We start from the raw sequence: 56,470 nt of genomic DNA, 5'->3' as shown, positions 1-56,470 counted from the left end.
CGCACCACTGCCGTGGTGTTCGCGCCCGCGGCCGAGCTGCGCAGCGTGTTCGACAACCTGATCGACAACGCGCTGCGCTATGCGCCCGAAGGCGGCGTGGTCGATGTGAAGCTGCACACGTTCGAGGGGCACGCGGTGGTCGACGTGCTCGACAACGGCCCGGGCATTCCGCAGGCCGCCATCGGCCGCGTGTTCGACCGCTTCTTCCGCGTGCCGGGCTCGGCGGCGGGCGGCAGCGGGCTGGGCCTGGCCATTGCGAGAACCGCCGCGCAGCGCCACGGCATGCGCATCGAGCTGTGCAACCGCGGCGACGGGCCGGGCCTCATGGCGCGCGTGCACCTGCCATCCGTGCCAACGTAGAGTGGGAAGAAACGGCCGCGGCACTCACCCGTGGCTAACTCTTCGCTCACCGCCATGTCAGTCTGCGTGCCTAGAGTGCGTTCAGGTCCTGCCGCGCGCAGTTCGCGCGACGGCACGTGACCGGAGACAACCTGAACCCAGGAGAACACACATCATGCGCACTTCCTTCAAGCTTCTTGCCGTCGCTTCCTTCGCTGCGCTGGCAGCCTTGGGCACGGTCAATGCATCGGCCGAAACCATGGATGGTTCGGACTTTCATCCGCTGCAGATGAACTCGCCCGAAAAGCCCGAAGTCCAGGCCGGCGCCATGGCCGCGGCCCGCCCGACGGGCACGGAGCCCATGGGCCAGTCGACCAGCGCACCGGCGATGAACTCGACGCTGCCGGTGGCCGACATCCAGGCCGGCGCCTATGCGGCGTCGCACCCGAGCGGCACCGAGCCGATCGGGCAATCGACTTCGCTGCCGATGGTGAAGTCGGGCTCCGGCAGCTGAGCGAAGCGCCGCGTCAGTCGTCGTTGCTGTTGCTGAGCAGGGCGCGGTAGATGGCCGCGCCGATCAGCGCGCCCGCGATGGGCGCCACCCAGAAGAGCCACAGTTCCGACATGGCATGCGACGGCCCGAACAGGGCCGGGCCGGTGCTGCGTGCCGGGTTGACCGAGGTGTTGGTCACCGGGATCGAGATCAGGTGGATCAGCGTGAGGCACAGGCCGATCGCCAGGCCGGCAAAGCCGCCGGCCGCGCGCTTGGCGGTGGACCCCAGGATGACGATCAGGAACACGGCCGTCATCACCACTTCGCACAGCAGGGCGGCCGTGAGGCCGTACTTGCCGGGCGAGTGCTCGCCGTAGCCGTTGGTGGCGAAGCCGCCGATGTCCGCGCCCGGCTTGCCGGTGGCGATGAGGTAGAGCACGCCCGCCGCCGCGATGGCGCCGAGCACCTGCGCCACGATGTAGCCCGCGAGCTGCGAGGCCTTGAAGCGGCCCGCGGCCGCGAGGCCGATCGACACGGCCGGGTTGAAGTGCCCGCCCGAGATCGGGCCCAGTGCATAGGCCCCCGTCACCACCGTGAGGCCGAAGGCCAGCGCGACGCCGAGAAAGCCGATGCCGGTACCCGGGAAGGCCGCCGCCAGCACCGCGCTGCCGCAGCCTCCGAGCGTGAGCCAGAAAGTACCAATGAATTCGGCAGACCACTTCTTGTAGGTACTGTGTTCCATGACGCTCCATCCTGAAGTTGAGAGGGTGCGCGGAGGGCCCCGGGGCCTTGCGCGGGGCGGATTCTAGGAACGGTGGAAGGGGGTGCGCTACATGTCTTTCGCTCTATCGGAACCTGTTCACGGTTGTTGCGACTTTGTGTTTTTACGCAAACGGGTTGCGTTTATCGATTGAGTATTCCGTCACGGTTTCAGAGTGGCGACGCGGAGGTCGGCACGCTGAAGCACCGGCATGGCACCCGCCCGTGCCTTCGGTATCCTGCGTCTTCGAACAACGAGGAGAACCGCGCCATGCACCGCCTTGCCATCCGACCCCTTCGACCTTTTGCCATCGCCGCATGCACGGCAGCGGCGACCCTCCTGGGCGCATCCAACGCCGCCGCGCAAGGCACGGTGAACGCGCTGTGCAGCACCGACGCGGGCTGGTGCGAAGCGGCGGCAACGGCCTTCACGCGCGAGACCGGCATCAAGGTGCTGCAGGCCCACAAGGGCACCGGCGAGATCGGCGCGCAGCTGCGCGCGGAAGCCGCCAACCCCAAGACCGACATCTGGTGGGGCGGCACCGGCGATCCGTTCCTGCAGGCGGCCGAACAGGGCCTGCTGGAGCCCTACCGGCCGGCCTACATCAACGACCTGCACGACTGGGCGGTGCGGCAGTACGCGCTGTCGCAGAACATGGTGGGCGGCTTCTACACGAGCGCGATGGGCTTCGGCTTCAACACCGACGTGCTGAAGAAAAAGAAACTGGCCGAGCCCAGGTGCTGGGCCGACCTGGTCAAGCCCGAGTACAAGGGCGAGATCGAGATCTCGCACCCCGCCACCAGCGGCACGGCCTACACCATCATCGCGGGCCTGGTGCAGCAGATGGGCGAGGAGCAGGCCTTCGACTACCTGAAGAAGCTGCACAGGAACGTCACCAGCTACACCCGCAGCGGCCAGGCGCAGGCGCCCGACGTGGCCAAGGGCGAGGTGGCGATCGGCGTGAGCTTCATCTTCGGCTTCGAGAAGTGGCGCTTCGACAAATTCCCGGTGAAGACCGCCGCGCCCTGCGAAGGCACGGGCTACGAGATCGGCGGCATCGCGCTCGTGAAGGGCGCGCGCAACAAGGACAACGCCCGGCGCTACTACGACTGGCTCATGAGCCCCGCGGGCCAGTCGATCGGCGCGAAGGCCGGCAGCCTGCAGTCGCCGGCCAACAAGACCTTCAAGCCCGACCCGCGCATTCCGTCGATGGCCGAGGTCAAGCTCATCAGGTACGACTTCGAGAAGTACGGCAAGGCGGCCGAGCGCAAGCGCCTGATCGACCGCTGGACGCGCGAAGTCGAGTCGCAGCCGCGCTGATCAGGAGCAAACCTTGTTGTGCGAGGCGTGCATGCCCTTGGCCTTGGCATCGGCCTCGCTCAGGTACTCGCCCTTCTTGGTCTTGCCGTAGTAGCGGTCGCCCATGCAGTGGTAGACCTTGGTCTCGTCGTTGGCCCACACCTTGCCCGCGCCGCCGCCCGGTGCGGCGGCCATCTTCGTGAGGTCGGGCGAGCCGGGCGTCCGGGTGGCCGTGCCGGTGCTGGGGGCCACGCCGGTCTTGTTGACGCTGGCCGACTGGGTTTCCACGGCCGGAGCGGCAGCCGCAGCAGCCGGCGCGGCAGCGGAGTCCTTGCCGTACCAGGTCTTGATGCCCTTGTGGCCGCGGCAGGCGCCGGCCTTGGCGTCGGGCGCGGCATAGCTGCCGTCCTTGCACTGCACGGTGGTGCCGGCGGGTGCGTCGGCGGGCACCTGTGCCTGTGCCTGCACCTGTACGGCGAGGGCGGCGAAGCCGAGGCAGGCGGCGGCGATCCAGCGCGCGCGAGGGGTCTTGTTCATGCAAAGCTCCTGAAAGGTGAAGGAAAAGTTCCGACCCGGAGCTTTGGGGCGCGATCCCAGCGCCAGCTGACTTGGCGCGCCGCCAGGCCGTTCCTTGCGACTTCCGGCCGCTCTAAAGGCGAACTGTCAGGGCGAACTGGCCGTGAAAGTGACCTGCCCGGTGTAGACCCCGGCCGGCCGGCTCGTGAGGTTGGCGTACGAAAACGTCCAGTTCGCGGCCCGTTGCGTCACGAGCGTGCCGAAGCTGGTGGGCGTGACGTTCACCGCCCCGCCCGTGCCGGTGTCGGGAATCGCCGGCGCGGGCAGCGCGGCGTCATCGGTGGCGATCGTGATCTCCGACATCGGGATGGTGTTGGCGCCGCTCATCAGCGGCGTGCTGGCCGTGGCGCGCAGCGTGACCTGCCCGCCGTTGCTGCGCACCTCCACCGCCAGCTTGACGCCCGCCGCGGGCGAGACCGCGAACACCGGCGCGCCGCCGTTCCAGTTGGCGGCCGTGTTGTTGGCCGCCACCGGCGTGGTCGGCCCGCCGGGAATGGTGGGCGTGAGCGTGAAGGCGGCGGTGTTGACGGTGCCGTTCACCGTGGGCCAGGCGCCGTCGCCGAGCCGGAAGAACACGAACTTGTCGATGTTCACGGTGAACTTCAGGTCGGTCGACGCCGGCGCGCCCAGGCCCGTGGTGGTGGCGGTGCCGGCGCGCGCGGCGTCGCTGGCGCAGGAGGCCGCAACGAGCGCGGCGGCACACCCGGCGGCGGCCGCAAGGGTGCCGCGCCGGCACCGCATCAGCGGAACTCCGCGTTCACCTTGAAGCCGCCCTTCTCCCAGTCGAGCGTGCCGCTGGCCTTCAGCGGATACACCGGCGCGGGCGCCTTGCCGTCGTTGTTGGCCGAGGCCTTGGGCTGCAGCGCGATCTGGCGCGTCTGGCCCGGCATCACGGGCGTGCCCTCGGGCACCATCTCGAAGCGCTTGCCGGCGGCGTCGGTCGCGTCCAGGCTGCCGTCGAGCCGGCCGTGCGCGTCGCCGGTGTTGCTCACGGTCACGTAGGGCGTGCGGCGGCCCTGCAGTTCGCGCATGCCGACCTGGCTCAGCGCGAGCTTGGGCTCGGCGCCGTTCACCAGCACGTACACCGCCACCGCGATGCGCCCCGTGACCGGCAGGCTCAGGCTGGAGCCGCCCTGGCCGATGGCGGCGCGGTAGGCCGGCTCCACGCCCTCGATGGCCAGCATGAAGCGGCACTCGCCGCGCGGCGCATCGGCCGGTGGCTCGATCTGGAAGCGGAAGCCCGCCTTGCCGCGCGCCGGCACCTTCAGCGTCTTGCGCTCCAGCAGCACCCAGGGGCGGCAACTGCCGGGCTGCAGCGCGTCGAGGTACGCGATCTCGCCCTCGGGCGAATAGCTCCAGTCGAGCGTGCGCACCGACACCTCGGTCGGGGTGGTGCCCACGTTGTGGATGTCCAGCGTCTGGCCCAGCCGCGCGCCGCTCTTGGCGGCGAGCTCGAAGCGCGACGGCATGATCGCGATCTCGAAGGGCGCGGCCCAGGCGGGCGGTGCAGCGGTGAGCGCGGCCAGTGCAGCCAATGCGGCTGCCAGGGCAACTGCCGGTGCAGCGAAGCGGGTGTGGAGTCTCATGGCAGTGTCTCGATCTCGAAGTAAGCCTCGAAGCCCAGCGGCATGCCGCGCGTGAGCCGCACCTCGCGCACGTCGACCTGCCACGTGAGGTCGAGCGCTTCGGTCATCCAGGCGTCGCGCACCTGGCCGCTCCACACCGGCACGCGCTCGCCGGGGCGGCCGCTGCCGCTGGCGAACAGGCCGTTGGTGCGCCAGCTCACCTGCAGGCCGGCCGGCGAGCGCAGGCCCGGAATGCCCATCGGCAGCACGTAGTAGATGCGTGCCTGCCGCCCCACGTAGCGCGCCGTGGCGAGCCGGTAGTGCACGCGGCCGAAGGCGATCTGCACGATGGGCGAGGGAGCACTGTTCGGTGCGGTGACGGGCGAGTTGTCTTCCTGCGCGCGCACCTGAGCGCTCGGCGAGGCCGAGTCGTCGAGCCGCTCGACCAGCGCCAGGGCAGGGCGGGGCGCGGCAATGAGCGCGGCCATGAGCGCCGCCAGCAGCGCCGCGCTCGCAGTGGTCCGGGTGGCGTGCGTGGTCACAGCATCGTCGCCGTGAAGCGCACCGTGCCGCTGTAGCTGCCGGCCGGGTACACCGTGGTGTTGGCATAGCGGAAGGTCAGCGTGTTGGACATGAAGCGCGTGTCGCCGTTGACCAGCAGGATGGTCGCCGTGGCGCCGTCGAAGCTGGCCAGCGTCTGCGTGCTGCCGGCCACGAAGGCGCCGCTCTGGATGTCGCCTTCGGCGGGGCTGGTCGCGTTGGTCGACACCCAGCTGATCGTGCTGAACGGGATCACGGTGGCGCTGCAGCTGGCGGCGGTGGTGCAGCTCAGCCCGGCCGGCACCGTGGCGGTGAGCGTGACGGGCCGGTTCTCCACCAGCAGCCGCGCCGGCCGCGCGGGGCTGACGCGGATGATGATCGACTGCGAACCGGGAATGGACGTGCCCGTCGCGAGGCCCGCGTTGGCGCCGGTGGCGTTGAACACCACCTCGTCGATGCCTGTCGCCGCGCCCACCTGCAGCGTGATGCCGTAGGCGGCCGAACTGGTCGGCGCATAGGTGAAGACCGCATCGGCGCGCGGCGCCACGCCGGCGAGGAGCGCGAGTGCCACCGCCGCGCGCAGCGCGAGCGGCACCGACCCCGCGCGCAGCGCGGGCGCTACCGACCCCGCGCGCAGCGCGAGCGGCACCGGCCCCGCGCGCAGCGTGGGCGATACCGATCCCGCGCGCAGCGCATCAGACACTGGTCGCGGTGTAGGTGATGGTGGTCGTGTAGGTGCCGGGCGCCCAGGTCAGCGTCGAGCCCGTCAGCGAGAAGGTCCAGGTGCCCGTGGCCACCGCCGACGGCACGAAGGTGCTCGGCGCCGTGCTCGTGGCCGCCAGCGTCGCGCCGCCCGGGTGCGCCAGGCCCGCGCCCGACGCCACGCCGATGTTGGTCAGCGCCGGCCCGCCGGTGGGTGCGAAGGTGGTGGCCGTGTAGCTCAGCGAGCCGCCGCCCGCGCTGTTGGTCCATGCCGACACCGGCACCGCCGCCGGGTTGGTCACCGTGCCGAGCGTGGGCGCCGTGCCGTCCCAGTTGGCCGCCTGGTTGTTGCCGGCCGTGATCGCGGGCGCGGTGGCCCAGGTGATCGGCGCGGTCCAGTTCAGCGTGTCGCCCGAGCCGGTCTGGGTGCCCACGCGCAGCAGGATCAGCTTGGGCACCGTCACGCTCAGGTTGAGGTGGGACTGGGCCGTCACGGCGGGCGCGCCGGTGCCGTAGCCGTACTGGCTCTCGGCCAGGGCCACGCCGGCCGCCAGTGCCAGGGCCGTGCCGGCCGCCACGGTGAGCAGTTTCAGGTGAGGTCTCATCTCGGTTTCCTTTGCGTTGCGGTGAAAGAAAGCGGAACAGAAAACACGGCGGTGGCGTGGCGCGGCATGGTCATTGCCCCACCTTGGTCACCGGGATCGCGGCGCTGGCCTGGCCGCGCAGCGGAACATCGACGCTCGTGCCCGCGTCGCGCGCCGGGCCCCAGGGCAGCGGCACGGTCTCGGACGTCAGGGTGAGCTGGTGGCGACCCGTGGTCACCAGCGGAAATTCGAAGCGGCCGTCGCGGTCGGTCACGGCGCGGTAGCGGCCGTCGAGCAGCACCTCGACATTGGCGACGCCGCCTTCGCCGATCTGCGCCTCGCCGTCGTTGTTGGCGTCGTAGAACACGCGCCCCGCCACGCTGCCGCCGCCCGCGGTGCCGGTGCGCGCGCCGGCGGCCTGGTAGGCCGAGCCGCCGGAGCCCTCCCAGCGCAGGTACACGTACACCGTCTTGTCGCTGGTGCGAAAGAGCGAGGGCGTGTTCAGCGCCACCGGCACGGTGGTGGCGCGCGCCTGGTTCAGGTTGGCGGCGATGCCGGCGCGCCAGCCGGGCGCGAGGTCTTTCTCGGCGCTCAGCGAGCCCGACAGGCCGCGGCTCGTGTACAGGCCGCCGTGCTGCGAGGTGTAGCGCAGGTTGCCCGTCACGCTGAAGCCCTGCGCCATCCAGAAGCGGAACTGCACGCCGGCGGTAGGGTAGTTGCGCGTGCTGCCGTTGCTCTGGTCGCGCGCGTAGCCCACCGTGGTGGTGAGCTCGGGGCGCAGGGTCTCGAAGCGCCCGCCGATCCAGTCCTGCTCCCATTGCAGTTCCTGGCCGGTGGCCGTGCCGTCGCCGAGCACGATGGCCTCGTTGCGCCGCACCGAGAGATTGAAGCGGCTGCGCGGCCAGTCGAAGAAACGCGTCTGGTAGAAGGCGTCGGCGTAGAGACTGCGAAAGCGGCTGCCCTGTGCCGAGCTTTGTGCCGAGTTCTGTGCCGAGGCCGGCGTCGTCGCGGTGTCCGAGCTGCCCGCGTAGCGCGTCTGCGTGAGGTTCAGGCTGCCGCCGAACGAGCTGTTGCGGTCCAGCAGGTACTGGAAGTTGCCGCTCGCGCCGGTGCGCCGGTAGCCGAACAGGTTGAAGTTGTCGTTCGGCGCCGCGCGTTCGAAGTCGAGCGCGGCGCCCCAGTTCAGGCGGCTGTCGCTGCGGTCGATGCGCCAGTAGGCGCCGCGCGTGCCGGTGGCCAGCGGGTAGTCGCCGAAGTACAGGTTGGGCCGCGTCGCGTACACGCCGGCCTCGTGCCGCCAGGCGCCGGTGCGCGCGCTGGCCTCCACGAAGAGCCCCTGCGAACCGCCGGTGGCCACGCCCGGGGTCGGCGAATTCGTGCGGCTGCCCACCAGCGTGGCGCGCGCCTTCACGTCGCCGTCGCGCAGCGGCTCGCGGCCGTAGCCGATCGAGGTGGCCCAGCTCGTGACGTCCTTGCGCCCGAAGCCCTGCCCGCTCACCGGGTCGAAGTAGTAGGCCGGGACGTCGCGCGCCTGGTCGAGCTGGAACGACGCGAACCACGGCTCGCCCAGGCGCCGCGTCGCGCCGAGCCAGCCCAGCGTGCCCTGGCTCTTCTCGAAGCCCGGGTACGGCCCGCCCGCGAGGTTGCCGCGCTCGCCGAAGCCCGCGCGCACGTCGAGGTCGGAGCTGAACACGCGCGCCGACGCGCCGCGCACCGTGGTCGAGCCCAGCGAGAGCCGGTAGTTGCGCGAGAGGCCGTCGGTGAGCTCGCTGTAGATGTCGCCCACCGCGGTGTCGGCAAAGGTCTGCGTGGTCAGCGGAAAGCCCAGGTTGCGCAGCGTGAAGCGCCCGCTGGTGGCCTGGCGCGCATAGCCCAGCGAGCCGATGCCGCCGCCGCTCAGGAAGCTGTCGCCGCTCAGGTGGCGCGCGTCGGCCTGCAGCACGAACTCGCCGTAGTTCAGCGTCTCGCGGCGGTACTCGAAGCGCTGGCCGGCCTCGCTCGCGCGCTGGCGGCCGAAGCCGGTGCTGGTGGCGTCGCCGAAGCCGATGCGGCTTTCCACCAGCCACGCGCGAAAGCCCTGCGGCTGCTCGGCCTCGGCGTCGGAGGGGTTGCCACCCGCGAGCGTGTCGCTGTCGGGGTTCATGAAGCGGTCTTCGTAGGCCTTGGGCGCGGAGTCGATGAGCGCCCTCAGGCGCGCCTGCTCCGCCTGTGCGCGGTCGATGGGTTCGATGCGCGCGTCAGCCACGACGGGGGCGGCCGGTGCCGCAGCGTTGTTCTTCGGCGGCGCGGCGGTCTGTGCCTGCGCGCAGGGAAACCCTGCCAGGGCCGTCGCGCACCCGAGCCACATGTGCGCGAGCGCCGGGCGCCAGCGTGTGCCGGCGGGACCGGCCGCTGTCCACAGCGTCACTCGAATCATCCAAAGACATCCCTGTTGTCCCGGGCGTTGACCGCCCTGTTTCGAATCAAGGATCAGGATATTTCAGAACTGTCATCTATGGTAACTTTTGATGTCTCGAAGGGTTTCCTCAGAGGAGAACGTTGGTTTTTTTCCGTGGCTTCTCTTCAGAATGGAGCCTTTCGATTTCACCGGCTTCTTGATGAAGTCGAAGGACCTCCTATCTGAAGAAGTTGGTGCGGCGTCATTGCACGGACGCCTTGCCGACTTAGAATTTTTTGGCTCCGATATTTCTCATTCCATGGCTGATTCCTCCAATACCAAACTCCCGTTCCAGGCCGAAGTCGCGCAACTGCTGCATCTGGTCACGCATGCGCTGTACTCGAACAAGGAAATCTTCCTGCGCGAGCTGATCTCGAACGCATCGGACGCGTGCGACAAGCTGCGCTTCGAGGCGCTCGACCATCCCGAGCTGTACGAAGACCAGCCCGAACTCGACGTGCGCCTGAGCTTCGACAAGGCCGCGCGCACCCTCACCATCACCGACAAGGGCATCGGCCTGTCGCGCCAGGAAGCCATCGACAACCTCGGCACCATCGCGAAAAGTGGTACCAAGGACTTCATGAGCAAGCTCAGCGGGGACCAGAAGGCCGACGCCCAGCTCATCGGCCAGTTCGGCGTGGGCTTCTATTCGGGCTTCATCGTGGCCGACCGCATCACGGTCGAATCGCGCCGCGCGGGCCTGCCCGCGGAGCAGGGCGTGCGCTGGGCCAGCGGCGGCGCCGGCGACTTCGATGTGGCCGACATCACCCGTGCCGAGCGCGGCACCAGCATCACGCTGCACCTGCGCGACGATGCCGAGGACTACCTCAACGCCTGGAAGATCAAGCAGATCGTGGGCAAGTACTCCGACCACATCTCGCTCCCCATCCTCATGGAAAAGGAAGAGTGGAAGGAAGGCGAGAACGACCAGCCCGGCGACATGGTGAAGACCGGCGAGTGGGAAACCGTCAACAAGGCCAACGCCCTGTGGAGCCGTCCCAAGAAGGACATCGGCACCGAGCAGTACGAAGAGTTCTACAAGAGCATCAGCCACGACTACGAGGCGCCGCTGGCCTGGAGCCACAACCGCGTGGAAGGCAGCACCGAGTACACGCAGCTGCTGTACATCCCGGCCAAGGCCCCGTTCGATCTGTGGAACCGCGAGAAGAGCGCGGGCGTGAAGCTGTACGTGAAGCGCGTCTTCATCATGGACGACGCCGAGGCGCTGATGCCCAGCTACCTGCGCTTCGTGAAGGGCGTGATCGACTCGGCCGACCTGCCGCTGAACGTGAGCCGCGAGCTGCTGCAGGAAAGCCGCGACGTGAAGGCCATCCGCGAAGGCAGCACCAAGCGCGTGCTGGGCATGCTGGAAGACCTGGCGAAGAAGCAGAAGACCGGCCCCGAGAGCCAAGAAGGCAAGATCGACGTGGGCTCCGGCGAATCGGTGCCCACGCCCGAGCCGACCGCGGGTGTGACCGACGTGGTCGACAAGAACACGCCGACCGCCGCGGAAGCGGCCGTTGCGGCGGCCGACGACTCGGGCAAGTACGCCAAGTTCTACGCCGAGTTCGGCGCCGTGCTCAAGGAAGGCCTGGGCGAGGACATGGGCAACCGCGAGCGCATCGCCAAGCTGCTGCGCTACGCCTCCACCACCACCGACACGGTGAGCGTGAGCTTCGCGGACTACAAGGCGCGCATGAAGGAAGACCAGGACGCGATCTACTTCATCACGGCCGACACGCTCGCCGCCGCCAGGAACAGCCCGCAGCTCGAGGTCTTCAAGAAGAAGGGCATCGAGGTGCTGCTCATGACCGACCGTGTCGACGAGTGGGCGCTGAACTACCTCAACGAGTTCGACGGCACACCGCTGCAAAGCGTGGCCAAGGGCGCGGTCGACCTGGGCAAGCTGCAGGACGACGACGAGAAGAAGGCCGCCGAGCAAGCCGCCGAGTCGTTCAAGCCGATGCTCGAGAAGCTCAAGGAAGCGCTGAAGGACAAGGCCGAGGACGTGCGCGTCACCACGCGCCTGGTCGACTCGCCCGCCTGCCTGGTGGTGCAGGACGGCGGCATGAGCACGCAGCTCGCGCGCATGCTCAAGCAGGCCGGCCAGCCCGCGCCCGAACTCAAGCCCGTGCTCGAGGTGAACGCCGAGCATCCGCTGGTGAAGAAGCTCGAAGGCTCCGCGCATTTCGACGACCTGGCCAACATCCTGTTCGACCAGGCGCTGCTGGCCGAAGGCGGCCTGCCGGCCGACCCGGCCGCTTACGTGAGGCGCGTGAACGCGCTGCTGGTGTGAACCCGCGGCCGCGCGTCATCCGTGGTGCGGCCCTTGCTTCGGCGGGGCTGCTGTTGCTGATGACGGGCGGCTGCTCGCATTACCACGTCGGTATTCCGCTGGTGCCCGGGCTCTCGCTGGGGCTGGGCGCCACGAAGGACGGCAATTTTTCCGTCGGCCTGAACACCGGCTTCGGCCCGCTCGGCGCCGGCGTGGCCGTGAACAACGGCGGGCAGGTGTCCGGCTCGGCCGGCGTGGGTGTCGGCGTGGGGCCGGTGGCCACCGGCATCAGCAAGGGCGCGGTGCTCTACGACCCGAAGGCCGCGCCGGCGGGCATCGTGGCTGCAGCGCCCGTGGCGCCGGGCACCGTCGTTGCGCCGACGGCCACTGCCGCTCCGGCGGCCCCGTCGCAAGGGCCCGCCCCCGTGCGCTATTCGACGCCCGCGGCGCCGTTCACACCGATCGAGCCCGCGGCTTCTGCGCAGGCACCCGCGGCCCCCGCAGTAGCCAATACGGCGAATTCGCCGAATGCGGCGCGCGGCACCCGTGCGGCAACCGCGGCAAGAGCACCGCTCGTCAAGATCACGCGCCCGCCGCCCGAGCCCGCGGCACCCGCGGCGGCCGCGGCCCCCGCCGTGAACGTCACCTACCGTGCGCCGGCCGTGGCTGCTGCCGCGGCTTCGGCCCGCGAAGCCGGCACGCCTGGCAACCCCGTCGCGCCCTGATGGACGCGCCCCTTCCATCATCCGCGCCGCGGACCGGCGCGAGGCTGTCCCGATGAGTCTCAGCACAGAAGCCGTCCTGGCGCTCGCCCCCGACGATTCGTCGGCCAAGGCCGCCAAGGGCCTGGTCGCGCCCGCCAAGTGGCCCACGCTCGCGTTCTCCGACGAGGCCGTGTGGGGCGAATGCCAGGGCAGCGGCAGCAAGCCGTACCAGACGCAGGTCGACCTCTCGGGGCCGGTGTTCCGCTGCTCCTGCCCGAGCCGCAAGTTCCCTTGCAAGCACGGCCTCGCGCTGATGCTGATCCGCGCGCAGAGCGAGGCCAGCTTCACCAGGGGCGAGCCGCCGCCGTGGGTGGCCGAGTGGCTCGCCTCGCGCCGCGAGAAGGCCGAGAAGAAAGAAGCGCGCGCCGCCGAACCGCCGGCCGCGCCCGATCCCGCCGCGGCCGCCAAGCGCGACGCGCAGCGCTGGACGCGCATCGAGGCCGGCGTGCAGGAGCTCGCGCGCTGGCTCGACGACCAGACGCAGCGCGGCCTGGCGTCGCTGGGCAGCGAGCAGCAGCAGGCCTGGGGCGCGATGGCCGCGCGCATGGTCGACGCGCAGGCGCCGGGGCTCGGCCAGCGCATCACGCAGGCGGCCGAACTCATCGGCGTGGGCGAAGGCTGGCCCGCGCGGCTGCTCGACCGGCTCGGCCGGCTCCAGCTGATGGCCGACGCGGTGCCGCGCCGCGCGTCGCTCTCGCCCGCCACGCTGGCCGACCTGCGCACCGCGCTCGGCTGGCCGCAGGACCGCGAGGCCCTGCTCGCCGAAGGCGAACGCGTCGGCGACCACTGGCTGGTGCTGGGCCAGTGCACCGACGAACGCGACGGCAAGCTGGTCGAGCGCCACGTGTGGCTGCAGGGCCGCGCCAGCGGGCGCCGCGCGCTGCTGCTCGACTACGCGCACGGCGGCCGAGGTTTCGAGACCGGCTGGGTCAGCGGCAGCGAACGCGCGGCGGTGCTGTGCTTCTACCCGGGCCATGCCTCGCAACGCGCGCTGGTGGCCGAGCTGCCGGCCGATGCGCCCGAATCTGCCGCACCTGCCGCACCTGCCGCACCTGCCGCGCCTTCCGCGCCTTCCGCGCCTTCCGCGCCATCCGCGCCATCGGCGCAGGCCACCGGCGAATGGCAGCGCATGGCGCAGCAGATCGCCGCCAACCCCTGGCAGCCGCTGCTGCCGATGGTCTGGGCCGACGCCGTGCCCAGCCGCGACGGCGAGCGCTGGTGGCTGCGCCTGGGCGCCGCGCCGCAGGCGCTGCCGATGCAGCTCGCCGCGCGGGAAGCCTGGCAACTGATGGCCCATTCGGGCGGTGCGCCCTTGCGCGTGTTCGGCGAGTGGGACGGCGAGCAGTTCGCGCCGCTCACCGCATGGGCGGCGGACTCGGCAGCGGGCAGCGCGCCGGTCTGGACATTGACGGGAGTGCGCGCATGAGCCACTGGAACCAACTGCTGCAGGCCGCGCTGGTCGGCACCTCGCGCCAGCCCGTGCCCGCGGCCGAAGGCATGTCGGGCGAATTCGCCGGCCTGCTGCAGGCGTTGCAAGGCGGCTTGCCGGAACACGCGCAAGGCCACTTGCTGCGCGCGGCGGGCGCCGTCGCCGTCGGCCGCCGCGCCGGCTTCATCGCGCCGAGCCTCTCGCCCTCCGACGCCGCGGCCGCCACCGCCGACGACCGCGCCGAACTCGAGGAGCCCGCGCTGCAGGCGGCCATTGCCGATGCACTCGACAACGGCCCGCTGCGTCTGCAGCACGAAGCCCTGGCGGCCGTGGCCGCCGCGGGCCTGCGCCTGCCGCACAGCCTGCTGCCCACCGCGCTCGACGCCGGGCGCCGCAGCACCGAGCTGCGCTGCGCCGTGGTTCCCGCGCTCGGCGAACGCGGCCTGTGGCTGGCCGCGCGCAACGACGACTGGCGCTACGCCGCCGGCGCCAGCGAGCAGGCCGATGCGCAGACGCGCTGGGACGAAGGCAGCCTCGAACAGCGCCGCGCGGTGCTGGCCGAGCAGCGCCGCGACGATCCCGCGGGCGCCCGCGCCCGCCTCGCGGCCGAGCTGCAGCAGCTCCCCGCGAAAGACCGCGCCACCTTGCTCGCCGTGCTCGCCGAGCACCTCGGCCCCGACGACGAGGCGCTGATCGACGCACAGCTCAAAGACCGCGCGCGCGACGTGCGCCAGGCCGCCGTCGAGCTGCTGCAGCGCCTGCCCGCCAGCGCGCACGTGCAGCGCGTCACCGCCTTCCTGTCGCCGCTGCTGAAGCAGGCCTCGGGCGCGTGGCGCATCGACGCGCCCGAGGCTGCCGACGCACGCTGGAAGGACGACGCCATCGACCCCGCGCGCCCCACGCACGACAGCCTGGGCGAACGCGCGTGGTGGCTCTACCAGCTCGTGCGCCAGGTGCCGCTCGCATGGTGGACCGCACGCACCGGCATGGCGCCCGCCGCGCTGCTCGACTGGGCCGCCAAGGGCGACTGGAACGACGCGCTGGTGCGCGGCTGGAACGACGCCGTCATCGCCGCGCCCGACTTCGACTGGTGCGACGCCATGCTCGAGCGCCCGCGCGCGCAGCGCGGCTGGGTCGGCCAGCTGCTCGCGCTGCTGCCGCGCAGCCGGCGCGAGCGCCACTGGATCGCCGAACTCGGCGCCTCGGACAACGGCCTGCACGACGTGGTGGGCTTCGCCGACCAGGCCTGCGCGCCCGGCGACACGCCGTCGGCCGAACTCTGCGCCAGGCTCGCCGCCGCATTGCGCACGCGCGTCGAGGCTGGCGCGCTGGTCAACGACTACATGCTGCGCCAGGTGCTCACCAGCGCGGCCGCGCTGCTGCACCCTTCGGCGCTGCACACGCTGGCCGACCTGCCGCGCGCCGCCGACGAAACACCGGGCACCAGCAACGCGCTGGCCGACACCGCGCGCATCGTGCGCGCGCGCCAGCTGTTCCACACGCTTTCATCTTCTCTCTCATCCCAAGGCCGTCCATGAGCAATGTCCTGCGCCAGCATGCCGAACAGCAATTCGCCGAAGAACTCGATGCGCTCCAGAAGGTCGACGACCGCCAGCGCCCGGCCAACTGGAAGCTCTCGCCCTGGGCCGTGCTCACCTACCTGATGGGCGGCAAGCTGGCCAGCGGCTTCGAGGTCAGCCCCAAGTACATCGGCAACCCGCGCCTGATGGAAATCGCCGTGTCCACCCTCGCCACCGACCGCGCGCTGCTGCTGTACGGCGTGCCGGGCACGGCCAAGTCGTGGGTGTCGGAGCACCTGTCGGCCGCCGTCAGCGGCGACTCGACCATGCTGATCCAGGGCACCGCCGGCACCAGCGAAGAGCAGCTGCGCTACGGCTGGAACTACGCCGAGCTGCTGGCCCACGGTCCGTCCGACAAGGCGCTGGTGCCCAGCCCGCTGGTGCACGCCATGCGCCTGGGCAAGATCGCGCGCGTGGAAGAGCTCACGCGCATCCCGGCCGACGTGCAGGACACGCTGATCACCGTGCTGTCCGAAAAGACGCTGCCCATTCCCGAGCTCGGCAGCGAGGTGCAGGCCGTGCGCGGCTTCTCGGTGATCGCCACCGCCAACAACCGCGACAAGGGCGTGAACGAACTGTCGAGCGCGCTCAAGCGCCGCTTCAATACCGTGGTGCTGCCGGTGCCGGCCAGCGAGGCCGAGGAGGTGCAGATCGTGGTCAAGCGCGTGGGCGAACTCGGCCGCGCGCTCGCGCTGCCGGCCGAGCCGCCCGCACTGCAGGAGGTGCGCCGGGTGGTGCAGATCTTCCGCGAGCTGCGCAACGGCCAGACCGAGGACGGCAAGACGCGCATCAAGTCGCCGAGCTCGACGCTGTCGACCGCCGAGGCCATCTCGGTCATCAACAGCGGCATGGCGCTGGCCGGCCATTTCGGCGACGGCGTGCTGCGCTCGGCCGACGTGGCCTCGGGCCTGATCGGCGCAATCATCAAGGACCCGGTGCAGGACCAGGTGGTGTGGAAGGAATACCTCGAAACGGTGGTGAAGGAACGCACCGACTGGAAGGACCTGTACCGCGCCTGCAGGGAACAACTGTGAAGCCGCCGCACCGCATGTCCGATATTTCTCCCATCCCCACGCCTTCCACACCTTCCGCGCCCTCCGCCCCCGCGCTGCAGACCACCCAGGTCCACCTCGACGGCCTGTTCGACGTTCTCGCCAAGCACCTGTACTCCACGCCCGTGGTGGCCGTGCGCGAGCTGATCCAGAACGCGCACGACTCCATCTCGCGCCGCCGCCTCGAAGACCCCACCTTCACCGAGGCCGGCCGCATCGACGTGCTGGCCGACGAGGCCGCGCAGACGCTCGTCATTCGCGACAACGGCTCGGGCCTCACCGAGCCCGAACTGCACCGCTACCTGGCCACGCTGGGCAACGGCTACACGCGCCAACTGCGCGCGTCGCAGAAGGAAGGCAGCGACGAGCTCATCGGCCTCTTCGGGCTGGGCTTTCTGTCGGCCTTCGTGGTGGCCGAGCAGGTGCTGGTGAACAGCACCTCGTACCAGTCGCCCGGTGAAGGCTGGCGCTACCGCTCGTCGGACGGCCGGCGCTACGTGGTGCAGGCCATCGACGCGCGGCCCGTGGGTACCGAAATTCACTTGGCGATGCGCAGCGACTTCAACCACCTGTGCTCGGCCGGCGTGCTGAAGAAGGTGCTGGGCCGCTACTGCGCGTTGCTGCGCGAGCCGCTGTGGTTCGACGACGAATGCGTCAACGCCGAGCCGCCGCCCTGGCGCGCCACCGCCGACGGCGTGGTGGTGCACCCCACGGTGCTGCAGCGCCAGCGCATGGCCTTCGCCGCGCGCATGGAGCGTCACTTCGAGCCCATCTGCGTGATTCCGGTGGAGCCCGAGGGCGACAGCGACGCGCGCGGCCTGCTGTGGGTGCAGGACGGCGCCACCTACGGCACCAGCGACAACCGCCACCTGAGCGTGTACGTGCGCGGCATGCTGCTGGACGACGAGGCGCGCGACCTGCTGCCGGTGTGGGCCGGCTTCATCGGCGGGGTGATCGAGTCGAACGCGCTCACGCCCACCGCGAGCCGCGAAGACCTGCAGCGCGACGGTGCCTACCAGGCCACGCGCGCGCACATCCAGGACGCGCTCATCCGCGGGCTGGCCGAGCTCTCGCGCTCGCAGGCGCCCGCATGGAGCCGCCTGCTCACGCGCCACAACGAGGCCCTGCTGGGCGCCGCGCTGTGCGAGGAAGAGCTCTTCACCATGCTGGCCGACGCCGTGCGCCTGCCCACCAGCCAGGGCGACCTGCCGGTGCGCAGCCTGGTGCGCGAAGGCCGCATCCACCTGAGCCTGGGCCAGAGCGGCGGCTTCGAGGACGTGCTGTTCCGCGCGCTGCAGGTGCCCGTGGCGCGCGGCGACCGCTATGCCGTGGCCGGCTTCCTGCGCCAGTTCGTGCGCGAGCGCGGCGTGCAGCTCATCGAGATCGGCACCGCCGCCGGCAACGCCCGCATGTTCCGCCCCGACGACCTGCCCGAGAGCGAGCTCGCCTGGCTGCGCGAGCACCTCGCGTGGGGCGAGCTGGTGGTGCCCGCGCGCTTCCTGTCGCCCGAGCTGCCGCTGATCGCCGTGCCCGACCGCGAGGCGCAGCTGAAGGCGCGGCTCGATGCCGACGACGCGAAGAAGCGCATGGCCGGCGCCGCGCTGAGCCTGGCGCGCGCGTTCACGCAGCGCATCGACGCGAGCGTGTCGGCGCGGCTGTACGTGAACCTGGACAACCCCGCCATCCAGGCGCTGCTGCAAAGCCACCGCGAAGGCCGTGCCGTGCCCGCGCACGCGGTCGCGCTGCTGCGCAGCTTCAAGGCCATCATGGCGCCGGGCGGCGAGGAACTGAAGGGCCAGCCGCCGCTGGTCGACCTGTTGAGCGATTTCAGCCAGGCCGTGGCCGTGCTCTGCGCGCCGCCCGCGGCTTCCTAAAAAACCAAAGAGAGAGGATCACCCCACATGGACAGCTTTGCCTGGGTCAACGACCTGTCGGACCGCCTGGAAGAAGAAGGCCAGCAGCGCCTGGCCTACCTGATTCACGACGTGCCGCACCAGCAGTTCCAGGGCAACCATGCGCTGGTCGAGGCGCTGGTGCCCGAGGCGCTCGCCACCGCGCGCGGCCTCGACATTCCGTGGCTCGACGTGTACTTCAAGCACTGGCTGTGCGCCTCGCGCGTGGCGCGTCACCACGGCGAAGTGCAGCTCGGCGAAGTGGTCAGCGCCTACGAGGGCGCGCACCAGGAGAAGACCCAGGGCTGCCCGCAGAGCGTGTGCGTCACGCAGGACCTGGTGGCCACCTATGCCAACGTCGACGGCCCCGGCTGGGCCAACGAACGCCTGGCCGCCTGCGACGAGACGCTGGCGCGCATCGACCCGAGCTGGGGCTGCTTCGGCTGCCTGAGCATCGAGCGCGCCAACGCCATGGGCGACCAGGGCCAGCCGCGCGAGGCCGTGCTGTACCTGAAGGACCAGCGTGAGCAGCAGCGCCGCGCCGGCGAGGAAGTGACCACGCTGTTCGTCACCACCGAGGTCGAGCAATGGCTGGCCGCGGGCGACGCGCAAACGGCGCTGAAGCTGCTCGACGACTCGGAAGACGACGCCGACGAGGACGACCGCCGCGAGCAGTCGGCCCGCCTGCTGCAGCGCTGCCGCGCGCTGGCCATGGCCGGCGAGCCGCAGGCCGCTTGGAATCTGCTGCCGGCCTTCGAGGACATCGAGGTGGCCGACTACGTGTCGTGGTGCCGCGCCGCCGTCATGGCCGCGCGCGCGCTGCCCGAACTCAACACGCCGGCGCTGGGCCACGCGATCTGGACCACCGTCGAGCACCTGCACACCGTCGGCAGCCACCGCCTGCTGATCGACCTTGCCAACGCGCAGGCCGAGCTGGCGCTGGCGCGCCAAGTGCCGTGGCTGGCGGCCCAGGCCGTGGCCCGCGCGCGCCACCACGTGCCGCTGCTGCGCGAAGACTTCGGCGCCGGCGACAGCGTGCAGAAGGCCGCGCAGGCGCTCGCGGGCGCCGCGGTGCCGAGCGCGCCGCGCGGCCCCGAGGAACTGCCGGGCTGGCTGCGCACGCCCGAGGCCGAAGGGCTGTCGAACGAAACCGTGATCCAGTGGCTCGAGCAGGCGCACCAGGCGCTGCCCGAGGACGAAGGCCTGGCGATGATGCTGGCCTCGGCCCTGTCGAACTACGGCTGCCACGAACTGGCGCGCACCCGGCTGCAGGCCATGGTGCTGGCCGCGCCGCAATCGGTGGCGCTGCAGAACCATTGGTTCGGCCTGTGCTTCAACGCCGACGACTTGGGCGCCATCGACGAGCAGGCCAGGCGCATCGAGGCCGCGCAGCCGGCCATGGCCGCCTGGTACCGCGCGCGCGTCGCCTTCAAGGAGGCGCGCTATGCGCAGGTCGGCCCGCTGGTCGAGCAGGTGCTGCAGCACGACCCCGAGGCCGTGCCCACGCGCCGCCTGTGGGCCGATGCCGCCATGCAGCTGAAGGACTTCGACACCGCCATGGCGCAGCGCCGCAAGGTGCTCGAGGCCGAGGAGGCGCCCGCGCCCAACCAGCGCTGGGACCTGCTGATTGCCGCCACCGCGGCGCAGCAGTGGGCCGAGGTGCGCGCCCAGTCCCGCGCGCTCGAGATGGAGCTCGAGGCCGGCCCGCCGGAGGACGAGGCCGTCGAGGAAGACTGGGGCCTGGTCTACCTGCGCCATGACGAGAGCGGCCGCGAGCGCGACGTGCTCGCGCGGCGCACCGGCCCGGCCACCGCGCGCATCGTGCAGCCTTCGCCGCGCGGGCTGCCGCAGCGCCTGGGCGACTGGGTGGTGTTCGAGCCCAAGCTGGCCGAGCAGCCGCCCGAGGACGAGGAAGAACTGCGCAGCTACACGCGCGTGTTCACCGAGCCCGTGCACGTGCTGCAAAAGGGCGGCCACGGCCCGAGCTACATGATCGACGGCGTGCACCCCGGCGAGGAGCGCGTGAGCGCGCTGCGCGACGCGCTCGGCGAAGAGGGCTGGAGCACCTGGCAGTACAGCAACGACAACTACCGCGTGACCGACCCCGACGCGAGCGACGAGGACGGCGACGAGGACGGCGGCGATGAAGACGGCGATGAAGACGGGGACGGGGACGGCGAGGAAGGCGGCCTGCCCGGCCTCTACCTCGCCGTGACCGCGCCGGCCGACGTGCCGCCGCGCGTCATCGCCGCGCGCGTGGCCGTGCTGTGCAAGGGCCTGCAGCTGTGCTGGAGCGAGCTGGCCCGCGCCGCCGGCGAACCGACCGAGTGGCACGAGGCGATGGAAGCGCGCTACGACCTGTGAGGCGAAGCCTTCTTCCCATCTTCTGACGCACTGGCAAACACATGGGCTCTCCGCTGCACTACTTCGGCATTCGCCACCACGGCCCCGGCTGCGCGCGCAGCCTGCTGCGCGCCTTCGAGTCGCTGCAGCCCGACTGCATCCTGGTCGAGGGGCCGCCCGAGGGCGAGGGCCTGCTGTCGTTCATGGCGCATGCCGACCTGCAGCCGCCGGTCGCGATGCTGATCCATGCGAGCGAGGACACGGGGCTCGCGGCCTTCTACCCGTTCGCCGAGTTCTCGCCCGAGTGGCAGGCGCTGCAGTGGGGCGTGACGCACGGGCTGCCCACGCGCTTCATCGACTTGCCGCAGGCGCACCGCATGGCGATCGAGCAGGCGGCGCGCGCGGCTGAGGAGGCCGAGGCAGCGAAAGCAGCCGAAGCAACGGAACCAGCCGGCGTCGCGGAGACCGAGTCGGACAACGGCGCACCGCTCGGCGACGACGCGGCCAGCGAAGTGCCCGTGGCGAAGGCGACCGACGAGACCGAAGCAGCCGAAGCGGCCGAAGTGGCCGGTTCCTTCCCCGACGACCCCTTCGACTGGCTCGCCCACGCCGCCGGCCATGCCGACGGCGAGAGCTGGTGGAACCACATGGTCGAGGAGCGCGGCGACGGCGAGGACCTGTTCGGCGCCATCGCCGAAGCCATGGCGGCCGTGCGCGCCGAAACCCCCGAAGACCGGCGCGGTGCGCGCGCCGCGCAGCGCGAGCAGCTGCGCGAGGCCTTCATGCGCCAGGCCATCCGCGAGGCCGTCAAGGCCGGCCATCAGCGCATCGCCGTGGTCTGCGGCGCATGGCATGTGCCCGCGCTGCAAGGCGCCACCACCGCGAAGGCCGACGCCGCCTTGCTCAAGGGCCTGCCCAAGCTCAAGGTGCTCGCGACCTGGGTGCCGTGGACCTACCGCCACCTCACCAGCGCCAGCGGCTACGGCGCGGGCATCGATTCGCCCGGCTGGTACGAACACCTGTGGCAGCAAGGCCAACAGGGCCAACACGCTGGCGGCCGCAGCGCCGGCTGGCTCGCGCGCGTCGCGCGGCTGCTGCGCGCGCACGACCTCGACTGCTCCTCCGCCCACCTCATCGAGGCCACGCGCCTGGCCGACACGCTCGCGGCCCTGCGCGAGCGCCCGGCGCCCGGCCTGCCGGAGCTCGACGAGGCGGTGCGCAGCGTGATCTGCATGGGCGAGCAGGCGCCGCTCACCTTGATCCGCGAGCGCCTCACCGTCGGCGACCGCATGGGCCAGGTGCCGGCCGAGGTGCCGACCGTGCCGCTGCAGCGCGACATCGAGCAGATGCAGAAGAGCCTGCGCCTGAAGCCCGAGGCCACCGCGCGCACGCTCGATCTCGACCTGCGCCAGCCCAACGACCTGGCGCGCAGCCACCTGCTGCACCGACTGCGCCTGCTCGACCTGCCGTGGGGCGCGCCCACCGCGGCCCAGCGGTCGAGCCGCGGCACCTTCCACGAGCTGTGGCAGCTGCAGTGGCAGCCCGAGTTCGCGCTGCGCATCATCGAGGCCAGCCGCTTCGGCGCGACCGTGGCGCATGCCGCCACATCTCGCGTGATGGAGAAGCTGGCCGGGGAGACCTCGCTCACCGTTCTGGCCGAGCAGGTCGACACCGTGCTGCTGGCCGACCTGCCCGTGGCCGTGCAGGCCGTGACCCGCGCGCTCGAGGACCGCGCCGCGCTCACCGGCGACGCGGTGCAGCTCATCGGCGCGGTGCCGCCGCTGGCCAACGTGTTCCGCTACGGCAGCGTGCGCCAGACCGACAGCGCGCTGCTCTCGCACGTGCTCGACAGCCTCATCGTGCGCGGCGCCATCGGCCTGCCCATTGCCTGCGGCGCGCTCGACGCCGAGGCCGCCGAGTCGCTGCGCACCCGGCTCATTGCCGCGCACGACGCGGTGCGCCTGCGCGACGGCGACGAAACCACCGCCGCATGGCGCAGCGCGCTGCGCGGCATCGCCTTCGGTGAAAGCGCCGCGCCGCTGCTGCGCGGCGTGGCCTGCCGGCTGCTGCTGGACGATGCGCAGATCGACAGCGAAGGCGCGTCGCAGCAGCTCGCGCGCAACCTCTCGAGCGGCGCGCCGCCGACCGAGGCCGCCGCGTGGCTCGAGGGCTTTCTCAACCGCAACGCGATGGTGCTGCTGCACGACGAGGCCGTGTGGCCGCTGGTCGACAGCTGGCTGTCGGCGCTGGGCGAAGAACACTTCCTGCAGGTGCTGCCGCTGGTGCGCCGCAGCTTCGCGGACTTCTCGGGCGCCGACCGGCGCGCGCTGGGCGAGCGCGCCAGGCGCGGGGCGGTCGGCGGCACGGCGGCGGTGGCCACGGCCGCGGCCGACTGGGACGAATCACGCGCGGTGCTCGCGCTGCCGCTGTTGCGGGAACTGCTGGGGGTGAAGGCATGAACACCAAGGTCGTCGCGTCCGAAGAAGATGCACCGGAGACACCGCCGCCCACCGAGCGCCTGCAGCGCTGGCGCCTGGTGCTCGGCAGCGAGGCCACGCCCAGCTGCGGCGCCATCGAGGGCCGCGTGCGCGAGATCGACATGGCGCTGGCCGCGCTCTACGAGGCCGACAGCCAGCGGGGCCTGGGCAAGGGCGGCCAGCGCGGCGGCCGCGGCGATTCGGCGCCCAGCGTGGCGCGCTGGCTCGGCGACATCCGCAAGTACTTTCCGAGCCAGGTCGTGCAGGTCATGCAGCGCGACGCGATGGAGCGGCTCAACCTGCGCCAGATGCTGCTGCAGCCCGAGATGCTCGAAAGCGCGCAGCCCGACGTGCACCTGGTGGCCAACCTGGTGGCGCTGTCGAGCGTGATCCCGGCCGGCACCAGGGACACCGCGCGCGCCGTGGTGCGCAAGGTGGTCGACGAGCTCATGAAGAAGCTCGAGGAGCCGATGCGCAGCGCCGTGAGCGGCGCGCTCAACCGCAGCCAGCGCAACCGCCGCCCGCGCCATTCGGAGATCGACTGGAACCGCACCATCCGCGCCAACCTGCGCCACTGGCAGCCCGAGTACCGCACCGTGGTGCCGCAGACGCTGGTCGGCTACGGCCGCAAGGCGCGCCAGCCGCAGCGCGAGGTGATCCTGTGCATCGACCAGAGCGGCTCGATGGCGGCCTCGGTCGTGTACTCGAGCATCTTCGGCGCGGTCATGGCCAGCCTGCCGGCCGTGGCCACCAAGCTGGTGGTGTTCGACACCGCCGTGGTCGACATGACCGAACAGCTGCAGGACCCGGTCGACCTGCTGTTCGGCGTGCAGTTGGGCGGCGGCACCGACATCAACGGCGCCGTGGGCTACTGCCAGGGCCTGGTGCGCGAGCCGCGCAACACCATCCTGATCCTGATTTCCGACCTCTACGAAGGCGGCGTGGAAGCCGGCCTGCTGCGCCGCGCCCACGAACTGGTGGAGGCCGGCGTGCAGTTCATCGCGCTGCTGGCGCTCAGCGACGAGGGCGCGCCCGCTTACGACCGCGACCTGGCCGCCAAGCTGGCCGCGCTCGGCGTGCCGTCGTTCGCCTGCACGCCCGACGCCTTTCCGGGCCTCATGGCCGCGGCCATCAAGCGCGAGGACGTGGCCGGCTGGGCGGCGGCCCAAGGCCTCAAGACCAGCAGGGCGGCCTGAGGCGAGCGGGCCAACGGCCCGAACCCGGCCTAACATGTCGGCTGGAAGCTCCCTCGGAGACCGTCGCCCATGACCCGCCGACCGCTGCTGCTGCAACTCCTGGCCATGGCCGCCCTGGCGGCCCTGGGGCTGCCCCGCGCGGCAAGGCCTCAACCGGCGCAGTCGGCGCAGTCTGGCTATCCAGCCAGGCCCATCCGCTGGATCGTGCCGTACCCCGCGGGCGCCGGCGCCGACATCGTCGCGCGCACCATCGGCGCGCAGCTCGCGCTCGACGCGGGCCAGCCGGTGGCCATCGAGAACCGCGCGGGCGGCAACACCGCGCTGGGAGCCATCGAGGCCGCGCGTGCCCCGGCCGACGGCTACACGCTGCTGTCGGCCGACAACGGCACGCTGGTGTTCAACCCCGCGCTGTACCGCAACCTCAGCTACAACCCCTCGCGCGACTTCGCGCCCGTCACCCTGCTGGGCCGGCTGCCGATGGTGCTGCTGGTGGGCCCGTCCAGCGGCGTGAAGGACGCGCGCGCCTTCATCGAGGACGCACGCGCCTTTCCGGGCAAGGTCAGCTTCGCCTCGGCCGGCACCGGCAGCCCGCAGCACCTGGCCATGGCGCTGCTCGAACGCGAGGCCGGGCTGGAGATGGTGCACGTGCCCTACCGCGGCGCCGCGCCCGCGCTGGCCGACGTGGCCGGCGGCCAGTTGCCCGTGCTGATGTGCGACCTGGCCGCGTCGCGCCGCTTCATCCAGGGCGGCAAGCTGCGCCCGCTGGCGGTGGCGCACCCCACGCGGCTGGCGGAACTGCCGGGCGTGCCGGCCTTCGCCGAGCTCGGCATGCCGCGCGTGGAGGCCGCCGCGCTCATGGGGCTGGTGGTGCCCGCGAGCACGCCCGGCGAGGTGGTGATGCGGCTGCAGCAGTCGGTGGCCAGCGCCATCCACGCGCCGGCCGTGCAGCGCAAGCTGGCCGAGTTCGGCGTCGAGCCCGTGGGCGATGCGCCCGCGCAGTTCGCGGCGCTGCTGCAGGGCGAGTCGGCGCGCTGGCATCCGCTGATCCGCGACCTGAACCTGATCCTGGATTGACCGGGCCGGCCTTTACGGCAACTTTGCGCGCACGCCGCGCCGCTCTCATTCGGCGCTAAGAGTGGCTGCCTAGATTGGCGCATCGCTCAGGAAAGGTCGGCGGGACGGTCTGCAACGGGCAGCCCGATCCTCCCGAAACCGATGACCACTCGCCGGTTCCACCACGTCATTTTTGCGGACGACTTCTTCCGCTCCCCCGCCAACGGGCTCCAGTACCACGTCGCCAACCGCCGGTTCCTGCGCGCCTTCTTCGACGCCGCGCTGGGCCGGCTCGAGCTGCCGATGCGCGAGATCGCGCCGCTGTCCGAAGGCGGGCGCATCGACGTGGCGCGCCTCATGGCCCGGCTGGAGCTGCCCTGCACGCCGGCGGGCTGGGCGCGCGCCTGCATCGCCGACCTGGCGCCGCTGGCCGGGCTGTCCGGGCGGGACGGGCTGCCGCTGTTCGAGCCGGGCTGCCTGGTCATCGGCTGGGGGCTCACGCCGGCGCTGCAGCGCTGCATCGACCGCGCGGGCGCGAGCTACCTCGACATCGAGATCGATCCGCGCCGCTTCACCGAGCACCTGCACTTCTGCGCGCGCACCAACGACCCCGTGATCGAGGCCGCGCTGCTGGCGCGCCGGGTGGACGAAGAGCTGTTCTGGAACCACGCGAGCGCGCTCAAGGGCCGCTTCGCGCGGCACGGCGCGGCGGCGCTGTTCGACCCGCGCCTGCGCGTGGGCCTGTTCTTCGGCCAGAGCCTGGTCGACCTGTCGCTGGTGAGCGGCGGGCGCACCATGCACCCGGCGAGCGTGATCGCGCCGCTGCGCGAGCTGGCCCGCGGCGTCGACCTGCTGGTGGTCAAGCCGCACCCCTACGAACCCGCGCTGCACGACCTCGCCCCGATCGCGCGCGCCATTCCCAACGTGGCGTGGACGCACGAGAACAGCTACGCGCTGCTGTCGGCCGCCAACGTGCACTTCGCGGCCAGCCTGTCGTCGAGCGTGCTGACCGAGGCGCGCTACTTCCGCAAGCCGGCGCACGCGCTGATCCATGCCGACCGCAATGCGCCGGCGCAGCTGCCGCCGTCCTGCTCGGGCTGGATCCCGGTCGGTGCGTCGCTGGGGTCGGTGGACTGCATGGCGGCGGTGTGCGGCAACGGCATCGCTCGAACGGTGCAGGCCATGCATGCCGCGCCGGGCCTGTCGGCCTGGCCCGCGGCGGCCATCGACAAGGCCTTTCTCACGCGCTGGGGCCTCGACGACCAGGCCCGGGGCCTGCCCGAGGTGGCCGAGCTGCAGACGGGCCGGCCCTACCTGTTCCATCCTGGCAGCCCCGCGATGGGCTGGCTCAGCCACGGCTGGACGGGCTTCGACGGCGAGGGCGCGCGCAGCGAGGGCGAGCTGGCCTGCCTCGTCATTCCGTTGCCTTCGCTGCCTTCGTTGCCTTCGCAGACTTCACTGTCGCAGCCGGCCGCGCGCGGGCACCAGCAGCCCTACCGGCTGGAGGTGCGCATCGACTGCCGCAGCAACGCCAAGACCACCAGCGTGCTCGCGCTGTTCGACGGCATGGTGCTGCCGGGCCAGCGCGGCACGGGCGCGCGAAGGCGCAGCGTGGTGTTCGAGATCGAGCCGTCGGCGGGGCGCAAATGCCTGGTGCTGCAGTTCGCCGTGGCGGACACCGCGCGCGGCGGCCTGCGGCGCATGGCCGTGCGGCCGGGCTTCACGCTGAGGAAACTGCAGGTGTCCGTGCGCATGGGGCGCGGCGTGATCTCGGCGCCGCCGAAGGCGACGTCCAGGCCCTGGGCCGAGATGCATCCGGTGCGCGCCATGACGCGGGCCTTCCGGGCCTTGATCGATTCGGCGCGGGCGATTTCCGGCTAGCTGGCGCGGCGGCGTGAAGCGCCCCGAATTCACCCCTTCATGCGTCGCGTGCGGCAAGGCTGGACAACAGCTGGACCCAAGGCTGCAGCCGGTCGATCGCACCCTGGCGCCCGTCGGCGGAGTTCGCCGCGCTCTCCGGCAAGGCCAGCAACTCACCGGCCGCCGTGGCCACGGCCCGCGCGAACTTCGGCGCATCGCCGCGCCACACCACCACGCGGTGCGCCAGGCCGAGCTGCGCCGCGCGCCCCGCGTTGATCGCCTGCTCGGGCTGGTCGGTCAGCAGCAGCAGGATCGGACGGCGGTAGACCGCCGCGATCGACAGCGCCGCCATGCCCGGCGCCGAGACGATGAACGCGCTGTGCGCCGCGGCCTCGATCCAGTGCTCGTCGCGCGCGTGCCAGTGCGTGCGGTGGGCATAGCCTTCGCCGACGAGGTGCGCCGGCACGCCCGCATCGGCCAGGCCTTGCTCCAGCCCGTCGGCCAGCGCCGGGTCTTCGAAGTGCGGGTTCAGGTACACGGCGGCCACGGGCCGCGCCGCGTTGCCGCGGTCGACGGCGTCCACCACCGCCACCGGCGTGGCCAGCCGGTGCCGGCCACGGCCGTCGTGCTGCGGCTCGCCGAACGCGAAGTCGTGCTCGATGCGCGCGCGGCTGCGGTCGATCTGCCACGCGACGATGCCGCCGAACAGCCTGGCGACGGCGCCCGGCATGCGCCCCTTGAAGTTGGTCTCCAGCGCGCGGCGCAGGCTCGCGCCGTACACGTGCACCACCTTGCGCCGCCAGAACGGCAGCCAGCCCATGAGCAGCAGCGCGGGGTGGAACGAGTCGTTCACTACCAGGTCGGCGCCGCGGAACTGCGCGCGCAGCCGCCACACGTCGCGCAGCATGCGTTCGGGGCGGAACATGTAGTGCGCCACGTTGCGGTCGGTCTCGCGGCGCAGCATGTTCTGTTGCGCGTCGAACTGCACCGCGTAGTGGCGCGACAGCACCGGCGCGTCGATGCCGAAGCCGGCCAGGAAGCGCGCGCCTTCGTCGGAGGTGGTGAGCACCTGCACCTGCGCGCCGGCCGCGCGCAGCGCGTGCGTGAGCAGCTGGGCGCGCATCAGGTGGCCGCGCGCGTCCGCGGTCGCGAGGTAGAGGATGCGCGGCGGCATCGCTCAGGCGTGTGCGCGCCGCGCCGCGCCGGGGCGCAACCGCAGGGCCACGCCGGCCAGCCACATGCCCAGCGCGCCGGTCACGCCGAAGCCGCGCTCGGTGTCGCGCACCTCGCGCATCAGCTGCGCCAGCCGCGCCTGCTCGGGCGGCGCCACGCAGCGCTGCAGCGTGTGCGTGCACAGGCGGATGTGGCGGTCTTCGTCGGCCAGCACGCGCGTCAGCAGCGGGTGCAATGCATGTTGCGCGCCGATCAGCGCGCAGTGGCGCTGCAGGATGCGCGAGGCCATCTGCTCGGCCGACAGACCGATGGCATAGGCCGGCACCAGCCCGCCGTGCGCGAAGTGCGGCGCGTGGCGGCGGATGATCGCCTGCCAGCGCGCGAGCTTGCGGCGGCTCAGCCAGTCGGGCCGCGGCGCCTCCTCGGGCGATGCGGCGGCCTGCGCGCTGCCGCCGCGCTCGACGATGGCCTGCGCGAACAGCCGCGCATGCAGCTGCTCGTCGGCCAGGTGCTGGTCGAGCTGGCGCGCCAGCCAGTCGGGCGGGTCGATGCGCAGCTCGCGCTGCAGCGCCTGCTCGGAAGATTCCTCGCCCACCAGGTAGAAGCGCAGCAGCAGCATCTCGCCCGCGTTGCTCGCATGCAGCTGGTGCAGCGCGGCACGCTTGACGTGGTGCACCAGGCGCGACTGCAGCGCGGGCCAGCCGCGCAGGGCGGGCGGCGCGAGGCAGTCGAAACCGCCTGCGGTGGCGGCCTCAGCGGCCATCGGCCTTGGCCTTCACGGGCTGCTGTTGCTGCCAGCCCAGCACCAGCCCGATGAAGCTGTCCTGCAAGAACGCGCGCGCGGCGGCGTCGGCGCCCGCGAACTCGCGCTGCTGGCCGTCGTAGCGCACATAGCCCTTGCCGTTGGCGGCGCCCAGCACCAGCTTCTCGTTCTTGTGGAAGCCGCGCTGCAGCAGCGGTTGCAGCAGCGACTGCGATTCGAGCCCGTACAGGAACAGGTCGCGCTGCACCACCTGGCGCGGGATCTGGCCGCTCAGGGCCTGCAGCTCCAGCGTCCAGTTGCCCTGCTGCATGGCCGCGGCCAGCTCGTGGCCCTTGGCGCCCGGCGCACGGAAGCGCGCGCGCGCCACCGACTTCGAGGCCTTGCTCAGGCCCAGGCCGATGGTGATGTCGGCGTCCTTGGCGCCGTCGGTGCGGTTGTCGTCCACCTGCACCAGCACGTTGGCCAGCCGCGCGGTCAGCGAGGGCTTGGCGAGCGCCTCCACCACCTGGTCGGCCGAGAGCACCAGGCGATCGGCATTGTTCGCCTCGTTCACCACCACCTGGTACGGGTCGATGCGGATGTCGCTGAACTCGCCGCCCACGGGCGAGTGCGCATGGCTGCTCACCGACCAGTCGCTGCCCGAACGGCTCAGCAGCGCATGGAAGGTCAGCGGCACGCGCTGGCCGCCGCGCGACTGGCCCGAGCCCTGCAGCAGCACGTCGCCGACGATGGTTTTCTCCGCGTAGCTGCGCGTGTTGGTGAAGCGGATGGTGTGCGCGGCGCCGTCGAGCGCAGCGCGGGTCTCGGGGTCGTCCAGCGCGAGGCGGTTGCAGTCGTTGGCGGTGCCCGCCAGCGCGGCGAAGGGGCAGCCGGCCTCGGACTTGAAGTTGAAGACGCCGCGGCCGGTGAAGTCGGCGGCGTTGGCTGGGTTCGCCGAGTGGGCCAGCGTGGCGGCGCCCGCGAGCGCGAGACCCATCGCAAGATGGCGGGCGATGAAGGACGAGCGGATGTGCATGGTCTTGTCTTGTTGTTCTTCTGACGGAAGGAAAGGAGCGGGAGCAGGCGCAGTGCGGCGCTCAGGGCTTGTGGTACGAGAGCGCCTGGGCGTCCGCATTGGTGCGGCCCGTGGTGTGCCAGCCGATGCCGCGCGCGAACGCGCCCAGCATGTCGACGGCCGAGAAGCCGAGGATCAGCGCCACGCCGGCCAGCCAGCGCAGGCCGCGCAGCGGCGGCAGGTCCTGGTGGTTGAGCGCCTTCACGCTGAAGCCCAGGCGGGTGAACAGCACGGCCAGCGGACCGATCGGCCCGCTTCTGGCGAGCCATTGCCAGCGCGGCGACACGTAGCTGCGCAGCAGGTGCGGCGTGAGCGAATAGGTGTCCTGCCCGCGCATCCAGCGCAGCTTGAGCGCCTCGGCGCGCGTGTCGGGCAGGCGGTGCTCGGTGTGGGCCTGCGCGGCGTAGTGGATCGGCACGCCGGCCGCCTTCAGCCGCATGCCCAGCACCTGGCAGTGCGCGCGGTACACGCCGTCCAGCGCCTGGTAGCTGTGCTGCGCGAACACCTCGCGGCGGAAGGCCACGTTGTTCGCGTAGAAGTTGCTCGTGGCGCCGGCGTGGTCCGCGTTGGGGAAGTACATGAAGTCGATGGTGGTCAGCGCGGTGCCCACCACGTTGGCCGCGTAGCTGGTGCGCCCGGCGACCACGGCGGGGGCATCGGCCCGGGTGAAGGGCAGCAGCATCTGCAGCAGCCAGTCGTCGTCGGGCAGGCAGTCGGCGTCGGCGAACACCACGTGCGTGCAGCGCTGCGCGTCGGTGGCCTCGAAGCCGACGTTCTTGGCGTCGTAGTAGCCGGTGCTGTGGTCGATGCGCACGAAGTCCACCGGGCGGCCCGCGAGCCGGCTCACGGCCTCGCAGGTGGCGGGGCTCAGGCCGTCGTGCGTGACGACCACTTGCGCCAGCGCGGTGAGCGGCAGCTTCTGCCGCGCCAGCAGGGCGACCAGGCGCTGCAGGCTGGTGCTCGTCTTCGCCTCGGCGTCCGCTCCGCCGCGCAGGTTGTTGGTCTCCAGGACCAGCGCGCAACGCGCGGCAACTTGATCGGGCATCATCGAATTTTCCTGTCCGGACACGGTTTTGAAAGAATCCATCCTGCTTTTATCGCACAACCGCGCTGTCCACCAGTGCCCCCACCGTGACCAGGCACGAGGCCGCCGATGAAGGTCAGCCTCTTCGGCGCCGGCTATGTCGGCCTGAGTTTCGCCGCCAGCCTGGCCGAGGCCGGCCACGAGGTGCTGTGCGCCGACGCCGACCTCGCACGCATCGAGGGCCTGCAGCGCGGCCTGATGCCCTTGCATGAACCGGACCTGGAAGCGCTGGTGGCCGCCGGCCTTGCCGCGGGAACGCTGCGCTTCACCGCCGACGAGCGCGCGGCCTGCCTGCACGGCGAGGTGATTTTCATCGTGGTCAACACGCCGGCCGATGCCGAAGGCCGGGTCGACCTGCGCCACGTGATGGCCGTGGCCGCCGGCATCGGGCGGCACCGCGACCGCGACGCGGTGGTGGTGTGCAAGTCGACCGCGCCAGTGGGCACGGCCGACCAGGTCGAGATGGTGCTGAACGGCGAGCTGTCGCAGCGCGGCGCGCGGCTGCGCGTCGCGGTGGCGGCCAACCCCGAATTCCTGCGCGAAGGCTCGGCGGTGCGCGACTGCCGGCGGCCCGACCGCGTGGTGATCGGCTCGGAAAACCCGTGGGCCGTCGAGGTGTTGACCCGCCTCTACGCGCCCTTCGTCGAGAACCCGGCGCAGCTGCTGGTGATGGACCGCCGCTCGGCCGAGCTCGCCAAGTACGCCGCCAACGCCATGCTGGCCACCCGCATCAGCTTCATGAACGAGATGGCGCGCGTGGCCGAGCATGCGGGCGCCGACATCGAGATGGTGCGGCGCGCCATCGGCGCGGACCGGCGCATCGGGCCCGACTTCCTGCAGGCGGGCGCGGGCTACGGCGGCTCGTGCCTCGCGAAGGACGTGCGGGCGCTGAAGCGCATGGCCGAGCGCGACGGGTATCCGCTGCGCATCCTGACGGCGGTCGAAGCCACCAACCACGAGCAGAAGGGCCGGCTGTTCGAGCTGATGACGCACCACTTCGAAGGCCGCATCGCAGGCAAGACCATCGCCGTGTGGGGCCTGGCCTTCAAGCCCGACACCGACGACATGCGCGATGCACCGAGCCTCGTGCTGCTGGAGCGCCTGCGCGCCGCCGGCGCGCGCGTGCAGGTGTACGACCCGGTGGCGATGTCGACGGCGCGCGACCTCGTCGGCGAGCACGAGGGCGTGCGCTGGTGCGGCGCGGCCGACGAGGCGCTGCAGGGCGCCGACGCGCTGGCGCTGGTGACCGAATGGCCGGAATTCAGCCGGCCCGATTTCGCCCGCATCGCGCAGGTGCTGCGCAGCCCCGCGATCTTCGACGGCCGCAACCTCTACGAGGCTGCCACGGTCGAAGCCGCGGGCATCGCGTACTACGGCATCGGCCGCGGGCGCTCACTGTTGCGCTGAATCTTGCGCTGAGGTTTACGCTGATTCTTGCGCCGAGTCGTCCCCGGGCAGGAAGGCGTTGCCCGGCGTGAGCGGCGCATGCCGGTAGCTGGCCGGCGTGCGGCTGAGCTTCACCGGTGCGCCGATGCCGCGGTAGCCGCCCGGCATCTCGACCACCATCTCGCGGTGCAGCGTGTGCGGGTGCTGCAGCGCGGCATCGACCGGCAGCACCGGCGCGGCGGGCACGCCGGCGGCCATGAGCTGCTCGACCAGTTCGCGGCCGTCGAACGCGGCCATGGCGGCTTCCAGCTGCTGCTTGAGCCCGTCGCGGTGCACCGAGCGCGCACCGGCGGTGCGGTACAGCGGATCGTCCGACAGCGCGGGCAGGCCGATGCAGCGGCACAGGCTGGCGAACTGGCGGTCGTTGCCCACCGCCACGAACACCGGGTCGGTGCCGGTGGCCAGCGCGTCGTAGGGGTAGATGTTGGGGTGCGCGTTGCCGGTGCGGCGCGGCGCGGTGCCGTCCATGAACCAGTTGGCCGCGTGCGGGTGCAGCAGCGACAGGCCGCTGTCGTACAGCGCGGCTTCCACGAACTGGCCGCGTCCGCTGCGCTGGCGTTCCTGCAGCGCGAGCAGCACGCCGATCACCGCGTTCAGCCCCGTCACCATGTCGACCACCGGCAGGCCCACGCGCAGCGGGCCGCCGTCGGCCTCGCCGTTGATGCTCATGATGCCGGTCATGGCCTGCACCGCGGCGTCGTAGCCGGGCAGGGCGCCCAAGGGGCCGTCGGCGCCGAAGCCCGACACGCGGCACCACACGAGGCGGGGGAAGCGTTGCGACAGCGTCTCGTAACCGATGCCCCAGCGTTCCATGGTGCCGGTCTTGAAGTTCTCGATCAGCACGTCGGCCTCTGCGACCAGCGCGAGCAAGGCCTCGCGGCCCTCGTCGGTGGAGAAGTCGAGGTGCTGCACGCGCTTGTTGCGGTTCAGGCCGTGGTAGTACGAGGCCACGCCTTCCTTGAACGGCGGGCCCCAGGCGCGCGTGTCGTCGCCCTGCGGGGGCTCGACCTTGAGCACGTCGGCGCCGTGGTCACCGAGGATCTGGCCGCAGTAGGGGCCGCCGAGGATTCTTGAGATGTCGAGGACGCGGATGCCTGCGAGGGCGCCTTGGGGTTGTGTCATTGCTGTTCCTTTTGTTTGTGCGCTCGGTTTTTTCGGGGCGCGTGCTCAGGCCACCGGGTACTCCCCTCCGCGAATGTCCTCCGGCCTGCGGCCTCCCCCTTTATTTCGCTGCGGGGAGCACCCGATGCCCTGTGCACGTGGACACGTTGCTGGTGATCCTGCGATCAACCCCGGCTCTGAAAACGACCAGGCCGATGGGGTGCCTTGCGCAGCGAAATAAAGGAGGAGGCGCGCAGCCCCGGGGGACATTCGCGGAGCAAGGTACCCCGTCCGCCTGATCGCCGCCCTGAACAACAGCCTCAATCGAGCTGCGCCCCAGACTTCTGCACGACGTCCTTCCACTTGACCGACTCGGTCGCAATGAACTGCCCGAGCTTCTGCGGCGATGTATCGGTCGGTGCCTCCAGACCTTGCGAGGCGAACATCTGCTTCACCTTCGGTGAATTGAGAACTTCCGCAAAGGCACGGTTCAGCTTGGCCACGCGGTCGGGCGGCGTGCCGGCCGGCGCGACGATGCCGAAGAACACGCTCACGTCGTAGCCCTTGTAGCCCTGCTCCGAGATGGTCGGCACGTTGGGCAGCGCCTGCGAGCGGGCGAGCGTGGCCACGCCCAGCGCGCGCAGCTTGCCGGCCTTGACGTAGGGCAGCGCGGTGAGGATGTCGGTGAAGGTCATGCTGACCTGGTTGCCCAGCAGGTCGTTGAGCGCCGGGCCCGTGCCCTTGTAGGGAATGTGCTGCAGGTCGGTGCCGGCCACCGAGTTGAAGAGCACGCCCGCGAGGTGCGACGACGCGCCGTTGCCCGACGAGGCGTAGCTCAGCTTGCCGGGGTTGGCCTTGGCGTAGGCCACGAGTTCGGGCACGTTCTTCACCGGCAGCGCGGGGTTCACCACCAGGATGTTGGGCAGGTAGCCGACCTGGATGACGGGCGCGAAGCTCTTCACCGGGTCGTAGTTGATCTTGCGGTACAGGCTGGCGTTGATGGCCAGCGGGCCCGAGGTGCCGAACATCAGCGTGTGGCCGTCGGCCTCGGCGCGCGCCACGTACTCGGCGCCGATGTTGCCGCCCGCGCCCGCGCGGTTCTCCACGATCATGGGCTGGCCGAGGCGGTCCTTCATCTCGGCGGCGAGCGTGCGCGCCATCGCGTCGGTGGGGCCGCCGGGCGGGAAGGGCACCACCAGCATCAGCGGCTTGGTGGGGAAGGCGTCGGCCGCGTGAACGATGGTGACGGCGGGCACCGTGGTGAAGAGCGTGGCGCAGGCGGCCAGCAGGAAGGTCGAGCGTTTCAAGGGTTGTCTCCGGTTCTTGTGTTCAGGGGAAGGCTCAGGCAAGTGCCGCGGCGCTGCGTTCGGCGGTCGTGTTCCAGTCGGCGGGCATGGCGTCGGGCGAGAGCGGGTCGCGCGGCAGCACGCGGTGCAGCAGCACCAGCTGCGCCCAGCGCAGGCGCGGCGCGGAGCCGCTGTGCGAGGCCTCCCAGGCCATCGCGATGGCGCTGGTGCAGTGGTAGAGCGCCGAGGCGGCCTGCCGTGCGAGCACGTCGCCGCCTTCGTGCGCGGCGGTCTCGGCCAGGGCGGCGGCGCGCGCGAGCGCGTCGCGCAGGGCCTTGGCAAAAGCCGGTGCGAGCGCAGCGTCGGCCAGCAGCTTCTCGCAGTGCGCGCGCAGCACGGGCAGCGAGCCTTCGCGCTTCACCGCACGAATCACGTCCAGCGCCACGATGTTGCTGGTGCCTTCCCAGATCGAGCCCAGGTGCGCGTCGCGCACCAGCCGCGCGTCGCTCCACTCCTCGATGTAGCCGCAGCCGCCGCGCACTTCCATGGCGTCGCCCGTCACCTTGCGCGCGTCGCGGCATGCGCGGAACTTGATGAGCGGCGTGAGGATGCGCAGCAGCGCGTACGCCTCGGGCTCGCTCGCATCGGAACGCGCGAGCGCCAGGGCGGTCTGGCACACCATGGTGCGCGCCTGCTCGGCCGGCAGGCGCAGCTTGTCGAGCTGGCGCTGCATGAGCGGCATCTGCTCCAGCGTGCGGCCGAAGGCGCGGCGCTCGGAGGCGATGAACTCGGCCTCGGCCACCGCGCGGCGCATCAGGCCCGCGGCGCGCACGCCGTTCGACAGGCGCGAGTTGTTGACCATGTCGGCCATCTGCACGAAGCCGCGGCCGGCCTCGCCCACCAGGTACGCCACGGCGCCTTCGAGGCGGATCTCGCCGCTGGCCATCGAGCGCGTGCCCAGCTTGTCCTTCAGCCGGATGATGCGGTAGCGGTTCAGGCTGCCGTCGTCCAGCCGGCGCGGCAGCAGGAACAGCGAGACGCCCTTCATGCCCGCGAGGCCGTCGTCGGCCCGCGCCAGCACCATCGCAAAGTCGGCGTCGGGGTTCGAGCAGAACCACTTGTCGCCCGTGAGGCGCCAGCTGCCGTCGGCCTCCTGGTGCGCCAGCGTGGCGGTGGCGGCAATGTCGGAGCCGGCGGCCTGCTCGGTCATGAACATGGCGCCCTGCGCCAGTTCGTCGAAGTCGAGCGAGGTCAGCCGTGGCAGGTACCTGGCGACCAGTTCGGGCTTGCCGAATTTCTTCAGCGTGCGCGTGAGCGAATCGGTCATGGACACCGGGCAGCACAGGCCGAACTCCGCCTGCACGAACAGGTAGGTCAGCACGTACTTGACCAGCGGCGGCATCTTGCCCTGCCAGCCCAGCGTGTCGTCGCGGTGCGAGATGGCGGCCAGGCCGAACTCGGCGAGCGCCAGGCGCTCCATCTCGACGTAGGCGGGGTGCTTCACGACCTTCTGGTCGTCCAGGCCGGTGCGCGTGCGCTGCTTCAGCGTGGGCGGATTGCGGTCGGCGGTGCCGGCCAGTTCGTCGAGCAGGCCGCCCGCGAGGCCGCCCAGGCGCTCGAAGTGCGGCTGCATGTGCCGGCGCAGGTCGTCCGGCAGGTAGAGCGCGAGCAGGCCATGCAGCTCGGCGTCGGTGGTGAACAGGTTCTGGCCGTGGCGATCGGGGATCGGATGGGCGTGCTCGGACATGCGCTTTGTCTCCTTGGTTTCCTGGTTTGGCGCATTGTTGAAGCCACGACGATCCGTGTCTAATATCGATTTGGTCTTGTTCGATTCGATTTGACTATTCATGGAACTGCGTCACCTGCGCTACTTCTCCGTGCTCGCCGAAGAGCTGCACTTCGGGCGGGCGGCGCGGCGCCTGTCGATCTCGCAGCCGCCGCTGTCGGTGGCGATCCGGCAGCTCGAAGAGACCGTGGGCGCGCGGCTGTTCGAGCGCAACAGCAAGGAGGTGCGGCTCACGCCTGCGGGTGAAGCGCTGCGCGTGTCGGCGCGGCGCGTGCTGCTGCAGGCCGAAGAAGCCGCCATCGAGGCGCGCGACGTGGCGCTGGGCTCCGCCGGGCGGCTGCGCATCGGTTTCGTGGGCGCCATGCTGTACCGGGGCCTGCCGCAGGCGCTGCGCGCGTTCCAGGAGAAGCACCCCGCGGTGCGCATCACGCTGAGCGAACTGAATTCGGGCGTGCAGATCACCGAGCTGCTGAACGACCGGCTCGACCTGGGCTTTGCCCACACGCGCCGCGTGCCGCTGGAGCTGCAGCACCGGTTGCTGCTGTCGGAGCCTTTCGTGGCCTGCCTGCCGGTGGGGCATGCGCTGGCGCGCAAGCGGGTGCTGGCGCCGGCCGACCTGCGCGACCAGCCCTTCGTGCTGTTCTCGCGCGAGGCCTCACCCGATTACCACGAGCGCATCCTGTCGATCTGCGCCGACGCGGGCTTCCTGCCCGAGGTGCGGCACGAGGTGCGCCACTGGCTCGCGGTGGTGTCGCTGGTGTCCCAGGGCCTGGGCGTGGCGCTGGTGCCGCAGGCGATGCGGCATTCGGCCCTGCGCGGCGCGGCGTTCAGGCCGCTGGACCGGCCGGTGGCGCAGTCGGAGGCCTACGGCATCTGGCGCTCGGGGCCGAGCAACGTGCTGGTCGAGCGGCTGCTGCAGGGCGTGGCGGACAGCCTTCCGGCCGCCGCCGCCGAAAGTCAGGCGTAGAGCGGCTCTTCGGCCATCTGCTCGCACTGGTCTTCCAGCACGAGGATCTGCCCCTTCCAGTAGTCGCTGGAGCCGAACCACGGGAAGTTGATGGGGAAGATCGGATCTTCCCAGCGCCGCGCCAGCCACGCGCTGTAGTGAATGAGCCGCAGCGTGCGCAGCGGCTCGATCAGCGCCAGCTCGCGCCGGTCGAACTCGCGGAACTGCTCGTAGCCGTCGAGCAGGCCCGACAGTTGCGCGGTGCGCTGCGCGCGGTCGCCCGACAGCAGCATCCACAGGTCCTGCACCGCGAAGCCGGTGCGCGCGTCGTCCAGGTCGACGAAGTGCGGGCCGCCGCCCGGGCGGTCGGTGGGCGTCCACAAAATGTTGCCGGGGTGCACGTCGCCATGCAGGCGCAGCTTGCGGGGCTTGAAGTCGGAGGCCGGCGGCTGCAGCGCCAGCGCGGTCTGGCGCACCATGTCCAGCGCCGCGTTGCAGGCCGTTTCCCAGTCGCGCTGCACGTCGAGCGGGATCTTGTCGTTCTCCAGCAGCCAGTCGCGCGAGTCGAGGCCGAAGGTGTGCAGGTCGAGCGCGGGGCGGGCCTCGAAGGGCCTGGCGCTGCCCACGGTGTGGATGCGCGCCAGGAAGCGGCCCACCCATTCGAGCACCTCGAAGTCGTCGAGCTCGGGCGCGCGGCCGCCGCGGTAGGGGCTCACGCTGAACGCGAAGCCGGCGTGGTGGTGCAGGGTCTTGCCGTCGAAGGCCAGCGGCGGCACGGCCGGCACTTCGCCGGCGGCCAGTTCGAGCGAGAAGCCGTGCTCCTCGAGGATCTCGGCCTCGCTCCAGCGGCCGGGGCGGTAGAACTTGACCACCACGGCGGAGCGGTCTTCCAGGAACACCTGGTAGACCCGGTTTTCATAGGAGTTCAGGCCGGTGAGCCGGCCGTCGCCGTGCAGGCCGAGCGTCGCGAGCGCGTCGAGCACCACGTCGGGCGTGAGGCTCTCGTAAGGATGGGTGTTCGCGGGCGCCGCGGAAGAAGGGGTCATGCGGCGATTGTCGCCACACGGCGCCCGCGCGCCCTCAACCGCCCGCGGGTTGCCTGCAAAGAGAAAGGATATGGCCGGTGCGCGGGTCGCCCTTGCCCGCGAGCACGTGGGCGTAGGCCGCCTGTACCGCCACGCCGCCGTCGTGGTGCTCGGCGTGCAGCCAGGGGTTCTTCGCGCCGGTGACCGAGGCCAGGAAGTGGTGCCAGGCCGCGACCATGCGCCGGCCGAACTCGTCGGCGCCCCATTCGCCGGTGCGCTTCTTGATCTGCGCGGGCGCGAAGAACAGCGTGGCGCGCGGGCCGGCCAGGTCCTTGCCCGCGCCCTTGGCCGCGAGCTGCTCCACGTGCGTGCCGCCGATGGAGCTGCTGTACTTCAGGTTCGCGAAGCGTTCGTGGATGGCGTTGCGCAGCGCGCCGTTGCCCGCGAAGTCGACGTACACGCAGGGCGTGTCGGCCGCGATGGTGTCCAGCGCGTCGTAGGTCACGACGCGGTCGTAGCAGCCCAGGCTTTCGCAGAAGGCCACGTTGGCGGGGGAGGTGAGGCCGATCACCTCGATGCCCTCGCTGTCATGCCGCTGGTGCAGCTGGAAGGCGGTGCCGTAGGCCGTCTTGCTCGATGCGCTCGAAAGCAGCATCGTCTTCGCGCCGAAGAAATCGTTGTCGCCCATGAAGTCGTCGATGAGCCACGAGGTGATGAACAGCGGGCGCAGCAGCGCCTGCAGGTCTTCGGTGCCGGCGGTGTAGAGCGGGTCGCTGGCGCAGCGGAAGTACTGGTTGTAGACCGCGGGCAATGCCGCGCGGTGCTCGGCCACGTCGGCGAAGCGTTCGGGCGACAGCCGCCCGGGGCTCAGCACCGCGCCCGAGGCCATCGGCCAGTAGCCATACAGGCGCTCGCCCACCGCCACGCCCGGGTGCAGCGACTGCACCACGCTGGCGAAGCCCCACACGGGGATGCTGCCCCAGTCGTCCTCGCCCGTCGGGTAGAACTGCCAGTAGCTCATCGCGTCGCCGAAGGCGGCATACGTGATGTTGTTCGAGGTGAGCGCAAAGCCGTCGATGCGCACGCGCACCTGGCCGTCGGCCAGCGGTTCGTCGGTGGCGGTGTGCAGGCGCGTGGTGGCGAGCTGGTCCTTGCGGATCAGGAGGCTGGTGGTGCTCATGGCTGAAAGCTCCGGCAGTGGGTGGCGGGTGGTGTGTGTGGCCGCGACGTTAGCCAAGCTCGGTGAAAGGCGCTACCGCGCGGCGCGTTTCGGCGTCACGCGCGGGACATGCGCAAAGTCAGCCCGAACGCCCGTGGCGCAGCACGCGCCCCGCATGCGCGTCGGTCGTGCGGCCGTCGCGGCAGGCGAGGCGGCCGTTGACGAACACGGCGTCGATGCCGGCACTGGCTTCGGTCGGGTGGTCGAAGGTCGCGCGGTCGGCCACGCGCTGCGCGTCGAACACCACGATGTCGGCATGGTGGCCGGGCGTCAGCAACCCGCGTTCACGCAGGCCGAAGCGGCGAGCGCTCAGGCCCGTCATCTTGTGCACCGCCGTCTCCAGCGAGAACAGCTTGCGCTCGCGCACGTAGTGGCCCAGCACGCGCGCAAAGGTGCCCCACAGGCGCGGGTGCGGGCTCACGTCGTGCGCCAGGCCATCGGAGCCGACCATGGCCATCGGGTGGCCGAGGATGCGGCTCACGTCGTCTTCGCTCATCGCGAAGTAGATCGCGCCGGCGGGCTGCAAGTCGGCTGCGAGTTGTTCGGGCGAGCGGCCCCGCTCGCGCGCCAGGTCGAACAGCGAGCGGCCGGCCGCGCTGGCGTCGGCCTTCGACCACGTCACGCGCACGTCGTCGGACTGCGCCACGCGGCCCGGCAGCAGCATGGTCGACGAGGCGTTGTAGGGGTAGCAGTCGAAGCAGACTTGCTGCGTCTCGGCGGCCTTCTCGATGGCCGCGAGCGTCTGCACCGAGCGGCCATGGTTGGCCTTGCCGACCAGCTTGTGATGCGACAGCACCGTGTCCACGCCCAGCGCGCGTCCGATCTGCAGCGCCTCGCGCAGTGCGTCGTCGATGGCGTCGCCTTCGTCGCGGATGTGCATGGTGACGATGCCGCGTGCGCCGGCCAGCGCGGCGCCCACGGCGATGACCTCCTGCGCGCTCGCGGCACGCGCCGGCGGATAGTAGAGGCCGGTCGACAGGCCGATGGCGCCGCTGGCCAACGCGTCGGCGAGGTCTTCGGCCATGCGCCGTGCTTCGTCGCTGTCGGCCACGCGGTCGAGCCGCGCCATGTGCCGCACGCGCAAGGTCGAATGGCCGACGAGGCAGGCCGCATTGAGCGCGGGCCGTGCCTGTTCGAGCGCGTCGAGGTAGTCGCCGAAGCGTTCGAAGCGCCACGCGTCGCTGCCCAGCAAGTCGAGCGGCGCGGGCGGTGCGACGGGCGAGCACAGCGGCGCCAGGCTCACGCCGCAATTGCCCGTGATGACGGTGGTCACGCCCTGCGACAGCTTGGGGTGCACGCCCTGCGGCGCGTCGAGCAGCAAGCGGTCATCGTGCGTGTGCACGTCGATGAAGCCGGGCGCCACGATGCGCCCGCGCGCGTCGAAGCGCTCGCGCGCCGCCACGTCCGCGAGGTCGCCCATGCGCACGATGCGCCCTTCATGCACGCCCACGTCGGCGCGCACGCGCGGCGCGGCGCTGCCGTCGATCACGCTGCCGCCTTCGATGATCAGGTCGAGCATCGGCATGCCTTCAATCGACCTGCGCGCCGGAGCGCTTCACCACGTCGGCCCAGATCGGTGTCTCGCGCGCCACACGCTCCCACAGGCGCTCCGGCGGGCCGGTGAGCGGTTCGAAGCCGATGGCCGCGTACTTCTCGCGCATGGCGGGGGTGGAGAGGATGGCGTTGATGGCCGTGTTCAATTGCACGACCACGGCGCCCGGCGTTTTCGCGGGCGCGACGATGCCGCCCCAGGCCACCACGTCGTAGCCCGGCACGCCCGACTCGGCCAAGGTGGGAATGTGGGGGAACAGCGCGCTGCGCTGCGCGCCCGTCACGGCCAGCACCGCGAGCCGCCCGGCCTGGATGTGCGGCGCGATCGAGCTCAGGTTGTCGAACATCAGGTCGACCTGGCCGCCCATCAGGTCCTGTATGGCTTGCGGGCTGCCGCGGTAGGGCACGTGCGTGATGGCGGTGCCCGTCATGGTCTTGAACAGTTCGCCGCCGAGGTGGCCGGTGGTGCCGTTGCCGGCCGAGCCCATGGTGAGCTTGCCGGGCCTGGACTTCGCGAGCGCGATGAGTTCGGCCACGCCGCGCACGCCCAGGTCCTTGCGAACGACCAGCGCGTTCTGCACGTAGCCCAGCAATGCGACGGGCACCAGCTGGCGATCGGGGTCGTAGGGCAGCTTGGAGAACAGCGCCTTGTTGATGGCCAGCGTGCCCACGTTGCCGTAGCCCAGCGTGTAGCCGTCGGGTGTGGCGCGCGTCACGTCGATCATGCCGATGTTGCCGCTCGCGCCGGGCTTGTTGTCGATGATGAGCGCCTGGCCCAGGGACCTCGACAGCTCGTTGGCAAGCAGGCGGCAGACCGCGTCGGGCGAGCCGCCCGCGGCCGAGGGCACGACAAGGCGCACGGCGTGGTCGGGCCAGGCGGCCGCGATCGACATCAGCGGCAAGCCCGCCAGCGCGGTGGCCGAACCCAGCCGCAACACATCGCGGCGCGTGGGAAATTGCTCTGGCATGGGAAGCCCTTTCATCGTCGAAGTCATGCAGGAATGGCCGCGATGTTGATCGGTGCGGGCACCGTGGACAAACCATGTTTGCTGCGTCTAGCATGAGGTTTTCGCATGCATGTTCAAGGTGCTTCCTGGGTGATGGGCTTGACGGTATGCGCCAAAGTTGCGCTTTCCTCATGAACACAAATATCCGCGCCCCTTCGACGATGTCGCTGCTGTGCCTCGAAGCCAGCGCGCGCTTGCGCTCGTTCACCGCCGCCGCGCACGAGTTGCGGCTCACGCAAGGGGCGGTGAGCCGCCAGGTGCAGACGCTCGAAGACCGGCTCGGCGTGCGGCTGTTCACACGGCGCCGCGAAGCGCTGGCGCTCACGCAGGCGGGCGTGTACTACCTCGGCGAAGTGGCGCCCTTGTTGCGGCGGCTGGAGCGCGCCACGGCGACTGTCATGGCCTTGAAGGGGCGCGGCGGCGAACTGTCGTTGTCGGTGGGCGCGTCGGTCGGCAGCTACTGGCTCATTCCGCGCCTGCCGGCCTTCACGCGCGCGCATGGCGAGATCACGCTGAACCTGGGCACGCGCGTGGGCCAGGTCGACTTTCGCGCCACGCCGGTCGATGCATCGCTCGAGTTCAGCGATGGGCAGCGCGCGGGGCTGCACAGCGAGTTCGTCTTGCCCTTGGAGTTGTCGCCCTATGCCGCGCCGTCGTGGGTCAGGGTGCATGGCAAGAAGGTCGATGCGAACACGCCGCGCTCGGCGCTCATCCACCATCACACGCTGCCCGACGGATGGGACGAATGGTTCCGGCACGAGGGCATCGCGGACGCGGCACCGCGCGAAGGGCCGCGCTACGAAATCATGTCGATGGCGCTCAACGCGGCGGTGGCCGGCATGGGCGTGGCATTGCTGCCGCCTTACATGGGCGAGGACATGGTGGCCTCGGGCCGGCTCAAGCGCCTGTCGCGTCACCGGCATCGCTACGCCAAGGGCTACTACCTCGTCTACCCGGAAGAGTCGGCGCAGATGCAGTCGCTGCAGATCTTCAAGGCATGGCTGCTCGCGCAGGCGGGCGGCGCGGGCTGACCGGGCGCATGAAAAAAGGGCGGCACCGTTGCCGGTGCCGCCCTTGTGTCTTTCGCGCGCTGGACTCGCGCGCTGGACTTAGGCAATCGTCAGTTCGACGTCGATGTTGCCGCGCGTGGCGTTCGAGTACGGGCAGACCTGGTGGGCGGTGTCGACCAGCTTCTGCTTGGCTTCGGCGTCCAGGCCCGGCAGGGTGATCGCCAGCTTCACGGCGATGCCGTAGGCGGCGCCGCCGTTCGTCGGGCCGAGGGAAACGCTGGAGTCGATGGCGACGTCTTCGGGCACCTTCACGCCGATCTTCGGGCCGACGGCCTTCATCGCACCGATGAAGCAGGCGGCGTAGCCGACCGCGAACAGCTGTTCGGGGTTGGTGCCGGGCTTGCCCGAGCCAGGCGAGCTCAGCTTGACGTCGATCGCGCCGTCGCTGGACTTGCCTGCGCCGTCACGGCCGCCGACGGTGTGGGCTTCTGCGGTGTAGAGCACTTTGTCGAGCTTGGTGGTCATGGTGATTTCCTTTGGTGAGTGATGAAGGGACGGGGGAGATGCGCATTCGCCGCGCGTTCACGCGGCTTTCTTGATGCGGTCGCGCAGCGTCTGGATCTGCTGCGTGAGCGCAATGAGTTCCGGCACCGAGCATTCGGTGGCGGCCATGAGGCAGGCGGGCACGTTGGCGGCCTTGGTCTTCAGCTTGCGGCCCGCGGCGGTGAGCGTGATGTGCACGCGCCGCTCGTCGGCCACGTCGCGCACGCGGGCCACGTAGCCGTTGGCCTCCAGGCGCTTGAGCAGCGGCGTGAGCGTGCCCGAGTCGAGCGAGAGCAGCTCGCCCAGCGCGGAGACCGTGGGGCCGTCCTGCTCCCAGAGGGCGAGCATGACGAGGTACTGCGGGTAGGTGAGCTGGAGCTTTTCGAGCTCGGGCTTGTACAGGCGCGTCATGGCCAGCGAGGCGGAATAGACCGCAAAGCACAGCTGGTTGTCCAGCTTGAGCATTTCGTCGGTGGGGGCCTGGGTGGAGCGCATGGGTGGAATTGTAGCGAGCAATTGAATTGCGTGCAATGTAATTGGAAAGTGTCGATTCCGGCGGATGTTCCCGCCGGATTCAGGCGGCCTTGCTGCGGCCTGTCTTCCTGGCGGTCTTGCTGTTCTCGGCGCGCGGCGCGCTGGCCGCCGCGGCGGCCATGCTGGCGTTCGCCTGGTCGATCCACAGCAGGGCATCGACGTACGACATGAACCGGTTGAGGTATTCCGGCGAGAGGTCGCGCATCAGGATCAGCGCGCGGTGCACCAGGTGGTGCGAGTTGAGCGGGCCGGCGTTGTCCGGCATCTTGGCCAGCGACTGGTTCAGCCGCCGTTCGGCGCTGAGCTTGGACCAGGTGCTGCGGAAATAGGTGACGGCCTTGAGATCGGGCGCGGGCGCGTGGGCCGCGAGGCCTTCGCCCGGCGGCGGTGCATGCCGCGCGATGTGCGCGACCAGCTCGGCAAGCGCGGCGTTCGAAGGCGATGCGTCTTCCGCCGGCGCGTCGGCGGCGCGTGCCTTCTCCATCGCTTCGCCGTACGCCGCCAGCAGCAGCACCAGCCTGTCGTCGAGCAGGCGCCGCGCCTCGCCGTCGTGCGCGGCCGCCCGCCGGGCCATTGCCTCGATGAAGCGAAAGCGCACGGGGTCGAAGCGGTCGTCGCCGCGTTCGCGCCACGCGGCGAGATCGAGGGCCGTGTCTTCAGCCACGGGGCTTGGCGGCCTCGCCTGTGCCCGCGGGGCGCGAAGGCCGTGGCGTTGGCGCCATCTCCACGCGCCGGTTCTTCGAGCGCCCGTCGGCATCGGCATTCGACGCCACGGCCTGCTCGGCACCGAAGGCCGCGGCAAAGATCGCGGAAGACGGCACGCCGGATTCGATCAGCGCGCGCGTCACGGTCAGCGCGCGCTGCGCCGACAGCTCCCAGTTGTCCGCGAACTGGCGCGCGTTGTCGCGCATCTGCCGGTCGTCGGTGAAGCCGCTCACCATCAGGATCTCGTCGCGCGAACGCAGGTAGGCCGAGAGCGGCGCCGCCAGGCTCTTGAGCAGCTGGCGGCCTTCGGGCTGCAGGTCGGCCGAGTTGAAGGCGAACAGCACGTTGCCGCTGATGCCGATGCGGCCGTTGGTCAGCGTCACGCGGCCCGCCGCGAGCGGCCCCGCCAGCGCTTCTTCGAGCGTCTGCCGGCGCTTGGCTTCGGCCTCGCGCTGCTGCACCTCCGACTCCAGCTTGGTCGCCAGCTCGAGCTGCATGCCCAGCGCGCACACCAGGATCAGCACGAAGGCGCCCAGCAGGCCCGACATCAGGTCGCCGAACACCGCCCACACCGGCACGCCGGGTTCGGCGCCGCCGTCGAGGTCGTCCTGCATCACGCTTCGCTGCCCACGGCGGCCTGGCGGTCGGCCACGCGCTGCAGGTCTTCGACGATCTGCTTCTGCGACATGATGCTCAGGTCGATCACTTCGCGCGCCTGCGCCACGTAGTACGCCAGCTGTTCGTCGCTGCGCGAGATCGACTTGCCCAGCGCGCCTTCGATGCGCTGCAACTGCGCGCCCATCTTCTCGTTCGACTCGCTGAACAGCTGCACCGCGAAGCCGAAGGCCTCGCCCATGCTCGCCACCTCGACGGCGCTGCCGGTGATCTGCGCGGCCACCGTCGACATCTTCTCCGTCTCTTCGCCGATCTTCTCGGTGAAGCGGCTGCCGACACGCTCGAGCACGTCGGCCGATGCGGCCACCAGCGAATCGACCGCCGCGCGCTGCTCGGTGGACGCATGGTTCACCGCGTCCAGCAGCGTGGAAAGCGTCTCGAGGATGCGGCTGCGTTCCTCCAGCATCACGTTGTCGCGCGCCATGCTGTCCGACAGCTTCTGGCGCAGCTCGGCCACCACCTCGGCCGCGACGCGCGGCGCCTCGGAGGCCGCCTGCAGCAGCTGTGCGATCTCTGCGATGGTGTGCTTCGCGTGCGCATCGTTCCGGGCCGACATCTCGCGCGCGGTCTGCGCCATGGTCTCCAGCAGTTGCTGCTGCTGGCCCAGCGTGCTTGCGCCCGCCTGCTGCCATTCGTCGTGCAGCGAACCGGCGATCGACGCGAGCGATTGCGTCCATGCCGACAGGCGCTGTTCGTCGCGCGAGGTCAGTTCCGTCTGCAGTTCGGCGTGCGCCTGGCCCACGCTGCCCAGCAGGGAGGCCGAGTGCTGTTCGAAGGTGGCGGCGGCCGCGGTGAGCGCCTGCTGCGTGTCGGCGGACAGCTTCTCGCTGGCCTGCCGGTGCTGCGCGAGGGCGCTGCCCCAGGTGTGCGACACCTGGCCCACAGCGCCTTCGAGCCGCGCTGCAACGCCGTCGACCAGCGCGGCCGAGCGGTTGCCGAAGGTCTCGGCCAGGCGGTCGTGTGCGCCGCGCACGTCGGCGGACAGCGTCTCGGTCGTGCGCTGGTGTTCGGCCAGCGTGGCCTGCCAGCTGTCCATGCTGTCGGCGAGCTTCTCGCGCAGCGCGGCCATCACTTCGCCGGCGACACGTGGTGCTTCCGCGGCGGCCTGCAGCAGCTGCGCGATCTCGGCGGTGGTGCTCTTCGCATGCGCTTCGGTCTGGGCCGACATCTCGCGCGCCGTCCGCGCCATGGTCTCCAGCAGGTGCTGCTGCTGGTCGAGCGTGTGCGCGCCGGCCTGCTGCCACTCCTGCCGCAGCGACTCGGCCATCGATGCCAGCGACTGCGTCCACGCGGAGAGCCGTTGCTCGTCGCGCGATGCCAGTTGCGTCTGCAGCGCGGTGTGCGCCTGGCCCACGGTGCCCAGCAGCGAGGCCGAGTGCCGCTCGAAGGTGGCTGCCGCGGCGACGAGCGCCTGCTGCGTATCGGCGGACAGTTTCTCGCTGGCCAGCTGGTGCTGCGCGAGCGCGCCGCCCCAGGTGTCCGACACGCTGCCCACGGTGCTTTCGAGCCGCGCCGCCACGCTGTCGACCAGCGCGGCCGAGCGTTCGCCGAAGGCCAGCGCCAGCCGGTCGTGCGCGCCGCGCACGTCGCTGGACAGGGTCTCGGTGGTGCGCTGGTGCTCGGCGAGCGCCAGCTTCCAGGTGTCCGCCACGCGGCCGGTGGTGGCCTCGAAGCGGCTGGAGAGGCCGTCGAGTTGCTGCTGCACCGTTTGCGCGAGCGTGTCGTGCAGCGACGCCGTCTCGCGCGCGATGCCGGCCATGGTGGCTTCGACCACCGGCTGGATCGCCGCGCTCGCGATGCGCGCGCTCTCGGTCAGGCTGTGCTGCAGCGACTTGTCGACCGACGAGGCCAGGCCGGCGTACGCGGCTTCGGTGCGGCCGTAGAAGCCGTCCTGGCCGGCGGCCAGGCGATCGTTCAACGCCAGGCTCTGGCGTTCCATCGCGGCCATCATGTCCTGCAGCTGGCCGACCAGCGCGGGCATGGCCTCGGCCTGGCGCTGCAGCAGCTTGAAGGACTCCTCGCGCTGGTGCACCTGCGAGTACGGGCGCAGCGTGGTCGCGATCTTGCTGTCGAGCAACTGCCCGGCCTGCAGGCGCTCGCGGCGGCTCAGCGCCGAGGCAAAGCCCAGCATCGCCGATGCGGCCACGCCCGCCACCGAGGTGCCGAAGGCCAGGCCCAGGCCCTTCACGGGCGCGGAGAGCGAGGCGCGAATCGATTGCAGGTCGGTCGAGCTTTCCAGCGCGATGCCCGTGCCCTTGAGCGTGACCACCATGCCCAGGAACGTGCCCAGCATGCCCAGCAGCACCAGGAAGCCCGCGAGGTACGGCGTCATGGCCGGGCCGGGCAGGCCCACGCGTTCGCCCTCGATGCGCAGGCGCACCGCGTTCTGCAGCGACGGGTGCAGCTGGCCGAGCCAGGCGCCCAGGCTGGCGGGCGGCGCGGACAGCTCGGTCACGGCCTTCGTGAGCGTCGACGTGGCCTGGTGGAAGCGGTGCAGCTCCAGCGCGCCCATGACGTAGAACGCGCCGACCAGCAGCGTGACGGCCAGCGCCAGCGGGTTGGAGCCGATGTAGCCCGCGCCGGCCCAGGCGACCACGGCCAGGCCCGCGGCCATGACCGCGTGATGAAGGAATCTGTTCATTGAAGAGTGTCTTTGTGCCCTGCGCGAAGGGCTTCGAGCAGCCCGTCTACAGGTTGGAATCGGAGGTCCAGTTCGGCCAGCAGCACGTCGCGCGCGTCCTGGCGGAACCGGTCCAGCCATGCGTCGGGTGCTGCCTGCCGCAGGCGCTTGAAGTGTTTTTCGAGCAGCGCGGGCACGCTGGCCAGCAGGGTGCGCTCCTGCGCGCCGAGCACCTGCTCCATGACCACGTCCACCGAGGCAAGCCGCGCCATCGCGGGCGAGCGGCCCGCCAGCCGCGCGCGCAGCTTGCCGCGCAGCGGGCCGACGCCGGCTTCCATCGCCTGCTGGCGGGCGAGGTAGCGCTGGCGGAAAGGCGAGAACGCGACGGGAACGGCGGGGTCCATGGCGGCGTCGCGAACCGGCGACGGCAGGAAGGTGCTGTCTTCCGCGATGGCGGTGGCCAGTGCGGCCCGCACGCGCTTACATTCGCTTTCCTCGGCGCTGGCGGACGTGCGTGCACCGGAGGGCCCGGGCGACGAGGCCGCCGGGGTGCCATTCAATGCAGCAGACAACGAGATGGCATCGGTCCACCCGAACCATTGGCTCAGGCGGTCCGCGGTGACTTGCCGGGGTTCGCGAACATCGACTTCGCAGAGTCGGGAGAGCAAGCGGGTGAGCGCCGAGCCGTTGAATCCTGTGCGCCCTGAAACTTGCGCCATACAGCCAGATACCGCCCGTTCGAAAAACTCGGCAGTCTACACCGAAGGCCCTCGCTGGCCGGCCCCGTTACAGCCCCTGACGCGTCCATGGGACGGGGCCTCGAAGGTGCTTGACGGGGCCCGCGGCGGCCCCGTGTTTCAGCCCTTGAAACGCTTGCGCGTGAGCGCCAGCGCGATCCAGAACGCCGCCACCGCATACACCGCCAGCACCGCCGCGTGCAGCCACCATTGCGCCGGCCACTGGTCCATGAAGAGCGGGCGCACCAGCATCACGGCATTGGTCAGCGGCAGCCAGGCCGCCACCGCCTTCACGGCGGCCGGCAGCTGCTCGAGCGGGAAGAACACGCCGCTCAGGAACATCATTGGCGTCATGAACAGCGTGAAGTAGTAGGTGAAGAAGTCGTAGCCCTTGGCCAGCGCGTTGAAGATCAGCGCGATCGACGAGAAGGTGATGCCCGCGCCGATCAGCACCAGCCACGCCACGATCAGCTTGGGGCTGTGGCTGATGCCCAGCCCGAGCATCACGAACAGGATGGCCGTGACCGTGAAGATCGACTTGAACGCCGCCCACAGCATCTCGGCCAGCACGATGTCGTCCAGCCCGACCGGCGCGTTCATGATGCCGTCCCAGGTCTTCTGCACGTGCATGCGCGAGAAGGCCGAGTACAGCGCCTCGAAGCTGGCCGCGTTCATGGCGCTCATGCAGATCGAGCCGCTCGCCAGGAACAGGATGTAGGGCACCTTCACGCCGTCCACCGCCACCTGGCCCACCAGCGCGCCCATGCCGTAGCCGAAGGCCACCAGCCAGATCAGCGGCTCGGCGATGTTGCCGATCAGGCTCGGAATGGCCAGCTTGCGCCACACCAGCAGGTTGCGCAGGAACACGGGCCACCAGCGCAGCGAGATCTCGGGGGCGCGCCACACGGAGGGCGAGGGCGGCGCGGCGGTTTCGGTTGTGGTTGTGGTTGTCGTCGTGTTCATGGTCTAGCCGTCTTCGCGGATCTGGCGGCCGGTGAGCTTGAGGAACAGGTCCTCCAGGTTGGCCGGCCGGTGAAAGGTGCGCAGGCCGCCGTGCTGCGTGAGCGCGTCCAGCAGGCGGCGCGCGTCCTGCGTGTAGAAGAACACGGTCTCGCCGCTGACTTCCACGCGCGCGGCCATGGCCTTGAGCTCGGCCGACTCGGCCAGCGACAGCGCGCCGTTGCCGTACACCTCGACCACGTCGGGCTCCAGGTGCTCGGCGATCAGGTCGCGCGGCTTGCCCTCGGCGATCTTGCGGCCGTGGTCGAGCACCAGCAGCCGCGAGCACAGGCGCTCGGCCTCGTCCATGAAGTGCGTGGTCAGCAGGATCGACTTGCCCTGCTGCAGCAGCACCTGCAGCCGCTCCCACATCAGGTGGCGCGCCTGCGGGTCGAGGCCGGTGGTGGGCTCGTCGAGCAGCAGCAGCTTGGGGTCGTTCACCAGCGCGCGCGCCAGCGACAGCCGCCGGCGCATGCCGCCCGACAGTTCGCCCGGCTTGGCGTCGGCCTTGTGCGAGAGCGCCGCGAACTCCAGCAGCAGCGGCACGCGCTCGCGCACCTGCGCCTTGCCGAAGCCGAAGTAGCGCCCGTACACCACCAGGTTCTCGGCGCAGCTGAAGTCGGGGTCGAGCGTGTCGAACTGCGTGACCACGCCCAGCTGCGCCTTGATGGCCAGCGCGTCGCGCGGCATCTGCAGGCCCAGCGCGGAGATCTCGCCGCCGTCGGGCGCGGTGAGGCCCAGGCACATGCGGATGGTGGTGGTCTTGCCCGCGCCGTTCGGGCCGATCACGCCCAGGCATTCGCCGGGCGCGATCTCGAACGACAGGTCGTCGACGACCGTGGTGTCGCCATAGCGCTTGCGCAGATGGCTGACCTGGAAAAGAGGAGGGGGAGTGGGGGAGGGGGAGGCTGAAGGCGGCACGCGGCCATTCTGACGCAGGCCCGCGGCGCGCGTTTTGCTCGCTTCAATCGATGGACAATCCGCCGATGTTCAGAGCAACTTCACGCGGCGCCGCGCTGGCGGCGTTCGCTGCATTCACGTCGCTGGCCACGTTGGCCGCCACGCCGCCGGCTTCGGCGGCCCCGCCCGGCGATTCGAAACGCTGCGAGGCGCTGCACGCCGTCGCCAACGAAAGCCCGGGTTTCATGCCCCGCCACGGTGCGGTCGTGACCGGCACCGGCCGGGCGCACCTGCACAGCGCGCCCGACGCCGGCTGCGACAGCGGCAAGTTCCTGGTGCCGAACGACCGCGTCACCGTCTACACGCCGTACAAGGAGTGGGTGCAGGTGATGTTCATCCACCCGAAGACGGGCGAGGACACCATGGGCTGGATGCTCGACAGTCGCTTGAAAACCACGGGCACGATGGGCCCTCCTTAAGGTCTGCCGATTTCACGCGGCAACGGCACAATCGACACCCAATTGCATTTCGCGGTGGGAGGGCCAAGGATGCTGCGTTTCGTGTTGGCGCTGTCGCTCCTGGCGGCGCTGGGCGCCTGTGCGCCGTTCCACCGGCCGCTGGCGGCCGCGGACCGGGGCAAGGTACAAGAGGTCGACGTGCGCGTGGTCGTCGCGCAGGAGAGCTTCATGTTCTCCGCGCAGCCGCCCGGCGTGAGCGCGGCGCTCGGCGGCGGGCTCGTCGGCGCGCTGATCGACTCGTCGGTGCAGCAGTCGCGCCAGAAGGACATGAGCGCCGAGGTGCAGGCCATCGTCGGTCCGCTGCTCGACTACGACTACCGCGCGGAAGCCGCCAGGTCGCTCGAGGCGGCGCTGTCCGAGCCGACCGCCTTCCCGCTGAAGATCCGCTCCTCGCAGGTGCTCGCGGCCATGCCGCCGAAGGCCGAGCAGGAGGCCCGCATCGCCGCCACCAGGGGCGGCCCCGCCTACATGGTGCTGTTGCTGCAGTACGCGCTCGAGCCCGGCCTGGGCGCCTTCACCACGCGCACCTCGGCGCTGCTCTGGCAGGACGGCCGCGCCGAGCCTAGCTACCGCGCCGCGGCCATCTTCCAGACGCCCATCGGCGGCACGGCGCGCAACGCCGTCATCCGCCGGCTCACGGCCAACGACGGGCAGGTGCTGCGCGGCGTGATGCGCGAGTCGCTCACGCAGACGCTGCACGCGGTGGCCATGGACATTGCCGGCGCCCGTGGCACGGGCGTGAAGACCGCGCGCTTCAACGTCAACGGCTCGTGGGTCACGCTGGCCGGCCAGAGCTTCGACGAGCAGCCCGGCCGCGTGCTGTTCCGCGACCAGGACGGCGCGATGTATTCGGTGCGGAGCGCCGCGCCGTGAAGCCGCTGCCGAACTCGCTGCCGAGGCCTTGGCCGAAGCCGTTGCGCTGGAGCGGCGCCGCGCTTGCATTGGCCTGCGCCCTGCCGGGCCTGTCGCATGCGGTGACCGAGGGCGAGCCGCTGCCGATGGTCTTCGAGCAGGCGCCCGACCCCGCCGAGCGGCCCGACGGCGTGCCCGCCGCGTCGCCGCGGCTCGTGCGCGGCTGCACGCTGTACCTGCCGGGCGTGGAGGACGCGCGCAGCAACAAGGCCAACGCCGGCAACCTCACCGTGATGCTGCCGACCGTGCACGCCACGCCCCGCTCGGTGCAGTCGCTGCGCAGCGGCGACGCCACGGCCTGGACGCGCGGCGCGCTGCAGTCCACCGGCCGCTACGGGTTCCAGACTGTGTTCGGCGCGCCGCCCATGAACGCTGGCTCGAGCACCGGTGCGCGGCAGGTCACCGCCGACGTGGCGCTGCGCCTCGCGCATGCGTGGTCGGCGGACCTCAGCCTGGTCTCGCATGTCGTGCTCAAGGTCGGCTACCGCCTGCCCGGCGGCCAGGCCGCCGTGCGCCAGTACCACGGCATGGGCACGCGCACCAACTTCGCCAGCGGCAACGGCGAGTTCATGTCGGTGCTCAACCTCGGCCTGGAGGAAGCGGTGCACGCCATGGCCGCCGACGCCGCCGCGCTGTGCGACGGCAAGCCCTTGCCGGCACCGGTGGCCGTGCCATGAAGGACATGCTCGAACTCCACCTGACCTGCGGCACGCTGCAGGACGGCCAGATCTCGCTGTTCGTCTCGCTGTGCGAGCAGGTCGGCCTGCGTCCGCTGCTGATCGACTCCCACCACGGCGAACCGATGTGGCAGCCCTCGGCCACGGCCTGGCTGCGCGCCGACCTCGAGGAGGCCAAGGCCGAGGCCATGGCGCTCGCCCAATGGCTGGCGCGCGCGGGCATGGCCGTGCTGGGCGTGAAGGTCGATGCGCGCGTGAGCGAGGCGCAGCGCCTGGGCCGGCCCGGCCAGTACTTCGAATGGCGCGGCAAGCTGCGGCCGGTGTCGGGCCTGCATGAGCTGTCGGCGCTGCGCACCCTGTGCGAGGCGCACGGCGCGCAGCTCTCGCGCGACGGCCTGCGCGAGGAAGCCGACACCTGCTTCGTGACGCTGCGCGGACGCGCCTCGCTCGCGGAGTTCAGCGCCGGCGTGGACGCGCTCACCGGCCACCTGGCGCAAGACGGCTGGCCGCTGCTCCAGCAGGACAGCGAGCTCTGCCTGCACGACAGCCGCGAGCCGCTGGAGCCCGACCTGTTCGCAGCCTATGTGCTGCCGCCGGCGCAACCCACCTAGAGCCTGAGCCCGCTGAACTCGGCCTTCATCCATTCGATGAACGCCCGCGTGCGCGCCGGCAGCAAGCGCGCGTTCGGGTAGATCACGCTCACCGGCCGCGGCGGCGGCTCGAAGTCTTCGAGCACCAGCGCGAGCCGCCCCTGCGCCACGTGCGGCAGCACCTGGTACGAGAAGAACGAGCCGAAGCCCATGCCCGCCGCGCAGGCCTCCACGGCCGGCGCCAGGTGGTTGAACTCCAGCCGGTTGTCCGGCGTCACGCCGAGGGTCTTGCCGCCTTCGCGGAACAGCCACTGCGCGGGTGCGCCGATGAGCCCGCGCACCGAAGGCGCGCCTTCCAGGTCGCGCGGATGGCGCGGCGTGCCGTGCGCGGCCAGGTAGGCGGGGCTCGCGGCGACCACGCGGCGGATGCTGCCCAGCGTCTGCGCCACCAGCGAGGAGTCTTCCAGCGGGCTGATGCGGATGCCCACGTCGATGCCTTCCTCGAGCAGGTTCACGGCGCGGTCGTACAGCCGCACGCTGCAGCGCACCTTCTCGTGGCGCTGCATGAAGCGCACGATGGCCGGCGCCACGTACATGTGGCCGAACAGCACCGGCGCGGTGATGGTGAGCTGCCCCGCCGGCTCGCGCGCCTCGGCCTTCAGCGCGAGGTCGGCGGCGTCGGCCGCCAGCAGCACCTCGCGCGCGCTCGGCAGGTAGTGGCGGCCTTCCTCGGTGAGCGACAGCCGGCGCGTGGTGCGGTGGAACAGGCGCACGCCCAGGTGCGCCTCCAGCGCGGCGAGCGCGCGCACCACCGCGGGCAGCGAGCTGCCGAGCGCCTCGGCGGCGCGGGTCAGGCTGCCCTGGTCGGCAATCTGCACGAAGGTCTGCATGGCCTTGAAGCGATCCATGGCGCGATTAAACCGGAAAACGCAGCAGTCAAATACATAAACGGCTATTCATTCATTCGGCGCAAGAGAGAACAATCGGGGCAACGCCCCTGCCATCGCCTTGCATCCCGAAAAAGGAAGTCGCCCATGACCGCCGCCGCCCCCGTTCAGCCCATCAAGCTCTACAGCACCGCCCTCTCGGGCCACGTGCACCGCGTGCGCCTGTTCCTCACGATGCTGGGCCTGCCGTTCGAGAACATCGAGCTCGACCTGGGCAAACGCGAAAACCGCACGCCCGGGTTCCTGTCGCGCAACCTGTTCGGCCAGGTGCCGGTGATCGACGACGGCGAGCTCACGCTGGCCGACTCCAACGCCATCCTGGTCTACCTCAACGAACGCTATGCGCCCGACCCCGCGCGCTGGATGCCGCGCGACGCGGTCGGCGCGGCGCGCGTGCAGCGCTGGTTCTCGGTGGCGGCCGGCCCGCTGGCGTCGGGCCCCGCAACCGCGCGGATCATGGCGCTGTTCGGGCGTGCCACGGACCCCACCCACACCGCCGGCATCGCAGATACCGTGCAGCGCGCGCACGCGCTGCTGTCGGTGATGGAAACGCACCTGCAGCAGCCGTTCCTCGCAGGCGCCACGGCCACGCTGGCCGACATTGCCAACTACGCCTACGTGGCGCATGCGCCCGAAGGCGGCGTGTCGCTCGATGCCTATCCGAACCTGCGCGCCTGGCTCGCGCGCGTCGAAGCCTTGCCCGGGTTCGTGCCGATGGTGCGCACGCCCATCGGCCTCGCGGCGGTCGCATGATCGCCGCGCCCTTCCATGCGGGCGAGCGGGCGCTGCAGGCGCTGGCCGGCTCGCGCGAGCAGATGGAGGCCGTGGGCTCGCGCGTGATCCGCGACTTCCTGCCCGAGCAGCACCGCGCGTTCTTCCAGCAACTGCCCTTCGTCGTGGCCGGCAGCATCGACACCGAACTGCAGCCGTGGGCCAGCGTGCTCGCTGCGCCCGCCGGCTTCATGCACTCGCCCGATGCCATGCACCTGCGCATCGACGCCTTGCCGGCAGCCGGCGACCCGCTCGCCGGGCAACTGAAGCCGGGGGCCACGCTGGGCCTGCTCGGCATCCAGCCGCACACGCGGCGGCGCAACCGCATGAACGGCACCGTCGAGGCGCTCGACGCCGCGGGCTTCACCGTCGCGGTGCAGCAGAGCTTCGGCAATTGCCCGCGCTACATCCAGGCGCGCGAACCCGAGCTTGCCCCGGCGCATGCCAAGGCCGCGCCGGTGCAGTGGCTCGACAGGCTCGACCTGGCGGCGCACCGCCTGATCGGCAGCGCCGACACGCTGTTCATCGCCACCGCCTACCCGAACGAAGTGGCGCAAGGCGACGAGGCCGATGCGAGCTCGCATGGTGTGGATGTGTCGCACCGCGGCGGGCGGCCAGGCTTCGTGCGCATCGACAGCGACGGTGACGCCGACGTGCTCACCGTGCCCGACTTCA

At 71.0% G+C, this 56,470-nt stretch carries 51 protein-coding genes (2 of these 51 running past the window's edge); 23 read left to right on the top strand and 28 right to left on the bottom strand.

The genetic code is table 11. The features are described from left to right. Both BM004_RS31930 and BM004_RS31925 read left to right on the top strand, forming a co-directional pair. On the top strand, window positions 1-360 hold the end of the coding sequence (locus tag BM004_RS31930) for a sensor histidine kinase (protein WP_093133574.1). 1,026 nt of this gene lie to the left of the window's left edge; 360 of the gene's 1,386 nt are visible here — the last part of the coding sequence; its start codon lies off the left edge, out of view; the stop codon is at window positions 358-360. A 154-nt stretch (window positions 361-514) separates the two neighbouring features. Then, window positions 515-853, top strand: coding sequence for a hypothetical protein (locus BM004_RS31925; RefSeq protein ID WP_093133575.1), 339 nt, complete (start codon window positions 515-517; stop codon window positions 851-853). Between the two features lie 13 nt (window positions 854-866). Here BM004_RS31925 and aqpZ read toward each other — a convergent pair whose 3' ends face one another. Then, complete coding sequence (gene aqpZ / locus BM004_RS31920) at window positions 867-1,574, bottom strand: aquaporin Z (RefSeq protein WP_093219365.1); 708 nt, start codon at window positions 1,572-1,574, stop codon at window positions 867-869. Between the two features lie 288 nt (window positions 1,575-1,862). Here aqpZ and BM004_RS31915 point away from each other — a divergent pair, with 288 nt between their 5' ends. Then, window positions 1,863-2,912: an ABC transporter substrate-binding protein gene (locus tag BM004_RS31915; RefSeq protein ID WP_093219362.1), complete on the top strand. Its 1,050-nt coding sequence runs from the start codon at window positions 1,863-1,865 to the stop codon at window positions 2,910-2,912. On the opposite strand, the gene BM004_RS31910 is transcribed toward BM004_RS31915, so the two are convergent. The 7 genes from BM004_RS31910 to BM004_RS31880 all read right to left on the bottom strand — a co-directional run bounded on the left by BM004_RS31910 (window position 2,913) and on the right by BM004_RS31880 (window position 9,274). Next, window positions 2,913-3,428 carry a DUF3761 domain-containing protein gene (locus BM004_RS31910; RefSeq protein ID WP_093219359.1) on the bottom strand — a complete coding sequence of 172 codons (516 nt, stop codon included), beginning with the start codon at window positions 3,426-3,428 and terminating at the stop codon, window positions 2,913-2,915. Window positions 3,429-3,554: 126 nt separating this feature from the next. Continuing rightward, window positions 3,555-4,208 carry a hypothetical protein gene (locus tag BM004_RS31905; RefSeq protein WP_177206669.1) on the bottom strand — a complete coding sequence of 218 codons (654 nt, stop codon included), beginning with the start codon at window positions 4,206-4,208 and terminating at the stop codon, window positions 3,555-3,557. Continuing rightward, window positions 4,208-5,053 (bottom strand): COG1470 family protein, encoded by an 846-nt coding sequence (locus BM004_RS31900; protein ID WP_093219356.1) that lies wholly within the window; start codon window positions 5,051-5,053, stop codon window positions 4,208-4,210. Before BM004_RS31900 ends, BM004_RS31905 begins: the two co-directional genes overlap by 1 nt. After that, entirely contained in the window at window positions 5,050-5,574 is a 525-nt protein-coding gene (locus BM004_RS31895) for a hypothetical protein (protein WP_256220136.1), read from the bottom strand. Before BM004_RS31895 ends, BM004_RS31900 begins: the two co-directional genes overlap by 4 nt. Next, complete coding sequence (locus tag BM004_RS31890) at window positions 5,571-6,275, bottom strand: hypothetical protein (protein WP_093219351.1); 705 nt, start codon at window positions 6,273-6,275, stop codon at window positions 5,571-5,573. Before BM004_RS31890 ends, BM004_RS31895 begins: the two co-directional genes overlap by 4 nt. Next, on the bottom strand, window positions 6,268-6,879 hold the full coding sequence (locus tag BM004_RS31885) for a hypothetical protein (protein ID WP_093133593.1): 612 nt from the start codon (window positions 6,877-6,879) through the stop codon (window positions 6,268-6,270). The genes BM004_RS31890 and BM004_RS31885 overlap by 8 nt, the downstream gene beginning before the upstream one ends. A gap of 70 nt (window positions 6,880-6,949) precedes the next feature. Next, the gene (locus tag BM004_RS31880; RefSeq protein WP_093219347.1) at window positions 6,950-9,274 is read right to left on the bottom strand and encodes a hypothetical protein; all 2,325 of its coding nucleotides are present in this window, start codon (window positions 9,272-9,274) and stop codon (window positions 6,950-6,952) included. 280 nt (window positions 9,275-9,554) lie between these two features. Between BM004_RS31880 and htpG the strand changes: the two genes are divergently transcribed. From htpG to BM004_RS31825, 11 genes are all read left to right on the top strand, one after another. Next, window positions 9,555-11,591 (top strand): molecular chaperone HtpG, encoded by a 2,037-nt coding sequence (htpG, locus tag BM004_RS31875; RefSeq protein WP_093133599.1) that lies wholly within the window; start codon window positions 9,555-9,557, stop codon window positions 11,589-11,591. After that, window positions 11,588-12,295, top strand: a complete 708-nt coding sequence (locus tag BM004_RS31870; protein ID WP_093219343.1) for a hypothetical protein — start codon at window positions 11,588-11,590, stop codon at window positions 12,293-12,295. The genes htpG and BM004_RS31870 overlap by 4 nt, the downstream gene beginning before the upstream one ends. A gap of 52 nt (window positions 12,296-12,347) precedes the next feature. After that, the gene (locus tag BM004_RS31865; protein ID WP_093219340.1) at window positions 12,348-13,760 is read left to right on the top strand and encodes an SWIM zinc finger family protein; all 1,413 of its coding nucleotides are present in this window, start codon (window positions 12,348-12,350) and stop codon (window positions 13,758-13,760) included. After that, window positions 13,757-15,301, top strand: coding sequence for a DUF5691 domain-containing protein (locus BM004_RS31860; protein ID WP_143072586.1), 1,545 nt, complete (start codon window positions 13,757-13,759; stop codon window positions 15,299-15,301). The genes BM004_RS31865 and BM004_RS31860 overlap by 4 nt, the downstream gene beginning before the upstream one ends. Beyond that, window positions 15,298-16,377, top strand: coding sequence for an ATP-binding protein (locus BM004_RS31855; protein ID WP_093133608.1), 1,080 nt, complete (start codon window positions 15,298-15,300; stop codon window positions 16,375-16,377). Before BM004_RS31860 ends, BM004_RS31855 begins: the two co-directional genes overlap by 4 nt. A gap of 14 nt (window positions 16,378-16,391) precedes the next feature. After that, window positions 16,392-18,269, top strand: coding sequence for an ATP-binding protein (locus BM004_RS31850; RefSeq protein ID WP_143072585.1), 1,878 nt, complete (start codon window positions 16,392-16,394; stop codon window positions 18,267-18,269). Window positions 18,270-18,296: 27 nt separating this feature from the next. After that, window positions 18,297-20,651 (top strand): tetratricopeptide repeat protein, encoded by a 2,355-nt coding sequence (locus tag BM004_RS41620; protein WP_093219334.1) that lies wholly within the window; start codon window positions 18,297-18,299, stop codon window positions 20,649-20,651. Between the two features lie 41 nt (window positions 20,652-20,692). Continuing rightward, window positions 20,693-23,089, top strand: coding sequence for a DUF5682 family protein (locus BM004_RS31840; protein WP_093219331.1), 2,397 nt, complete (start codon window positions 20,693-20,695; stop codon window positions 23,087-23,089). After that, window positions 23,086-24,303: a VWA domain-containing protein gene (locus tag BM004_RS31835; protein ID WP_093219329.1), complete on the top strand. Its 1,218-nt coding sequence runs from the start codon at window positions 23,086-23,088 to the stop codon at window positions 24,301-24,303. The genes BM004_RS31840 and BM004_RS31835 overlap by 4 nt, the downstream gene beginning before the upstream one ends. A 69-nt stretch (window positions 24,304-24,372) precedes the next feature. After that, a complete protein-coding gene (locus BM004_RS31830; RefSeq protein WP_093133621.1) occupies window positions 24,373-25,377 on the top strand; it encodes a Bug family tripartite tricarboxylate transporter substrate binding protein in 1,005 nt (334 codons plus the stop codon). Window positions 25,378-25,518: 141 nt separating this feature from the next. Continuing rightward, complete coding sequence (locus tag BM004_RS31825; protein ID WP_093219327.1) at window positions 25,519-27,237, top strand: hypothetical protein; 1,719 nt, start codon at window positions 25,519-25,521, stop codon at window positions 27,235-27,237. A 37-nt stretch (window positions 27,238-27,274) separates the two neighbouring features. Here the strand turns inward: BM004_RS31825 and BM004_RS31820 are convergent, their stop codons facing one another. From BM004_RS31820 to BM004_RS31805, 4 genes are all read right to left on the bottom strand, one after another. Continuing rightward, on the bottom strand, window positions 27,275-28,390 hold the full coding sequence (locus BM004_RS31820) for a glycosyltransferase family protein (protein WP_093219324.1): 1,116 nt from the start codon (window positions 28,388-28,390) through the stop codon (window positions 27,275-27,277). Between the two features lie 3 nt (window positions 28,391-28,393). After that, window positions 28,394-29,152 (bottom strand): hypothetical protein, encoded by a 759-nt coding sequence (locus BM004_RS31815; RefSeq protein ID WP_093219322.1) that lies wholly within the window; start codon window positions 29,150-29,152, stop codon window positions 28,394-28,396. After that, on the bottom strand, window positions 29,142-30,167 hold the full coding sequence (locus BM004_RS31810; RefSeq protein WP_093219319.1) for a hypothetical protein: 1,026 nt from the start codon (window positions 30,165-30,167) through the stop codon (window positions 29,142-29,144). Before BM004_RS31810 ends, BM004_RS31815 begins: the two co-directional genes overlap by 11 nt. Window positions 30,168-30,228: 61 nt before the next feature. Then, window positions 30,229-31,254, bottom strand: a complete 1,026-nt coding sequence (locus BM004_RS31805; protein WP_093219317.1) for a glycosyltransferase family 2 protein — start codon at window positions 31,252-31,254, stop codon at window positions 30,229-30,231. Window positions 31,255-31,359: 105 nt separating this feature from the next. Here BM004_RS31805 and BM004_RS31800 point away from each other — a divergent pair, with 105 nt between their 5' ends. Next, window positions 31,360-32,697 carry a UDP-glucose dehydrogenase family protein gene (locus BM004_RS31800; protein ID WP_093219315.1) on the top strand — a complete coding sequence of 446 codons (1,338 nt, stop codon included), beginning with the start codon at window positions 31,360-31,362 and terminating at the stop codon, window positions 32,695-32,697. 15 nt (window positions 32,698-32,712) lie between these two features. Here BM004_RS31800 and BM004_RS31795 read toward each other — a convergent pair whose 3' ends face one another. From BM004_RS31795 to BM004_RS31785, 3 genes are all read right to left on the bottom strand, one after another. Next, window positions 32,713-33,858, bottom strand: coding sequence for a CaiB/BaiF CoA transferase family protein (locus BM004_RS31795; protein WP_093219313.1), 1,146 nt, complete (start codon window positions 33,856-33,858; stop codon window positions 32,713-32,715). Between the two features lie 299 nt (window positions 33,859-34,157). Next, a complete protein-coding gene (locus BM004_RS31790; protein ID WP_093219310.1) occupies window positions 34,158-35,144 on the bottom strand; it encodes a Bug family tripartite tricarboxylate transporter substrate binding protein in 987 nt (328 codons plus the stop codon). Window positions 35,145-35,178: 34 nt separating this feature from the next. Beyond that, window positions 35,179-36,870, bottom strand: a complete 1,692-nt coding sequence (locus tag BM004_RS31785; protein WP_093219308.1) for an acyl-CoA dehydrogenase family protein — start codon at window positions 36,868-36,870, stop codon at window positions 35,179-35,181. Window positions 36,871-36,970: 100 nt separating this feature from the next. On the opposite strand from BM004_RS31785, the gene BM004_RS31780 reads away from it, so the two are divergent. After that, a complete protein-coding gene (locus tag BM004_RS31780; RefSeq protein WP_093219305.1) occupies window positions 36,971-37,876 on the top strand; it encodes a LysR family transcriptional regulator in 906 nt (301 codons plus the stop codon). Here BM004_RS31780 and BM004_RS31775 read toward each other — a convergent pair. From BM004_RS31775 to BM004_RS31760, 4 genes are all read right to left on the bottom strand, one after another. Next, entirely contained in the window at window positions 37,867-38,901 is a 1,035-nt protein-coding gene (locus BM004_RS31775) for a serine/threonine protein kinase (protein ID WP_093133644.1), read from the bottom strand. The two genes, BM004_RS31780 and BM004_RS31775, sit on opposite strands and share 10 nt — an antisense overlap. 34 nt (window positions 38,902-38,935) lie before the next feature. Beyond that, window positions 38,936-40,060, bottom strand: a complete 1,125-nt coding sequence (locus BM004_RS31770; RefSeq protein WP_177206668.1) for a DUF2855 family protein — start codon at window positions 40,058-40,060, stop codon at window positions 38,936-38,938. 118 nt (window positions 40,061-40,178) lie between these two features. After that, the gene (locus tag BM004_RS31765; protein ID WP_093219422.1) at window positions 40,179-41,618 is read right to left on the bottom strand and encodes an N-acyl-D-amino-acid deacylase family protein; all 1,440 of its coding nucleotides are present in this window, start codon (window positions 41,616-41,618) and stop codon (window positions 40,179-40,181) included. A gap of 10 nt (window positions 41,619-41,628) precedes the next feature. Continuing rightward, window positions 41,629-42,618, bottom strand: a complete 990-nt coding sequence (locus tag BM004_RS31760) for a Bug family tripartite tricarboxylate transporter substrate binding protein (protein ID WP_093219300.1) — start codon at window positions 42,616-42,618, stop codon at window positions 41,629-41,631. A gap of 170 nt (window positions 42,619-42,788) precedes the next feature. Here BM004_RS31760 and BM004_RS31755 point away from each other — a divergent pair, with 170 nt between their 5' ends. Beyond that, window positions 42,789-43,688 carry a LysR substrate-binding domain-containing protein gene (locus BM004_RS31755; RefSeq protein ID WP_256220135.1) on the top strand — a complete coding sequence of 300 codons (900 nt, stop codon included), beginning with the start codon at window positions 42,789-42,791 and terminating at the stop codon, window positions 43,686-43,688. A 78-nt stretch (window positions 43,689-43,766) separates the two neighbouring features. On the opposite strand, the gene BM004_RS31750 is transcribed toward BM004_RS31755, so the two are convergent. The 8 genes from BM004_RS31750 to BM004_RS31715 form a co-directional block, all read right to left on the bottom strand. Beyond that, complete coding sequence (locus BM004_RS31750; RefSeq protein WP_019657755.1) at window positions 43,767-44,192, bottom strand: organic hydroperoxide resistance protein; 426 nt, start codon at window positions 44,190-44,192, stop codon at window positions 43,767-43,769. Between the two features lie 57 nt (window positions 44,193-44,249). Then, window positions 44,250-44,705: a MarR family winged helix-turn-helix transcriptional regulator gene (locus tag BM004_RS31745; RefSeq protein ID WP_093219298.1), complete on the bottom strand. Its 456-nt coding sequence runs from the start codon at window positions 44,703-44,705 to the stop codon at window positions 44,250-44,252. Between the two features lie 79 nt (window positions 44,706-44,784). Further along, on the bottom strand, window positions 44,785-45,408 hold the full coding sequence (locus BM004_RS31740; protein WP_256220134.1) for a DUF2894 domain-containing protein: 624 nt from the start codon (window positions 45,406-45,408) through the stop codon (window positions 44,785-44,787). Further along, a complete protein-coding gene (locus BM004_RS31735; protein ID WP_093133662.1) occupies window positions 45,401-46,063 on the bottom strand; it encodes an OmpA family protein in 663 nt (220 codons plus the stop codon). Before BM004_RS31735 ends, BM004_RS31740 begins: the two co-directional genes overlap by 8 nt. Next, complete coding sequence (locus tag BM004_RS31730) at window positions 46,063-48,765, bottom strand: DUF802 domain-containing protein (protein ID WP_093219293.1); 2,703 nt, start codon at window positions 48,763-48,765, stop codon at window positions 46,063-46,065. Before BM004_RS31730 ends, BM004_RS31735 begins: the two co-directional genes overlap by 1 nt. Continuing rightward, entirely contained in the window at window positions 48,762-49,463 is a 702-nt protein-coding gene (locus tag BM004_RS31725) for a DUF3348 domain-containing protein (RefSeq protein ID WP_093219289.1), read from the bottom strand. The genes BM004_RS31730 and BM004_RS31725 overlap by 4 nt, the downstream gene beginning before the upstream one ends. 138 nt (window positions 49,464-49,601) lie before the next feature. Next, window positions 49,602-50,444, bottom strand: coding sequence for an ABC transporter permease (locus tag BM004_RS31720; protein ID WP_093219287.1), 843 nt, complete (start codon window positions 50,442-50,444; stop codon window positions 49,602-49,604). 3 nt (window positions 50,445-50,447) lie between these two features. Further along, entirely contained in the window at window positions 50,448-51,401 is a 954-nt protein-coding gene (locus BM004_RS31715) for an ATP-binding cassette domain-containing protein (RefSeq protein WP_093133672.1), read from the bottom strand. 65 nt (window positions 51,402-51,466) lie between these two features. Here BM004_RS31715 and BM004_RS31710 point away from each other — a divergent pair, with 65 nt between their 5' ends. The 4 genes from BM004_RS31710 to BM004_RS31695 all read left to right on the top strand — a co-directional run bounded on the left by BM004_RS31710 (window position 51,467) and on the right by BM004_RS31695 (window position 54,098). Beyond that, window positions 51,467-51,859, top strand: coding sequence for a hypothetical protein (locus tag BM004_RS31710; protein ID WP_143072584.1), 393 nt, complete (start codon window positions 51,467-51,469; stop codon window positions 51,857-51,859). Between the two features lie 69 nt (window positions 51,860-51,928). Then, window positions 51,929-52,771, top strand: a complete 843-nt coding sequence (locus tag BM004_RS31705; RefSeq protein ID WP_093219281.1) for a hypothetical protein — start codon at window positions 51,929-51,931, stop codon at window positions 52,769-52,771. Beyond that, complete coding sequence (locus tag BM004_RS31700) at window positions 52,768-53,487, top strand: hypothetical protein (protein WP_256220133.1); 720 nt, start codon at window positions 52,768-52,770, stop codon at window positions 53,485-53,487. Before BM004_RS31705 ends, BM004_RS31700 begins: the two co-directional genes overlap by 4 nt. Further along, window positions 53,484-54,098 (top strand): hypothetical protein, encoded by a 615-nt coding sequence (locus BM004_RS31695; protein ID WP_256220132.1) that lies wholly within the window; start codon window positions 53,484-53,486, stop codon window positions 54,096-54,098. The genes BM004_RS31700 and BM004_RS31695 overlap by 4 nt, the downstream gene beginning before the upstream one ends. Here BM004_RS31695 and BM004_RS31690 read toward each other — a convergent pair. Continuing rightward, window positions 54,095-54,985: a LysR family transcriptional regulator gene (locus BM004_RS31690; protein WP_093219279.1), complete on the bottom strand. Its 891-nt coding sequence runs from the start codon at window positions 54,983-54,985 to the stop codon at window positions 54,095-54,097. The genes BM004_RS31695 and BM004_RS31690 overlap by 4 nt on opposite strands. A 126-nt stretch (window positions 54,986-55,111) precedes the next feature. On the opposite strand from BM004_RS31690, the gene BM004_RS31685 reads away from it, so the two are divergent. Both BM004_RS31685 and BM004_RS31680 read left to right on the top strand, forming a co-directional pair. Then, a complete protein-coding gene (locus tag BM004_RS31685; RefSeq protein ID WP_093219276.1) occupies window positions 55,112-55,777 on the top strand; it encodes a glutathione S-transferase family protein in 666 nt (221 codons plus the stop codon). Next, window positions 55,774-56,470, top strand: the 5' portion of a protein-coding gene (locus BM004_RS31680; protein WP_093133686.1) for a pyridoxamine 5'-phosphate oxidase family protein. The gene runs 302 nt beyond the window's last position; 697 of the gene's 999 nt are visible here — the first part of the coding sequence; the start codon lies at window positions 55,774-55,776; the stop codon falls past the right edge of the window. Before BM004_RS31685 ends, BM004_RS31680 begins: the two co-directional genes overlap by 4 nt.

The organism is Variovorax sp. OK212 (assembly GCF_900112425.1).
Lineage (GTDB): Bacteria > Pseudomonadota > Gammaproteobacteria > Burkholderiales > Burkholderiaceae_C > Variovorax.
This window is presented reverse-complemented; position numbering and strand designations above follow the sequence as displayed.

Coding starts and splice junctions, on each gene's coding strand:
- BM004_RS31900 (WP_093219356.1), bottom strand. CDS start 5,053: ATGAGACTCCACACCCGCTTCGCTGCACCGGCAGTTGCCCTGGCAGCC.
- BM004_RS31770 (WP_177206668.1), bottom strand. CDS start 40,060: ATGAGCACCACCAGCCTCCTGATCCGCAAGGACCAGCTCGCCACCACG.
- BM004_RS31860 (WP_143072586.1), top strand. CDS start 13,757: ATGAGCCACTGGAACCAACTGCTGCAGGCCGCGCTGGTCGGCACCTCG.
- BM004_RS31800 (WP_093219315.1), top strand. CDS start 31,360: ATGAAGGTCAGCCTCTTCGGCGCCGGCTATGTCGGCCTGAGTTTCGCC.
- BM004_RS31805 (WP_093219317.1), bottom strand. CDS start 31,254: ATGATGCCCGATCAAGTTGCCGCGCGTTGCGCGCTGGTCCTGGAGACC.
- BM004_RS31820 (WP_093219324.1), bottom strand. CDS start 28,390: ATGCCGCCGCGCATCCTCTACCTCGCGACCGCGGACGCGCGCGGCCAC.
- BM004_RS31835 (WP_093219329.1), top strand. CDS start 23,086: ATGAACACCAAGGTCGTCGCGTCCGAAGAAGATGCACCGGAGACACCG.
- BM004_RS31810 (WP_093219319.1), bottom strand. CDS start 30,167: ATGCACATCCGCTCGTCCTTCATCGCCCGCCATCTTGCGATGGGTCTC.
- BM004_RS31725 (WP_093219289.1), bottom strand. CDS start 49,463: ATGGCGCAAGTTTCAGGGCGCACAGGATTCAACGGCTCGGCGCTCACC.
- BM004_RS31785 (WP_093219308.1), bottom strand. CDS start 36,870: ATGTCCGAGCACGCCCATCCGATCCCCGATCGCCACGGCCAGAACCTG.
- BM004_RS31755 (WP_256220135.1), top strand. CDS start 42,789: ATGAACACAAATATCCGCGCCCCTTCGACGATGTCGCTGCTGTGCCTC.
- BM004_RS31730 (WP_093219293.1), bottom strand. CDS start 48,765: ATGAACAGATTCCTTCATCACGCGGTCATGGCCGCGGGCCTGGCCGTG.
- BM004_RS31690 (WP_093219279.1), bottom strand. CDS start 54,985: ATGGATCGCTTCAAGGCCATGCAGACCTTCGTGCAGATTGCCGACCAG.
- BM004_RS31795 (WP_093219313.1), bottom strand. CDS start 33,858: ATGACACAACCCCAAGGCGCCCTCGCAGGCATCCGCGTCCTCGACATC.
- BM004_RS31850 (WP_143072585.1), top strand. CDS start 16,392: ATGTCCGATATTTCTCCCATCCCCACGCCTTCCACACCTTCCGCGCCC.
- aqpZ (WP_093219365.1), bottom strand. CDS start 1,574: ATGGAACACAGTACCTACAAGAAGTGGTCTGCCGAATTCATTGGTACT.
- BM004_RS31765 (WP_093219422.1), bottom strand. CDS start 41,618: ATGCTCGACCTGATCATCGAAGGCGGCAGCGTGATCGACGGCAGCGCC.
- BM004_RS31865 (WP_093219340.1), top strand. CDS start 12,348: ATGAGTCTCAGCACAGAAGCCGTCCTGGCGCTCGCCCCCGACGATTCG.
- BM004_RS31720 (WP_093219287.1), bottom strand. CDS start 50,444: ATGAACACGACGACAACCACAACCACAACCGAAACCGCCGCGCCGCCC.
- BM004_RS31780 (WP_093219305.1), top strand. CDS start 36,971: ATGGAACTGCGTCACCTGCGCTACTTCTCCGTGCTCGCCGAAGAGCTG.
- BM004_RS31695 (WP_256220132.1), top strand. CDS start 53,484: ATGAAGGACATGCTCGAACTCCACCTGACCTGCGGCACGCTGCAGGAC.
- BM004_RS31905 (WP_177206669.1), bottom strand. CDS start 4,208: ATGCGGTGCCGGCGCGGCACCCTTGCGGCCGCCGCCGGGTGTGCCGCC.
- BM004_RS31735 (WP_093133662.1), bottom strand. CDS start 46,063: ATGCAGGACGACCTCGACGGCGGCGCCGAACCCGGCGTGCCGGTGTGG.
- BM004_RS31915 (WP_093219362.1), top strand. CDS start 1,863: ATGCACCGCCTTGCCATCCGACCCCTTCGACCTTTTGCCATCGCCGCA.
- BM004_RS31825 (WP_093219327.1), top strand. CDS start 25,519: ATGACCACTCGCCGGTTCCACCACGTCATTTTTGCGGACGACTTCTTC.
- BM004_RS31885 (WP_093133593.1), bottom strand. CDS start 6,879: ATGAGACCTCACCTGAAACTGCTCACCGTGGCGGCCGGCACGGCCCTG.
- BM004_RS31710 (WP_143072584.1), top strand. CDS start 51,467: ATGTTCAGAGCAACTTCACGCGGCGCCGCGCTGGCGGCGTTCGCTGCA.
- BM004_RS31745 (WP_093219298.1), bottom strand. CDS start 44,705: ATGCGCTCCACCCAGGCCCCCACCGACGAAATGCTCAAGCTGGACAAC.
- BM004_RS31880 (WP_093219347.1), bottom strand. CDS start 9,274: ATGATTCGAGTGACGCTGTGGACAGCGGCCGGTCCCGCCGGCACACGC.
- BM004_RS31855 (WP_093133608.1), top strand. CDS start 15,298: ATGAGCAATGTCCTGCGCCAGCATGCCGAACAGCAATTCGCCGAAGAA.
- BM004_RS31760 (WP_093219300.1), bottom strand. CDS start 42,618: ATGCCAGAGCAATTTCCCACGCGCCGCGATGTGTTGCGGCTGGGTTCG.
- BM004_RS31840 (WP_093219331.1), top strand. CDS start 20,693: ATGGGCTCTCCGCTGCACTACTTCGGCATTCGCCACCACGGCCCCGGC.
- BM004_RS31775 (WP_093133644.1), bottom strand. CDS start 38,901: ATGACCCCTTCTTCCGCGGCGCCCGCGAACACCCATCCTTACGAGAGC.
- BM004_RS31750 (WP_019657755.1), bottom strand. CDS start 44,192: ATGACCACCAAGCTCGACAAAGTGCTCTACACCGCAGAAGCCCACACC.
- BM004_RS31910 (WP_093219359.1), bottom strand. CDS start 3,428: ATGAACAAGACCCCTCGCGCGCGCTGGATCGCCGCCGCCTGCCTCGGC.
- BM004_RS31830 (WP_093133621.1), top strand. CDS start 24,373: ATGACCCGCCGACCGCTGCTGCTGCAACTCCTGGCCATGGCCGCCCTG.
- BM004_RS31925 (WP_093133575.1), top strand. CDS start 515: ATGCGCACTTCCTTCAAGCTTCTTGCCGTCGCTTCCTTCGCTGCGCTG.
- BM004_RS31705 (WP_093219281.1), top strand. CDS start 51,929: ATGCTGCGTTTCGTGTTGGCGCTGTCGCTCCTGGCGGCGCTGGGCGCC.
- BM004_RS41620 (WP_093219334.1), top strand. CDS start 18,297: ATGGACAGCTTTGCCTGGGTCAACGACCTGTCGGACCGCCTGGAAGAA.
- BM004_RS31815 (WP_093219322.1), bottom strand. CDS start 29,152: ATGGCCGCTGAGGCCGCCACCGCAGGCGGTTTCGACTGCCTCGCGCCG.
- BM004_RS31685 (WP_093219276.1), top strand. CDS start 55,112: ATGACCGCCGCCGCCCCCGTTCAGCCCATCAAGCTCTACAGCACCGCC.
- htpG (WP_093133599.1), top strand. CDS start 9,555: ATGGCTGATTCCTCCAATACCAAACTCCCGTTCCAGGCCGAAGTCGCG.